53 protein-coding genes are annotated in these 52,185 nt (G+C 65.5%); 16 read left to right on the forward strand and 37 right to left on the reverse strand.

Annotated features, from left to right (window positions below):
* Positions 1–581, forward strand: a 581-nt coding sequence (locus JSE7799_RS00200; protein ID WP_144431492.1) for a transposase, incomplete at its 5' end; no start/stop codon positions are given.
* A 14-nt stretch (positions 582–595) separates the two neighbouring features.
* Here the strand turns inward: JSE7799_RS00200 and msrA are convergent.
* The 4 genes from msrA to JSE7799_RS00220 are packed head-to-tail and all read right to left on the reverse strand — an operon-like array spanning position 596 to position 5,002.
* Positions 596–1,246 (reverse strand): peptide-methionine (S)-S-oxide reductase MsrA, encoded by a 651-nt coding sequence (gene msrA / locus JSE7799_RS00205; protein ID WP_055661800.1) that lies wholly within the window; start codon positions 1,244–1,246, stop codon positions 596–598.
* Positions 1,247–1,280: 34 nt separating this feature from the next.
* Positions 1,281–2,507, reverse strand: coding sequence for an MFS transporter (locus tag JSE7799_RS00210; protein ID WP_055661801.1), 1,227 nt, complete (start codon positions 2,505–2,507; stop codon positions 1,281–1,283).
* A gap of 44 nt (positions 2,508–2,551) precedes the next feature.
* A complete protein-coding gene (locus JSE7799_RS00215) occupies positions 2,552–3,553 on the reverse strand; it encodes an FUSC family protein (protein ID WP_055661802.1) in 1,002 nt (333 codons plus the stop codon).
* 15 nt (positions 3,554–3,568) lie between these two features.
* Positions 3,569–5,002, reverse strand: coding sequence for a homospermidine synthase (locus JSE7799_RS00220; protein WP_055661803.1), 1,434 nt, complete (start codon positions 5,000–5,002; stop codon positions 3,569–3,571).
* 130 nt (positions 5,003–5,132) lie between these two features.
* On the opposite strand from JSE7799_RS00220, the gene JSE7799_RS00225 reads away from it, so the two are divergent.
* Positions 5,133–5,960 (forward strand): hypothetical protein, encoded by an 828-nt coding sequence (locus JSE7799_RS00225; RefSeq protein WP_055661804.1) that lies wholly within the window; start codon positions 5,133–5,135, stop codon positions 5,958–5,960.
* 51 nt (positions 5,961–6,011) lie between these two features.
* On the opposite strand, the gene rpsD is transcribed toward JSE7799_RS00225, so the two are convergent.
* The 19 genes from rpsD to JSE7799_RS19370 form a co-directional block, all read right to left on the reverse strand.
* Positions 6,012–6,632 (reverse strand): 30S ribosomal protein S4, encoded by a 621-nt coding sequence (gene rpsD, locus JSE7799_RS00230; protein ID WP_055661805.1) that lies wholly within the window; start codon positions 6,630–6,632, stop codon positions 6,012–6,014.
* 119 nt (positions 6,633–6,751) lie between these two features.
* Complete coding sequence (locus tag JSE7799_RS00235; protein WP_055661806.1) at positions 6,752–7,699, reverse strand: Hint domain-containing protein; 948 nt, start codon at positions 7,697–7,699, stop codon at positions 6,752–6,754.
* A gap of 270 nt (positions 7,700–7,969) precedes the next feature.
* Positions 7,970–8,473, reverse strand: coding sequence for a lipocalin/fatty acid-binding family protein (locus JSE7799_RS00240; RefSeq protein WP_055661807.1), 504 nt, complete (start codon positions 8,471–8,473; stop codon positions 7,970–7,972).
* On the reverse strand, positions 8,470–9,135 hold the full coding sequence (gene pdeM / locus JSE7799_RS00245; RefSeq protein WP_055661808.1) for a ligase-associated DNA damage response endonuclease PdeM: 666 nt from the start codon (positions 9,133–9,135) through the stop codon (positions 8,470–8,472). Before pdeM ends, JSE7799_RS00240 begins: the two co-directional genes overlap by 4 nt.
* Positions 9,136–9,183: 48 nt before the next feature.
* Positions 9,184–11,595 carry a ligase-associated DNA damage response DEXH box helicase gene (locus JSE7799_RS00250; RefSeq protein ID WP_055661809.1) on the reverse strand — a complete coding sequence of 804 codons (2,412 nt, stop codon included), beginning with the start codon at positions 11,593–11,595 and terminating at the stop codon, positions 9,184–9,186.
* Positions 11,596–11,650: 55 nt separating this feature from the next.
* The gene (locus JSE7799_RS00255; RefSeq protein ID WP_055661810.1) at positions 11,651–12,106 is read right to left on the reverse strand and encodes a hypothetical protein; all 456 of its coding nucleotides are present in this window, start codon (positions 12,104–12,106) and stop codon (positions 11,651–11,653) included.
* Positions 12,107–12,224: 118 nt separating this feature from the next.
* Positions 12,225–13,544 (reverse strand): DUF8689 domain-containing protein, encoded by a 1,320-nt coding sequence (locus JSE7799_RS00260; RefSeq protein WP_055661811.1) that lies wholly within the window; start codon positions 13,542–13,544, stop codon positions 12,225–12,227.
* 62 nt (positions 13,545–13,606) lie between these two features.
* Entirely contained in the window at positions 13,607–14,131 is a 525-nt protein-coding gene (locus tag JSE7799_RS00265; protein ID WP_083480108.1) for a prepilin peptidase, read from the reverse strand.
* A gap of 3 nt (positions 14,132–14,134) precedes the next feature.
* Positions 14,135–14,971, reverse strand: coding sequence for a tetratricopeptide repeat protein (locus tag JSE7799_RS00270; protein WP_055661813.1), 837 nt, complete (start codon positions 14,969–14,971; stop codon positions 14,135–14,137).
* 34 nt (positions 14,972–15,005) lie between these two features.
* Positions 15,006–15,551 (reverse strand): tetratricopeptide repeat protein, encoded by a 546-nt coding sequence (locus tag JSE7799_RS00275; protein ID WP_186201794.1) that lies wholly within the window; start codon positions 15,549–15,551, stop codon positions 15,006–15,008.
* A 26-nt stretch (positions 15,552–15,577) separates the two neighbouring features.
* Positions 15,578–16,567 carry a type II secretion system F family protein gene (locus JSE7799_RS00280; RefSeq protein ID WP_055661815.1) on the reverse strand — a complete coding sequence of 330 codons (990 nt, stop codon included), beginning with the start codon at positions 16,565–16,567 and terminating at the stop codon, positions 15,578–15,580.
* A gap of 10 nt (positions 16,568–16,577) precedes the next feature.
* A complete protein-coding gene (locus JSE7799_RS00285; protein WP_055661816.1) occupies positions 16,578–17,546 on the reverse strand; it encodes a type II secretion system F family protein in 969 nt (322 codons plus the stop codon).
* Between the two features lies 1 nt (position 17,547).
* Positions 17,548–19,005: a TadA family conjugal transfer-associated ATPase gene (locus tag JSE7799_RS00290; RefSeq protein ID WP_055661817.1), complete on the reverse strand. Its 1,458-nt coding sequence runs from the start codon at positions 19,003–19,005 to the stop codon at positions 17,548–17,550.
* A gap of 17 nt (positions 19,006–19,022) precedes the next feature.
* Complete coding sequence (locus JSE7799_RS00295; RefSeq protein WP_306455383.1) at positions 19,023–20,378, reverse strand: CpaE/TadZ family protein; 1,356 nt, start codon at positions 20,376–20,378, stop codon at positions 19,023–19,025.
* Between the two features lie 256 nt (positions 20,379–20,634).
* Complete coding sequence (locus JSE7799_RS00300; RefSeq protein WP_055661818.1) at positions 20,635–21,300, reverse strand: OmpA family protein; 666 nt, start codon at positions 21,298–21,300, stop codon at positions 20,635–20,637.
* 4 nt (positions 21,301–21,304) lie between these two features.
* Positions 21,305–22,681 (reverse strand): type II and III secretion system protein family protein, encoded by a 1,377-nt coding sequence (locus JSE7799_RS00305; protein ID WP_055661819.1) that lies wholly within the window; start codon positions 22,679–22,681, stop codon positions 21,305–21,307.
* 257 nt (positions 22,682–22,938) lie between these two features.
* Positions 22,939–23,745 (reverse strand): Flp pilus assembly protein CpaB, encoded by an 807-nt coding sequence (cpaB, locus tag JSE7799_RS00310; RefSeq protein ID WP_306455384.1) that lies wholly within the window; start codon positions 23,743–23,745, stop codon positions 22,939–22,941.
* A 227-nt stretch (positions 23,746–23,972) separates the two neighbouring features.
* Complete coding sequence (locus tag JSE7799_RS00315; protein ID WP_083480110.1) at positions 23,973–24,215, reverse strand: hypothetical protein; 243 nt, start codon at positions 24,213–24,215, stop codon at positions 23,973–23,975.
* A gap of 210 nt (positions 24,216–24,425) precedes the next feature.
* On the reverse strand, positions 24,426–24,677 hold the full coding sequence (locus JSE7799_RS19370) for a Flp family type IVb pilin (RefSeq protein WP_083480111.1): 252 nt from the start codon (positions 24,675–24,677) through the stop codon (positions 24,426–24,428).
* A 687-nt stretch (positions 24,678–25,364) separates the two neighbouring features.
* Between JSE7799_RS19370 and JSE7799_RS00325 the strand changes: the two genes are divergently transcribed.
* The gene (locus tag JSE7799_RS00325) at positions 25,365–26,186 is read left to right on the forward strand and encodes a lytic transglycosylase domain-containing protein (RefSeq protein WP_055661821.1); all 822 of its coding nucleotides are present in this window, start codon (positions 25,365–25,367) and stop codon (positions 26,184–26,186) included.
* A gap of 7 nt (positions 26,187–26,193) precedes the next feature.
* Here the strand turns inward: JSE7799_RS00325 and JSE7799_RS00330 are convergent, their stop codons facing one another.
* From JSE7799_RS00330 to glyA, 5 genes are all read right to left on the reverse strand, one after another.
* Positions 26,194–26,478 (reverse strand): GNAT family N-acetyltransferase, encoded by a 285-nt coding sequence (locus JSE7799_RS00330; RefSeq protein WP_055661822.1) that lies wholly within the window; start codon positions 26,476–26,478, stop codon positions 26,194–26,196.
* Between the two features lie 32 nt (positions 26,479–26,510).
* A complete protein-coding gene (locus tag JSE7799_RS00335; RefSeq protein ID WP_055661823.1) occupies positions 26,511–27,137 on the reverse strand; it encodes a 3-oxoacid CoA-transferase subunit B in 627 nt (208 codons plus the stop codon).
* Positions 27,137–27,841 (reverse strand): CoA transferase subunit A, encoded by a 705-nt coding sequence (locus JSE7799_RS00340; RefSeq protein WP_055661824.1) that lies wholly within the window; start codon positions 27,839–27,841, stop codon positions 27,137–27,139. Before JSE7799_RS00340 ends, JSE7799_RS00335 begins: the two co-directional genes overlap by 1 nt.
* 68 nt (positions 27,842–27,909) lie before the next feature.
* Positions 27,910–29,001: a histone deacetylase-like amidohydrolase gene (locus JSE7799_RS00345; RefSeq protein WP_055661825.1), complete on the reverse strand. Its 1,092-nt coding sequence runs from the start codon at positions 28,999–29,001 to the stop codon at positions 27,910–27,912.
* Positions 29,002–29,144: 143 nt separating this feature from the next.
* Positions 29,145–30,440: a serine hydroxymethyltransferase gene (gene glyA / locus JSE7799_RS00350; protein ID WP_055661826.1), complete on the reverse strand. Its 1,296-nt coding sequence runs from the start codon at positions 30,438–30,440 to the stop codon at positions 29,145–29,147.
* Between the two features lie 159 nt (positions 30,441–30,599).
* On the opposite strand from glyA, the gene JSE7799_RS00355 reads away from it, so the two are divergent.
* On the forward strand, positions 30,600–31,367 hold the full coding sequence (locus JSE7799_RS00355; protein ID WP_055661827.1) for an NAD kinase: 768 nt from the start codon (positions 30,600–30,602) through the stop codon (positions 31,365–31,367).
* Here the strand turns inward: JSE7799_RS00355 and JSE7799_RS00360 are convergent.
* Positions 31,364–32,116: a phosphatase PAP2 family protein gene (locus tag JSE7799_RS00360; protein WP_055661828.1), complete on the reverse strand. Its 753-nt coding sequence runs from the start codon at positions 32,114–32,116 to the stop codon at positions 31,364–31,366. The genes JSE7799_RS00355 and JSE7799_RS00360 overlap by 4 nt on opposite strands.
* 95 nt (positions 32,117–32,211) lie before the next feature.
* Here JSE7799_RS00360 and metG point away from each other — a divergent pair, with 95 nt between their 5' ends.
* From metG to JSE7799_RS00375, 3 genes are all read left to right on the forward strand, one after another.
* Positions 32,212–33,930, forward strand: a complete 1,719-nt coding sequence (gene metG, locus JSE7799_RS00365) for a methionine--tRNA ligase (protein ID WP_055661829.1) — start codon at positions 32,212–32,214, stop codon at positions 33,928–33,930.
* 107 nt (positions 33,931–34,037) lie between these two features.
* Positions 34,038–34,259 (forward strand): DUF3072 domain-containing protein, encoded by a 222-nt coding sequence (locus tag JSE7799_RS00370; RefSeq protein ID WP_055661846.1) that lies wholly within the window; start codon positions 34,038–34,040, stop codon positions 34,257–34,259.
* 207 nt (positions 34,260–34,466) lie between these two features.
* Positions 34,467–34,940 (forward strand): Hsp20 family protein, encoded by a 474-nt coding sequence (locus JSE7799_RS00375; protein WP_055661830.1) that lies wholly within the window; start codon positions 34,467–34,469, stop codon positions 34,938–34,940.
* An 88-nt stretch (positions 34,941–35,028) separates the two neighbouring features.
* On the opposite strand, the gene JSE7799_RS00380 is transcribed toward JSE7799_RS00375, so the two are convergent.
* A complete protein-coding gene (locus JSE7799_RS00380; RefSeq protein ID WP_055661831.1) occupies positions 35,029–35,883 on the reverse strand; it encodes a hypothetical protein in 855 nt (284 codons plus the stop codon).
* 132 nt (positions 35,884–36,015) lie between these two features.
* On the opposite strand from JSE7799_RS00380, the gene miaB reads away from it, so the two are divergent.
* The 7 genes from miaB (at position 36,016) to metK (ending at position 43,138) form a co-directional block, all read left to right on the forward strand.
* Positions 36,016–37,359, forward strand: coding sequence for a tRNA (N6-isopentenyl adenosine(37)-C2)-methylthiotransferase MiaB (gene miaB / locus JSE7799_RS00385; protein WP_055661832.1), 1,344 nt, complete (start codon positions 36,016–36,018; stop codon positions 37,357–37,359).
* 338 nt (positions 37,360–37,697) lie between these two features.
* Positions 37,698–38,651 carry a PhoH family protein gene (locus JSE7799_RS00390; protein WP_083480112.1) on the forward strand — a complete coding sequence of 318 codons (954 nt, stop codon included), beginning with the start codon at positions 37,698–37,700 and terminating at the stop codon, positions 38,649–38,651.
* On the forward strand, positions 38,648–38,980 hold the full coding sequence (locus JSE7799_RS00395; RefSeq protein WP_055661834.1) for a ribonuclease E inhibitor RraB: 333 nt from the start codon (positions 38,648–38,650) through the stop codon (positions 38,978–38,980). The genes JSE7799_RS00390 and JSE7799_RS00395 overlap by 4 nt, the downstream gene beginning before the upstream one ends.
* Positions 38,977–39,441, forward strand: a complete 465-nt coding sequence (gene ybeY, locus JSE7799_RS00400; RefSeq protein ID WP_055661835.1) for an rRNA maturation RNase YbeY — start codon at positions 38,977–38,979, stop codon at positions 39,439–39,441. The genes JSE7799_RS00395 and ybeY overlap by 4 nt, the downstream gene beginning before the upstream one ends.
* A gap of 45 nt (positions 39,442–39,486) precedes the next feature.
* Positions 39,487–40,410 carry a transporter associated domain-containing protein gene (locus JSE7799_RS00405; RefSeq protein ID WP_055661836.1) on the forward strand — a complete coding sequence of 308 codons (924 nt, stop codon included), beginning with the start codon at positions 39,487–39,489 and terminating at the stop codon, positions 40,408–40,410.
* Between the two features lie 4 nt (positions 40,411–40,414).
* Positions 40,415–41,920, forward strand: coding sequence for an apolipoprotein N-acyltransferase (gene lnt, locus JSE7799_RS00410; protein WP_186201795.1), 1,506 nt, complete (start codon positions 40,415–40,417; stop codon positions 41,918–41,920).
* A 33-nt stretch (positions 41,921–41,953) separates the two neighbouring features.
* Positions 41,954–43,138 carry a methionine adenosyltransferase gene (gene metK, locus JSE7799_RS00415; RefSeq protein ID WP_055661838.1) on the forward strand — a complete coding sequence of 395 codons (1,185 nt, stop codon included), beginning with the start codon at positions 41,954–41,956 and terminating at the stop codon, positions 43,136–43,138.
* Between the two features lie 27 nt (positions 43,139–43,165).
* Here metK and ribD read toward each other — a convergent pair whose 3' ends face one another.
* The 3 genes from ribD to JSE7799_RS00430 all read right to left on the reverse strand — a co-directional run bounded on the left by ribD (position 43,166) and on the right by JSE7799_RS00430 (position 45,209).
* Positions 43,166–44,209 (reverse strand): bifunctional diaminohydroxyphosphoribosylaminopyrimidine deaminase/5-amino-6-(5-phosphoribosylamino)uracil reductase RibD, encoded by a 1,044-nt coding sequence (gene ribD, locus JSE7799_RS00420; protein WP_055661847.1) that lies wholly within the window; start codon positions 44,207–44,209, stop codon positions 43,166–43,168.
* Positions 44,210–44,226: 17 nt separating this feature from the next.
* A complete protein-coding gene (gene nrdR / locus JSE7799_RS00425; protein WP_055661848.1) occupies positions 44,227–44,691 on the reverse strand; it encodes a transcriptional regulator NrdR in 465 nt (154 codons plus the stop codon).
* An 86-nt stretch (positions 44,692–44,777) separates the two neighbouring features.
* The gene (locus JSE7799_RS00430) at positions 44,778–45,209 is read right to left on the reverse strand and encodes a secondary thiamine-phosphate synthase enzyme YjbQ (protein ID WP_055661839.1); all 432 of its coding nucleotides are present in this window, start codon (positions 45,207–45,209) and stop codon (positions 44,778–44,780) included.
* A 155-nt stretch (positions 45,210–45,364) separates the two neighbouring features.
* On the opposite strand from JSE7799_RS00430, the gene JSE7799_RS00435 reads away from it, so the two are divergent.
* The gene (locus JSE7799_RS00435; protein WP_055661840.1) at positions 45,365–45,688 is read left to right on the forward strand and encodes a hypothetical protein; all 324 of its coding nucleotides are present in this window, start codon (positions 45,365–45,367) and stop codon (positions 45,686–45,688) included.
* Positions 45,689–45,724: 36 nt separating this feature from the next.
* On the opposite strand, the gene JSE7799_RS00440 is transcribed toward JSE7799_RS00435, so the two are convergent.
* Positions 45,725–47,236 carry a DNA recombination protein RmuC gene (locus JSE7799_RS00440; protein ID WP_055661841.1) on the reverse strand — a complete coding sequence of 504 codons (1,512 nt, stop codon included), beginning with the start codon at positions 47,234–47,236 and terminating at the stop codon, positions 45,725–45,727.
* 121 nt (positions 47,237–47,357) lie between these two features.
* On the opposite strand from JSE7799_RS00440, the gene JSE7799_RS00445 reads away from it, so the two are divergent.
* The gene (locus JSE7799_RS00445; RefSeq protein ID WP_055661842.1) at positions 47,358–47,561 is read left to right on the forward strand and encodes a dodecin family protein; all 204 of its coding nucleotides are present in this window, start codon (positions 47,358–47,360) and stop codon (positions 47,559–47,561) included.
* A 35-nt stretch (positions 47,562–47,596) separates the two neighbouring features.
* Here JSE7799_RS00445 and rpoD read toward each other — a convergent pair whose 3' ends face one another.
* The 3 genes from rpoD to JSE7799_RS00460 form a co-directional block, all read right to left on the reverse strand.
* The gene (rpoD, locus tag JSE7799_RS00450) at positions 47,597–49,591 is read right to left on the reverse strand and encodes an RNA polymerase sigma factor RpoD (protein WP_055661843.1); all 1,995 of its coding nucleotides are present in this window, start codon (positions 49,589–49,591) and stop codon (positions 47,597–47,599) included.
* Positions 49,592–49,745: 154 nt separating this feature from the next.
* The gene (gene dnaG, locus JSE7799_RS00455; RefSeq protein ID WP_055661844.1) at positions 49,746–51,710 is read right to left on the reverse strand and encodes a DNA primase; all 1,965 of its coding nucleotides are present in this window, start codon (positions 51,708–51,710) and stop codon (positions 49,746–49,748) included.
* Positions 51,711–51,969: 259 nt separating this feature from the next.
* The coding region (locus tag JSE7799_RS00460; RefSeq protein ID WP_055661845.1) for a transposase at positions 51,970–52,185 on the reverse strand (216 nt) is incomplete at its 5' end.

The following is a 52,185-nucleotide window of genomic DNA, read 5'->3' on the forward strand; positions in this document are numbered from 1 at the left end:
TTAGTAAAAACAATATCCCCTTTGCTATCCGCGTAAGGGGAAATCTTCGCATTACGACCGAGGACGGTCACGACCTTACCTTGCGCGCAAGGCTGCGCCTGGCCCGCCGTGGCCGGGCTTTTCGCGCCCGCCTCGGCACACGCGAGGACGCAGCCGCCAGCAATACGCCGCTCCTGAACGTCGCGGCCAAGCCGCTCAAGGGAGAGTGGTTGATCGTGGTTACCAACGTCGCGCCGCGCACCGCGCTCGAAACCTACCGCAAACGTTGGGCGATCGAATGTCTGTTCGGCGATGCCAAGACTCGTGGCCTCAACCTCGAGGACACACGTCTCACCGATCCACGCAAACTCGCTCTGCTCATGTCCCTTGTCGCGCTTGCCCTTGCCTGGGCCGGTCGCGCCGCCGCAGACCTTCTCGGCAAGCGCGCGCCGCCGCGCAAAAGCCACGGCCACTACGCCAGATCCTGGTTTCGAACCGGCTTCGACCACATCCGAAGCCGCCTCAGATCCGATCCCCTCGACGCCATCGAGTCGTGGCAGAGGATCAACCCAGAAGCACGAAAGCCCTGCGGAGTCGTGTAGTGTGATCCTTCGTATCACGCCTCGAGCCCAATCGGGCAGGTCACGCCGGTTCCGCCGATGCCGCAATACCCGCCGGGGTTCTTCGAGAGGTATTGCTGATGATAATCCTCGGCGTGGTAAAAGGCGGGGGCGTCCACGATCTCGGTCGTGATCGTGCCGTAGCCGGCCTCCTTCAGGCGCTCTTGAAAGGCGTCGCGCGTGATTTCGGCCGCACGCTTCTGCGCTTCGGAATAGGTGTAGATGCCGGAGCGGTACTGCGTGCCGATATCGTTGCCCTGACGCATGCCCTGAGTGGGATCGTGTCCTTCCCAGAAGGTGCGCAGAAGGTCCTCGTAGGTGATCTTCTCGGGGTCGTAGATCACGCGGACCACCTCGTTATGGCCGGTGCGGCCGGAGCAGACCTCGTCATAGGTCGGGTTCGGCGTCGCACCTCCCGCATAGCCCACGAGGGTCATGTGCACGCCCGGCAACTTCCAGAACATCCGTTCCACGCCCCAGAAGCAGCCCATGCCGAACATGGCCTCTTCCATTCCGTCGGGCACGTCGTTCGAAAGCGGACGGTTGAACACGTGGTGCATCTTCGCTGTCGAAATCGGGTGGTCGCGGCCAGGCAGGGCGTCCTCGGGGCGCACCATCTCGGCTTTCTTGCGTTGGAACAACATCATGGTCGGATCCTCCTTTCCGCGTGATGTAGGGACGCTATTCGGCCACGACGAGGGGCGCGGCGAGCACCGTTTCGTGACCGGGGCCCGGATGGCGCGGGACGAGCGTCGACAATGCCAGCGAGGTGAGCGCCATGCCCGCCGCCGCGGCAAAGACGGCCATCGGCGATTGCAGCCAGACATAGCCGAGGAGTGCCGGAAGAAAGACGGCGGCGATGTGGTTGATCGTGAAGGCGACGGCCGCCGTGGGGGCGATGTCGCCGGAATCGGCGATCTTCTGGAAGTAGGTCTTGATTGCCAGCGCCAGCGAGAAGAACAGGTGGTTGACCACGTAGAGCCCGCCCGCCATCCACACGCCCCCGTCGAAGGCGTAGAGCGCGGCATAGAGCGTGAAGATCGTCGCGAGCCCCCCGTATTCGAGTATCAGGGCCATTCGTTCCCCGAAATGCCCGACGGCCCGGCCGACAAGCGAGGCCGTTGCCATGTTCAGCGCCAGCGTGCCCATGAAGAGGGCCGTGATCTGGTGCACGTCGAGGCCATAACGCTCCACCAGCATGAAGCCCGCGAAGACGACGAAGATCTGCCGTCGCGCGCCTGACATGAATTGCAGCGCGTAATAGAGCCAGTAACGCCGCCGCAGCACCATCCGCTTGACCTGCGGGTGCGGGCTCTCGAATTGGGGGAAAAGGAAAAACGCGGCCAGCGCGCCGAATGCCGTGAACCCGCCCGAGATCCAATAGACGAGATCGAAGGAAAGATCGAAGGCCCGCCACGTCAGAACGATCAGCGCGAAGGCCAGAAAGGTCGCGCCCGAACCTATGGCCAGAAGCGTTCCAAGCATTCGCGGCGCGCGGTCCTTGGGAAGCCATTGCAGCTGCAGCGACTGGTTGACCGTCTCGTAGTAATGGAAGCCGATCGAACTCAGCAGCGTGATCGTCAGCAGCCCGCCCAGCGACGGGAAAGCGGCCGTCAGCGCCGTCGCCACCCCGAGCAGCATCAGCGAAACGAGCGCGAGGACCTGTTCGCGCACGAAGATGATGATCGCGATGACGCCCACGGCGAGGAAGCCCGGCACCTCGCGCACCGTGTGGAGCCAGCCGATATCGGATCCGTCGAACCCGGCCACCTCGACCACGAAGTTGTTGAGAAGTGCCGACCACGTCGCGAACGCCACCGGCATCAGGAACGCCATCAGCATCAGCAGCGCTTCGGGGCGCTGCCAGCGGGGCAGGGTTCGGGCATCCGACAGGGGCAAGGCACGCATGAAGAAGGAGTATGCCCGTCCGGGTGGGCGGTCCAGTGCCCGCGTCAGCGCCAGGCCGTCCGGCAGGCGGCCAATGCGCGGTCCACCTCGTCCATCGCGAAGGCGAGAACGGTGGCGGTCCGGGCAACGGCGACGCCGCCATTCTCGATTCGCTCCGTCACGGCCCGCTGCGCATCGGTGACGGGGCCGCCGTCGGAAAGGGGGCCGCCGGTTTCGGGGAGGGTGCGGAGCGCGTCGGACAGCGCATCGCGGAAGCGGCAGAGCGCGTCGTCCAGCCCGGTATCCTCCCCCAGATCGACCGGCGCGGCGGTGGCGCGGTGGAGAAACTGGATCGCGCGCATCATCTCCTCCGCCGCCCTCAGGCGGGCATTGGGCGCGTCGCTGTCGTCGAAGGCCATGACGTCCGCCGCCTCCCGCGCAAGACGAAGGTGATGGCGCAGGCGATCGATGCTTGGCAGTTTGCCGTCCGGGTCATCTTGGTCCGCCTTTCGCGCCACCTCGGCGGCGAGATCCGCCAGCGATTGGCGGACGCGCTCGATATGCTTGTCGAAGCGCGGCCGCGCCCGGTCGGGCCAGAGCACCAGCGCGATGAGGATGCCGATGACCGCACCGATACCGATGGAGATCGTCCGGTCGAGGGCCGCGAGCCAGACGGCTTCGCCCGAACTCGTGGCGAGGGAGACCGCGGCGACGATGCCGTAGGTCCAGTCGGGGCGGAAATGCGCGGCCGCCGACAACACCGCGATCGACAGGGCGAGGCCGACGAAGCCGCCCCATCCCGGCGGAAGAAATGCAAGGCAGACCACGCCCACCACACAGCCCACCACCGTCGCCATGAGCCGCGTCCGCGCCGCATGCAGGGTGCCGTCGGCGGATGGGTTGAGGATGAGCACGGCGGCGAGGATGCCGACGAAATATTCGTCCGTCGGCAGCGGGATCAGGACCGCCCAAGCCAGCACCGCCCCAAGCGCCGCCTGCGTCGCGCGCCGTGCCGCATCGCGCAGCGCGGGCCGGTCCGGCAGATCGAAGGGCAGCGCGGCGCGCATCGAGGCCGAGGTGGATCAGGTGGCCAGAACGTTCCGGAACTGCCAGGGGTCGCTTTCGTCGATATCCTCGGGGAAGTGCTGCCACCGATCCTGAAGCGGGGTCCAGTCGGTGTAATGCGCCTCGACCGGCCCGAGATACGGTGCCTGGATCTCGAGGCACCGCGCATGGTCCAGTTCGTCGGTCTCGACGATCCCCGCGCCGGGATTTTCCAGCGCCCAGACCATGCCGGCCAAAACGGCGGATGTCACCTGCAGGCCGGTCGCGTTCTGGTCTGGGGCAAGTTGCAGCGCCTCCTCGTTGGACAGGCGCGACCCGTACCAGAGCGCGTTCTTCTCGTGGCCGAACAGCAGGACGCCCAGCTCGTCGATGCCCTCGACGATCTCGTCCTCGCCCAGGATGTGATGCACCTCCTGCTGGCGGCCGGAGCCGAACATCTCGTGCAGGCTCAGCACCGCGTCGTCACAGGGATGGTAGGCGTAATGGCAGGTGGGCCGGTATTCCGGCGCGGCGCCCGTCCCGGCCGTGTAGTAGTCGGCGATGGAAATCGCCTCGTTGTGGGTAACGAGGAAGCCGAATTGCGGTCCCGGCGTCGGGCACCAGGAATGGACGCGGGTGATCGCGCCCGGCCGTTCGAGCCAGATCCCGGACTGGCACCCGGTCTCGTGGCGGTGGCCATTCTCGGGGAACCACGTCTCGTGCGTGCCCCAGCCGAGTTCAGCGGGCTGGAACCCTTCGGCGATGAAGCCCTCGACCGACCATGTGTTGACGAACACGTTGCGGGGGCGGGGCGTGCGGCGGGCCTGCGTGTCGCGCTCGGCGATGTGGATGCCCTTGACGCCGAGCGATTGCATCAGGGCGGCCCAGCCGTCACGTGTCGTCGGGGTGGCGGCATCCGCGCCCGTATCCTCGGCCAGCCGGAGCAGCGCGGCCTTGACGAACCACGACACCATGCCGGGATTGGCGCCGCAGCAGGACACGGCCGTCGTCCCGCCGGGATTGGCGGCCTTTTCGTCGCGAACCGCCTGTCGCAGAGCGTAGTTGGTGCGCGCGGCGTTGTCGTCGGTGTCGAAGTAGAAGCCGGCCCAAGGCTCCACGACGGTATCGATATACGGCACGCCGATCTCGCGGCAGTAGCGCATCAGGTCGAGCGACGAGGTGTCGATCGACAGGTTCACGCAAAAGCCCGCCCCGGGGGTCAGCACCTTGCCCAGAACCTCGCGGTAATTCTCGGGCGTCAGGGCGACCTGAAGGTGGGGAATGCCCCGCGCGCGCAATTCCTCGCAGCCTTTGTCGGCGGGGTCGATGACCAGGAACTTCTCCCGGTCGTAGTCGAAATGACGCTCAATCAGCGGCAGCGTGCCGCGTCCGATGGAGCCGAAGCCGATCATCACGACGGCGCCGTCGATCTTTGCGTGAACGGGTCCGTCGGGGCGGGGGCGGTCGATCATTTGCGGACTCCGAAGGTGGGCAATCTGAGGCGCCTGAGGTTTGTCATGCGGTCGCGCGGGGGTCAAACGGATCAAGCGCGGGGACTCGGCTGCGCTTGCCCGTAAAGGCGGGGATGTGCATGTTGCGTCGATGGAAACGCTGTATCTTGTCGTCGGGCTTGTGATCCTTCTGCTCACGGCCTGGGATCTGCTGACCTCCACGATCGGGGGCAGCTATCGGCTATCGGTGTCCGACAACTGGGGGCGCGTGGTGTTTCGCGGGCTTCGCGCGCTGTCGCGCCTCGGCGGCGGATCGGTGCTGACCGAGATTTCCGGCGTGGTGGTGATGACCGCGTTGGCGACGGCGTGGATTATGGGCTTCTGGACTGGGTGGACGCTCATCCTCGCCTCGGCGGACTCTGTGGACCTGACGCGCACCGGGCAGGAGATCGAGCCGCTGCACGTGCCCGGCCATGTGGGGCACCTGCTGAGCACGCTCGGCGGTGCCACGACGCAGCCGACGGGGGTCGGCTGGAACCTCGTGAATGCCGTGATCGGTCTGAACGGGATGCTGGCGCTGACGCTGTCGGTCAGCTTCCTTTTCAATACGCGCACGACGCTGCAATCGGCGCAGGCCTTCGCGGCGCTGTCATCGACGGGAACGGCTGAGCCCGACGCGCTGCAGGGCCGGTTGGCGGATGTGGTGGCGGGGCTGCACATGTCGCCCTTCGCGCTGTGGTACGGGCATCATCGGACCGACCGGCAGGTGCCGCTGGCGCTTCTGAACCATGCGCGGAAGGCCTGCGCCGCCGGGGGGGCGCTGCGGGTGCGTACCGAGGCGCTCATGCGCGATCTGCCGCACTGGAGCGACTACGACGATGGCGGCGATTTTCTTGAGGTAATGGCGCGCTGGACGGAGGGTCACCGGCTTCACGGCGGGCCGGAGCTGGAGGCGACACGCAGCGACGCGCGCGGCTAAACGAAACGGGGCCGCCCCGAAGGACGGCCCCGCAATGCGCCGGCGTGCAGATCAGTTCTGCGCGTAGTATTCGATGACGAGGTTCGGTTCCATCATCACCGCGTAGGGTACGTCGGACAGGCCGGGCGTGCGCACAAAGGTCGCGGTCATCTTGGAGTGATCCGCCTCGATGTAATCAGGCACGTCACGCTCGGCCAGCTGAGTGGCTTCGAGCACGGAGGCGAGCTGCCGGGACTTCTCGCGCACCGCGATCACGTCGCCGTCCTTCACGCGGTAGGACGCGATGTTCACGCGCTTGCCGTTCACCTCGACATGGCCGTGGTTCACGAACTGACGCGCGGCGAAGATCGTGGCGACGAACTTGGCGCGGTAGACGACGGCGTCGAGGCGGCGCTCCAGCAGGCCGATCAGCTGCTCACCGGTATCGCCGCGCAAGCGCTCGGCCTCGGCGAAAATGCGGCGGAACTGCTTTTCGGTCAGATCGCCGTAATAGCCCTTCAGCTTCTGCTTGGCGCGCAGCTGGAGGCCGAAATCGGACATCTTGCCCTTGCGGCGCTGTCCGTGCTGGCCGGGGCCGTATTCGCGGCGGTTCACGGGGCTCTTGGCGCGGCCCCAGATGTTCTCGCCCATGCGGCGGTCGATCTTGTACTTGGCAGAGGTGCGTTTGGTCACCGTCTGATCTCCTTCAATTTCGAAGGGCGTTGTCCTCTCCCCGAAGGGCGACAGGCATCCCCTCGCGGGGACCACCAACACCAATGGAAGCCGCCCTCTAGAGGCGGCCCCGGGTGGTGTCAACCGGCCCGCAGGGGGGCCAGGTGGCGCGGCGCACCCTCGTGGCGCAGGATGGCGAGTTCGGCCGCCGACAGGACCCGGCGCGCCGGCGCACCATAGGCCGCGGGATCGACGTCGATATCCGGAACCGCGTCCAGAAGGCAGACCCGATCCCGCGGCGAAAGCGTGGCGATGTCCACGTCGCCCGGGTGAAAGCTGTCGGCCCAGACACCGTTCGCACGCAGAACCTGATGATGGCGGGTCAGCAGGTGCACATAGGTCACGTCTCCCGCCGCCGGTGCGGGCACGATGCCATAATCGTCCACGAGATCGCGCGCGCGCACCAGAACCTCAGGCGCGCCCCACAGGGCCTTCGCGGCCGGATGGCTCACCAGGATCAGGTGCCCAGGCGACACGTCCAGTTCGTTCGCATTGCCGAGGGCACCGGCGAGGATGCGGACCGGACGCAGGTTCGGCTCGGTCTGCAGGCGCGGGGCGGTGAGGCGGCGCGAGCCGGTCCAGATCACGTCCTGCGGGCCGGCGTCGCGCGTCGCGACCCTGTCGCCGCGGCGGATGTCCTCGACGGCACGCGGTCCGTCGGGCGTGTCGATCACCGTGCCCGCGGTGAAGCAGATCGTTTCGCGCGTCGCGCGCCGCGGCCGGGATGCGGGCGATTGCGCGATCCGCAGGCCGACGCCCGCAGGCGGCAATCCCTCGGAGAAGACCAGGAGATGTTCGCCGCCTTCGATCTCGACCATCCGGGCGGACCAATTCGATGCGCCGTCGGTGACGATCAGGTCACCGAGCGTCTCGGCGATGTCCGGGTCGCGGCTTTGCGAGACTGGCGCCATGGCCGCGCCGCGGCCGCGACCGAGCTTCGCGACGGTGCGCATCGTGCGCGCGCGCAATTCGGCCATGCCTTCGGCCATTTCGAGCAGGAGGGCAGTGCGCGCACCGTCGAGGCGCACGGGCGCACCCGACCAGCGGAAGGTTGAGCCGACAGGAAAAGGGTGACGGGTAGATGGGAATTCACCATCTACCCGTGCCTGAACAGAAGAGATGACCTGCGCCCCCGCACATGCCCCCACCATGCCCGCCCCTTTCGGTACCGTATTGTTTTTATTGTTATTCCGGTCACTGCTCAACCGAATGACGGAGTTCTAACCTGCCGGAGAATCGGGGGTCAACAACCGATTCGTTTTTGCCTCAACTTTGCCATTCGCACTGCCATGCGGCACTCAACCGGCGGGCGAAAAGACCAGATCGGAGGCATTGAAACCATTGAAGTCGAGCACTTCCAACACCGCTTTCCGCCGGTCCGCCGGAAGGATGAGCTCCCGGTCGAGGACCCGTCCGGCCGTACCGTCCGGGGCCACCTGAACCACGGTGCGATAGCCGGTATCGGCCCAAAGAACCCAACTTTCGTGCGTTTCCTGGCCGAGCGTGACGCTTTGTCGTCCCGGACCGCTCGGGCTGACCGATCCGGTGCGGGTGGTGCCGCCGCAGGTCTCCTGAACGACTAGGGTGTCGCCGGGGCTTGGCGCATAGAGCACCCGCCCACCGGCGCAGGCGCCATCGGGAAACCGCGCGACCTCGTGCCAGAGTCCGGCCATGCGCATCGGGTCGAAATCCGCCTTCGAGGCGAGGATGGCCGATGGGTTGTCGCGAAACGTGTAGGTGGGATCTTCCGCGCCACCGCATCCGGCGAGCAGGGCGAGGAGCAGGAACGCGGACCGTCTCACCGCGGCATCGGGATTTCGACCATGGGAAGGCCGGCAAGAATTGCGCGCGCGCCGGTGCCCATCAGGTCGGCGAGCGCGCGGTCACGCGTCCGCAACCCGCCCGTATAGGTGCCGTAGGCCGGCATGATCAGCCGCCGCGCATCCCGCAGGAAACAGGGGCGCGAGATGGCGCGGCCCCGGATGTTGAGTCGCGCCTTCGGATGGTAATGGCCCGAGACCTCGTAATCCGCCCCGTCTCCGGCGATGTGGCGAAACGCGATCGGGCCGCAGGTCAAGCCATCGGCCGCATGGCCGCCGAGGCCCGTCGGCGCGGGATCGTGATTGCCCGTGATCCAGGTCCAGTCGCGGCCCGTAGTCAGGCGGCCAAGCTGGTCGCGTGTCGCTGGCGGCAGGGCGGCGGCGGCCTCCATGTCGTCGAACGTGTCGCCTAGACAGATTACCGCCCCCGGATCGGTCGCGGCGATGTCGTCCTCCAGCCGCGCGAGCGTGTCCGCAACCTCGTAGGGTGGCAGAAGCGCACCGCCGCGCCGCGCGATCCGTTCGGACTTCCCCAGATGCAGGTCGCTGACCACCAACAGCCCGGCCGCCGGCCAGTGCAGCGCGCCGGACGGGCGCGCGACCAGATGCTCTCCGGCAAAGGTGAAGGCGAGGCTGTTCCGCATGTGTTCGGTGGATCACGACCGCGCGGGCGGCGCAAGCGTGGCGTGCCGTCACTCGAGGCTCAGGCCCGCTTCAGCCATCAGCCGCGTCGCCTCTTCCTGGATCAGCCGACCTTCGGCACGGCCCTTGATCGGCACGCGGCCCTGCTCGAGGAAGAGCGGCGCGGCGAGGGGCGACACCCGGTCGAGGTCGATCTGGTCGATCCGGTCGCCGACCTCCTGCAGCAGCAATTCGACGCGGCCGAAATCGATATGGCCGCGCATCGCCTCCTCCTCCGTGATCCGCAACATCAGGTGATCGGGATCGTAGCGGTGCAGCGTGTCGTAAAGGATGTCGCTGCTGAACGTGGCTTGCCGACCGCTCGTGCGCTTGCCGGGATAGTTGCGATCGATGAGACCGGCGATGATGGCCGATGCGCGAAAGGTGCGCTTCATGACGGCGTTGCCCTGAAGCCAACTTTCGAGCGCTGCATGGATCCCCTCATGCTGCAGGAAGGGGGCGACGTCGCGCACCGGCTTCAGGCCCCAGATCAGCGTGGCATAATCGGTGGCGACGAAGCCGAGTGGGTCGAGATCCGCCTCCTCCATCCCTTTGGTGATCAGCAGCGCGAGCGTCTGGTGCGCGTTGCGTCCGGCGAACCCGTAGAGACAGACGTGGTGGCGCCCGTCGCGCGGGAACGTCTCGATCAGCAGGCGGCCGGGCTCAGGCATCCGGCTGACCTCGTCCTGCAGCTCCAGCCAGTAGCGGGTATGGCTGGGCAGGCCGCCGAAGTCGCGGGTGTGCAGCATCGACTGAATGCGCGCCGCAAGTTGCACCGACGTCGTCCACTTGTAGCCGATATAGGTCGCGATCCGGGGCTCCTTGCTGGGGTTGGGGGACACCTCGACCGTCATCTCGCGCATGTTCTCGTAGCGCACGACCTGACCGCCCATCAAAAACGTGTCGCCTTTCGTCAGGGTCGCGGCAAAGCCTTCCTCGATCTCGCCCAAGGGTATGCCGCCGCGGCCCTTGAGGCGGACCTTGAGCGTGTCGGTGTCGATGATCGTGCCGAGGTTCATGCGGATCTGGCGGGCCGATCGCGGATCGCGCAGGCCCCAGATCCCCGGCTCCCGCTCCTTGAGGCGCTGGTAGCGGTCGTAGGCGCGCAGCGCATAGCCGCCGGTGGCGACGAAGTTCAGGCATTCGTCGAAATCGCTGCGCGGAAGCTGCGAATACGGCCCGACGCTCGTCACTTCGCGATAAAGCGCATCGGCGTTGAAATCGCCTGCGCAGGCGATGCAGGCGATATGCTGGCACAGCACATCGCGCGGCCCGTCGCGCCGCAGATCGCCGTCGAGTTCGCCGTCGCGAACGGCGGCCAGCGCGGCGTGGCATTCGAGCACCTCGAACCGGTTCGCCGGCACGAGCCGCGCCTTGGACGGGGCGTTGTAGCGATGGTTGGCGCGGCCGATCCGCTGCACGAGCTGCTTGACCTTCTTCGGCGCCCCGACCTGGATCACGAGATCGACATTGCCCCAGTCGATCCCGAGGTCGAGCGAGCCGGTTGCGACGATCGCCTTGAGCTGCCCCTCAACCATCGCACGCTCGACCCGCTGACGCGCCTCCTTGGACAAGGCGCCGTGATGAATTCCGATCGGCAGGTCGTCCGTGTTGGCGAGCCAGAGATTGTGGAAGAAAATCTCGGCCTGCGCGCGGGTATTGTGGAAGATCAGCGTCGTGTTGTGACGCCGCACCTGTTCCAGCACCGCCGGGATGGCATAGCGCCCGCCCGCGCCGGCCCATGGCGGCGCGTCCTGTGTCTCGAGGATGGCGATATCCGGCGGCGGCCCGGGATCGGCCAGCACGATGGGGCAGGGGTCGGGATGGCGCGCGAGGTAATGCGCGATGACTGCCGGTTCGTCCACCGTGGCGGACAGCCCGACGCGGCGCATCCCGGGGGCGAGCGTCTGAAGCCGGCTGAGCGCGAGCATGAGTTGATCGCCACGCTTGTTTTCGGCCAGCGCATGGATCTCGTCGACGACCACCCGACGCAGCCCGGCAAACGTGCGCGCCGCGTCGGGATAGGAGATCATCAGCGCGAGGCTCTCCGGCGTGGTCAGCAGGATCTGCGGCGGGTCCGCCCGCTGCCGCTTGCGCTGTGTCTGGCTGGTGTCGCCGGTGCGATCCTCGACGCGGATCGGCAGGCCCGCCTCCTCGATCGGGACCGCCAGATTGCGCCGTATGTCGTTGGCCAGCGCCTTGAGCGGCGAAATATAGAGCGTGTGCAGGCCTTCGTGCCCGTCTGCGCATTCCACGAGCGTCGGCAGGAACCCGGCCAGAGTCTTGCCCCCGCCCGTTGGCGCGATCAGCAGCAAGGAAGGCTCATCCCGGCGGGCGAGCAGCTCCTGCTGATGGGGGTGCAGTGTCCAATCGCGCGCAGCGAAGAAGTCCGCAAGCGCGGGCGGCAGGTCCTCAGCATTCATGTAAGGCAGGATAGGTTGTCCGCCGCGTCAGGGAAGGGCCTGCAGTGCTGGGCGATCAGCGCAACCGAAGCTCGGCGCGGTAGAGATCGGCGATGCGGGCGGCGGCTTCGGCATGCGCGACCGCGGTACGATAAGCATCGCTGGCCGGCGCGGCGGCGTCCTGCATGGCCGCGCTTTCTTCAAGGATCAGAAGCTGACCTTCGATGCCCGCGCGCAATTCCTCGGCGCTCATCGCGGCTGCGGAGGCCGTGATCATCGGATGGAGTGTGCCGGCGTCGCAGCCAGTCGCATTGCAGGACTTTCGCAGGGAGATGCCGAGATTTGCGCTTGTCATGGCGACGAACTCGACCGCTTCGACCGTACCGGGATCGAGTGGGACGTAGCGGGTCGCGGACCGTCCCGAACCGCTCATTGCAAACGCCGTCATGGCCACGGTCAGGCTCAAAAGAGTGGTGGATAGAAATATGCGCCGCGTGCCGCGTGCGCGCGTGCCGTCGATCTTGTTGCCCATTCACTGCCTCGTGCCGTCAGTGCCGCGCGTTGTTCGCGCGTGCGTCCTGACGTCCCGGATAGGGCGGAATTGCGGCGGAAATCGGGCGCTTGCAGTAAAGTCGCCCGGTAATTTCGCATCAGTGGACGATATCCACCTCGTCGACAAAGAGATTGGCCCATGCCCGGTCCACCAATTCCGGCGTCATCTTGTAGGGAAGGCCCTCGAAATCGCAGGCGGCGATCATCTGGTCGATCAGGAAGACACCGTGGAAGTTGGCGTATACGTTGTCGATCTGGGGGTACTTCTTCTTGAGCAGGTGCAGCAGGGAAGCCTCGTCAAGCTCGAACCGCTTCTTCTTGGCGACCATCGCGAAGATCTTGAGAAATTCCGCTTGGGTCGGTCCGTCGATCAGGACCTTGAAGAAAATCCGTCGCAAGGCCGCTTTGTCGAAGATCTTGTTGGGGTGGAAATTTGTCGAAAAGACCACGAGCGTGTCGAAGGGAACCTCGAATTTCTCGCCCGATTGCAATGTGAGGATATCGTAGCCCATTTCCATCGGTACGATCCAGCGATTGACGATCTTCTGCGGCGGCTCCGCCTGCCGGCCGAGGTCGTCGACGATGAAGACGCCGCCGGAGGATTTCAGCTGCAGCGACGCCTGATAGGTCCGCGAGACCGCGTTGTACTTGAGGTCGAGCATGTCGAGCGACAACTCACCACCGGTCATCACTGTCGGACGCTGGCAAAGCAGGTAGCGCCGGTCGATGCGGGAATTGGCCTTCCGCAGACCGTTGTCCTCCTCCGAAAAATCGACCTTGGTATGCACGATCGGATCGAAAAGAGTGATGACCGTTCCCGCATATTCGATGGCGTGCGGGATCCAGATGTTGTCCCCGAGAACGGCCCGGATCCCCTCTGCAATCGAGGATTTACCGTTGCCCGGCGGGCCATAGAGCAGAACCGATCGACCCGACCCGACCGCAGGCCCAAGCTGGTCGAGGAGGTTCTCGGGGAGGATCAGATGTCCCATTGATGCCATCAGGCGCCGGCGGGTGATCCGGACGTTGCGGACCGACTGCGCGCTGGTCTGTGCCTTGTACATCTCAAGCGGGACCGGCATCGGACCGTAATATTCCGACTGCGCGAGGGCATCGATAGCGCGCGCCTTGCCTTGATCGGTCAGCTGGTACCCCAACTCACCGGAGGCGCCGGCATGCATCGTGCCGGTGGCCTGCATCAGACCCGCGTTGCGCAGCTGGTCGATGAGTTCTTGAGTGAGCCCGGTCGTGAGACAAACTGCCTCCGAGATCTCGCGCGTCGTTTCAATCGATTTGCGGAAGACGGTCTTCAGCATGATCTCCCGCAGAACGACTTGCGTCAGACCCGTCTCGGCCAGGCTGCGAGGAGACGGCGGGGCGGGAACAGCCAGCAGGCTAGGATCGGGGCGCATGTTCATCGAAAAATCCTCAGCCTGTCGGCTCAATATTGCCGTTGGTCGTTGGCGGAATTACGGCAGCTTCAGCCAGCTAATGCGGCCGCGAAGAAGTAGCTGCTAAGGGTCGGGGCCAGCCCGACACCGAGCGGGACGTGGCGGCGAAGGTCCTCTTGGAACCAGATCCAATCCGGAGCCGCGACGCGCAGCGCATTCTGTCGACGAACGATTGCCATGCCGGCGATGAGGAGCACCGACCAAGCCACGTAGAGATATGCGACCTGCACAACGTCGGCGAGCGGCACGAAGGGGGCCATCGCCGCGGCGAACTTCGCGTCGCCGGCACCCAAGCCCATCGTGCCGCTTAAAACAAATCCGATCACCAGAACGACGGCGAATCCGGCAAAGCCCCAGAGCCAGTCCGCGAATGGGAACAGAACGATACCGGCGACGACATAGACCACAACCAGAGCGAGAACCACGTTGTTGCGAATTTTCATCTCCTTGATATCGGTCCAAGCCGCCCACAGACAGATTGGCAGGGTCAACAAACCGAAGACCAGCCCCTGATAGGCCGTGAGCGCGAAGTCCATCGTTGCCATCGGTTCCATCGTTCACCCTCCCAAGGATTCGAGCGCGCGCGTCGCGGCCTCGAAGTGGCGTGGATGAGTGGCTATTGCTTCCTCTAGCAAGCTGCGGCCTAAATCCGCATCACCCTGCTTGATTGCGACGACGCCGGCGGTATGCAGTAATTGTGCCCGCTCCTCCTGCGTCATGGGTACGGAAGGCAATGCGTAATTGCCCCGCGCCGTGCGCGCCAGAACTAGATTATTTTTGGCGGTGTAGAGCCCGGAATCGTGTGTGATCGCTTCCACGAAAAGCTGCTCCGCGGCTGCATTGTCGCCACGCGTCAGTTTCGAATAGCCCCAGTTGTTAAGAACTCCGGCCGGTCTCGTCGTCAGGCCCACGGCGGTCTCGTAGAAGCTGTCGGCGCGATCCCACTTCTGTTCGCTGTCCGCGACCATCGCTTCGAGGCGGTACCGTGAGAAGGTCTCGTGCGTCGGAGGGATGGTGTTCAGCACGACTTTTGCGGCCGTCCATTCCGAGGTGCGGATCAGCGCGTCTGCCAAGGCGACCATATCTGCCGGACCGCTGTCATCATGAGCGACGACTTTTCGCCAAGCAAGAACGGCTTCTTCATTTCTTCCGCCTCGCTTGAGGCTATTGGCGAGTCCGCGATAATGTTCGATCTCGTCGGGCTCGATCTCAATCTGTCGGCTAAAAAATGCGATAGCGTCGCGCGGTTCGGCAACCGTCATCATGATCTCGCGGATACTGTCGGCTTCCGCCTCGGCGGCATCTCTGACGGCGCGCGAAACATCGGGTTGACCGCAAGCCGACAAAAAAATTGAGCCTCCGAGAAGGAGCGCAATGAAGAAGGGGTGGCGCATATCGCGTCCTTTTCTGCTCGATACCTTCTTGTTCTTATGACGGCTGTTTGGGGCGGACGAGGCCGATGGCTCCGTTGGCGCGACGCGTCAGCGTGAAGGTCGTATCTGTTTCGTCATCGTAGTCGATGACCTCCAACTTTGCATAAGAAAGGCGAAGGTTCTCGCGGATCTCTGGTGAGGGTTGCAGCGCGAACGCAGTCCGAAAAGTGACATTTGCTTCGCCCAGTTCGCCCCGCTCCAGAAGTACGACACCAAGATTGTTCCAAGCGACCGCGTTACGAGGCTCGGCTTTTATAATGTCGCGTAGCAGGCGTTCGGCCTGTCGGATCCGCCCAAGCGATATATTGGCCTCGGCCATAGACATCTTGAGGTCACGCGTCATCCCATCCGGACCTGCCGCCGCCCGAGTATACGCGCCTAGCGCGAGTTCTCCCTCACCCGCCGCTAACAGGCGATCGCCGACGACGAGCGGCGAGACCAAGGCGTCGCCCCGTGCCACACCGGGAGCGAAAAGTTTGCCATCCGCGGCGGGGCCGCGGCTTTCGGTACAGCCCGCCGCGATAACGGCGATCGCCAGCAACGATAACAGAAGATTTGCCCGTGCCATCAGAAGCCCGCATTCCCGCTCAGCGACTCGGCGATCCCGTGCAGCGAAGGCCCGATCAGGATGATCAGCAGCGGCGGAACGCAAAACATCATCGTTCCAACGGTGAGTTTTGTCGGCAGGACGTTCGCCTTCTCCTCGGCCCGCATAACCCGCTTGTCACGCATTTCTGCGGCATAAACTCGAAGTGCTTCGGCAATCGACGTTCCGAAATTGGCGGACTGGATCAGCACGGTCACGAAACTCGTGATGTCTTTAATGTCACAACGGTCCGCCATCGAACGAAGGACGTCCGGCTTGTCTTTTCCGGCTTTAACCTCCTGAGCGACCGTAAAAAACTCGCCTGAGAGAGCCGGGTAGGAAGGCTCGATCTCGCTGGCGACACGAATGATCGACTGATCCAGAGACTGGCCGGCCTCGACACATACGAGCAGTAGGTCGAGCGCATCGGGAAAACCGTCCTGAATTTCGCTCTGACGCTTGGCGACCCGCTTCTGAAGCCAGTACCGCGGAGCATAATAGCCGACACAGCCCGGCAGTATCGCCATTAGAACCTTCTGGAAAGCTGGCGTGTTTTCTCCGGTAACGAAAAGGGCATAGACTGTACCTGCAGCAAGCAGGCCCAGCCCAAGGAGAAATTGCGCTGCCGTCAATTTGCGCACAGCGTCCTTGTGGGGGTACCCTGCGCGCATGAGCATCGTGCGCGTTCGAGACATCTCCTCTTCGTTCTGCGGGTCGAGATATTGCGCGTACTTTGCCAGGTGTTCGTTTCGCTGACCGTGTCGCGACAGACTTGTGTCGGCAGCTTCCAGAGCAGGCCTTTCGCCTTTGCGTTCGCGCTTGATGCGATCCATCGGCTCCGCGCGTTTGTGCGTGACAAATGGCAAGGCAATGACCACGAGCAGCACGCCGGCAAGGCCCGCCGCATAGATCATCCCGTCCGGCCCGGTCAGGGCGGCAATCGTGGAAATCAGGAAATCCGGCGTTAACATTGCAGTCACCTCAGACCTTGATGTTGACCATCATGCGCATGAAGATCACGTTAATGACCAGAAAAACGAACACCACGGTTGCTGCGGGGATGAAGTAGGCCGTGTCGCGGACCTCGGCGTAGTAATCCGGCTGCATCACATTGATGCCGATTGCGGCAAGTACCGGAAAGGCCGATAGGAAGACGCCGGACCAGCGCGCCTCTGCCGTAATTGCTTTGACCTTGCGGAAGAGCTTGAAACGTGCGCGCACGACCTTGGACAGCCCCTCAAGGATTTCTGCCAGATTGCCGCCAGACTTTTGCTGAATGGCAACGGCCACGGCGAGAAATCGGAGATCCTGGAGGTCGACCCGCTCGGCCAGCGCACGAAGCGCATCGGGCACATCCCGGCCGTAAGCTGCCTCATCGGCAATGAATCCCATTTCGGATCCGAGCGGATCGGCAATTTCCTTCGCCACAATCCCAATCGCGGAATTCAACGGGTGACCGACCCGCAACGAGCGGACGATCAGTTCAATGGCGTCCGGAAGCTGCTCCTCCATCAGTGAAAGGCGTTCCTTGGCCTTTTTGTTGACCCAAAAATAAACCCCTCCCACGCCAAGCGTTAACGAAAGCAGAATCCTGACCGGTCCGCTTGCGCTGGTAAACAGCGTCGTCAACACGAATGCCACCACGCATACGAGCACCATGACTCCGATCAGCATCATTGGTGAAAAAGCCAGGTTGGCCTTCTGAGCCTTTTCGGCAAGCAGGGAATAGAGCGGTATCTGCTTGGCGCTGTCGTGCTGCGACATCTCCTTGCGTAGCTGCGCCATGACCTCATCGCGGCTCTGGCCCTTGTCAAGAAGGTCCAGACGACGATTGACCCGGTTGTTCAGCTTGATCAATTTGCCGAAAACCAGAAAATACACGCCACCGATGATCAAATAGACGGCGCCAAAAATCGCCAGATAGATGAGCGGTTCGATCGAGATTTGCATGTCAGCGGCTCCCGGCCGGTTCGTAGATTGAGGGCGGGAGGTCATAACCCCAAGCCTTGAAGCGGTCGGAGTAATGGCTGCGGATACCCGTTGCGGTGAAGCGGCCGCTGATCTTCCCATCAGCCTCAAGGCCGAGACGCTCGTAGCGGAACACGTCCTGTAGGGTGATTACCTCGCCCTCCATCCCCGTCACTTCCGTAATGGAGACCATGCGCCGCGAGCCGTCCTGCAGGCGAGTGGCTTGTACGATCAGGTTGACGGCGGAGGCAATTTGCGCGCGAACCGCCTTGATCGGCATTTCGATGCCGGCCATGGCGATCATGTTCTCCAACCGGCTGATGGCGTCGCGAGAATTGTTCGCATGGATGGTCGTCATCGATCCGTCGTGGCCCGTGTTCATGGCTTGAAGCATGTCGATGACCTCCTCGCCGCGTGTCTCGCCGACGATGATGCGATCGGGGCGCATCCGCAGGGCGTTGCGAAGACAGTCGCGCTGCGTCACCGCGCCCTTGCCTTCGACGTTGGGCGGTCGGCTTTCCATCCGCCCGACATGATCCTGCTGGAGTTGAAGTTCTGCCGTATCCTCGATTGTCAGAACGCGTTCGGCCCGCCCGATGAAGGACGACAGCGCGTTGAGCGTCGTCGTCTTGCCCGAACCCGTGCCGCCCGACACGATCACGTTGAGCCGGCAAGCAACCGCAGCCTGAAGATAAGCGGCCATCTCCTCGGTAAAGGCACCGAATTCTACCAGATCGTCGATCTGGAGCTTTTCCTTCTTGAACTTGCGGATCGACACGAGCGAGCCATCGACGGCCACCGGCGGAACCATGGCGTTGAATCGGGACCCGTCCTTCAGGCGAGCATCGACATAAGGATTGGATTCGTCGACGCGGCGGCCAACGGCGGACACGATCTTGTCGATGATCCGCATCAGGTGGCGCTCGTCCTTGAAGCGGATCTCGGACTTCTGAAGCTTGCCGGCACGTTCGATGTAGATGTTGTGCGGACCGTTCACGAGGATGTCGTTGATCGTCTCGTCCTTGAGGAGCGGCTCCAGCGGCCCGAGACCCATCACCTCGTCGAACAGCTCCGAATTCAGCACGTCTCGGTCATCGCGCCCCAGAACGACACCCATCTCGGAGAGTTCTTCGGTCGTGATCGAGACGATCTCCGCGCGCAGGGCGGACTGATCCGCCTTGTCGAGCGCCGAAAGATTCAGGTTGTCGAGCAACCTGTGATGCATCTCGGTCTTGAGTTCCTCAATCCGCTCCCGGCGCTTCAACTCCTTGTCGTATCCGCCGCCCGGCACAGCCGACTTGGGCTTCGCAATCTCCGGCTCGAACGCAGGTTGCGGCTTCGGAGCAACTTTGGGGCTGGCGTCGGCTACGGGCGCGGCCTGCGGCTGGGGCGCAACTGGTTTGGCCCCTTCAATCTGCGGTTTCTTGTAGCGCGAGAACATTGTGACTTACCTCCGCATCAGCCGAACTTCAGGCCTAAGAAGCTCTTTTTCCCGCGTTTCCCCGATATGTCGGCGCCGCCGGAAATCGCCTGCCGCGCTTGAAAGAGTTCGGCAGCCATCTTCTGCAGCTCCTTCGCCATCGCATTTCGCGGCGCCAGGATGTTCAGGGGCGCAGCCTGATCGTTGACTTCGGTGATCTGTTTCCCACCGTCCGGCAGGACCGCATAAAACTTGATGTCGAGGCTGTCGGCCATCTTTTCGACTCGGCGGCGACCACCCAAATCCATTTTGCCGGGCGCCCGATTCATGACAAAGGCCAGCTTCTCGGTCGGCAGACCTTCGGCCTTGAGCAGTTTCTGGAAGCGCAGCGCATTCTGGGCCGACCGCACCTCCAGGCCGCAGACCACAAAATAGAGATCGGCTTGGCTGAAGACCGCATCCGTCCAAGCGGTCACGGTCGCCGGCATATCGACGATCACGATGTCGAAACAGGTCCGCGCTAGGCTGAGAAGGCCGTTGACGTCGTCCGGCCCAATCAGGTCAAGCGGCAGGATGTCGGCCGGTGCCGTGAACACCGAAAGACGGTCCTTGTAGACGCCGAGCGCTTGGCGGAACGCCTGCTCGTCCATTGAGGAGACGTCTGAAAGCACCTCGTAGATCATGGGTTTACGCGGAAGGTCGAAATAGGTCGCGACCGAACCGAATTGCAGGCCCAGATCGATCACGCAGACGCTCGGGGAATCTCTCTTCGAAACATTTGCCAAATTCCAGGCAAGGTTCACCGCGATCGTGGTCGCACCGTCTCCGCCCGCCGCCGACTGAACCGCGAAAACGGCGCCGTCGCTTCCGCTGCCTTCACCCGTTCGCGCAGGGAGCGTGGGGGTTGTGCCCGATTTCGGATCAATGACATCGCCGCCCGCATGCCGCATCGTGTCCAAACTATCCGCCGGACCGGGCATGCGGAGACGCGCCAATGCCTCGGAAAATGCGTTCTCCGGAAGCGGGTAGGGCGCAAAATCGTTCGCACCCGCGCGCATCAGTTCATGCAGCGCCATGGGGCCGAGGCCGTCCGCGACAAGGATCACCTTGAGGCCGATGCGCTTTGCCGCCCGGATAACATCCGCGATCCGGAGGAGGTGGCCTTCGTCCTCTTGATCGACGGCCAGCACCACAAATTCCAGTTCCTGTGCTTCATCCTGTTTGAGGAACGCCAGCGCCTCCGCAAAATCGAGGTCGCCCCAAGCCTCTCCCAGCTCCGCTTCCATGTCCTCAATGAGAAGATCGAATTCCTGCACGTCGCGTGACACACTGACGGCGCGCAGCGGCGCAGGCTCGGGAAGAAGGGCCAGGGTGCTGGACATGCGGTTTACCACTCGTCATTCGGCGCCCCTTCGGGGCAGATCGTCGATCGGCGACGGCCGATATCCGTCGGTGCCGTTCGGAGGCCTGTTGCCCCTGTCCCCATGATCTTGCGGGGCGATTCCGGCGAGATTTAGACCGAAAAAATGAATCTATTGGAAAGATCCGGGGTTGTTTCTTGCGCTCCGTTGATGCCGACGCAAAACCCGGATCGAATAAAGCTCCCCGCGCCGGGGCACGGAGGCTTCAGGTTGTCGGGTGATGCAGACGCTATTCTCCTGCGGACGGCAGAGAAGCCTGCCCCTGAAGGACTTGACTGGCGGGCTGCGAAAACCGCGTCACGTAGCGGCGATAGACGAGTTCCGCGTATTTGCCGTTGAGCACCATCGGATGGTCGGCTACAAAACCCGAGACTTCGGTCACCGTCCGGCGATTGGCCAATTCCGGCGTCGGGGTCGGAATGAGGGGCCTGTTCTCCCCGAAGCTGACGAGCGCCTCCAGCCGATCGGTCGAGATGCCGCGCTGGCTAAGGTAGTTCACAGCGGCTTGCGCGCGCCGGCGGCCGAGGGCTTTGTTGTAGGCATCGGGCCCGACGAGATCGGTGTGCCCATAGACACTGAAGCGCACTTCGGGAAATTGCCGCATGAAGTTCGCTTGCTGGTCAAGCGCTGCTCGCGCCTCTGCCGTCAGCTGTGCGCTATCGAACGGGAAGTTGATCGTGCTCGGGACTTCGGCGGCAAAACGTGCGCCCAGATGGGTGAGCGCAGGCGCTTCCCCCGCCATGACGAGCATGTTCTGCATGGTCGGTCCGCCGAAGCCTCCTTCGTCGAGCCCCGCGCCTGCGACCGAGTTGAAGCCGGTGCCCGTACAGGCGGAGAGGGTGGCGAGGCCGATTGCTCCGAAAAGGGTGCGGCGCGTAAAAGCGTTCTTTTTCATTATCTCAATCCAGAACGTAGCCATAATTGCCCGAAATACCTTGATCGCCGTTCCGACCGCGCGATGACGGCGTGATTCTGGATGCCGGGGCGGAGACGCGGCCGTAAAGGAACAGCTCGTTTTCGGTCGGGGGACGAATACGCTCGGTCGGGACCACGAGAGCCTCGCCCGACAGGGGCTGCACAAGGTTTGCCGTCACGATGATGACCAGTTCGGTCTGCCGGCGCTGGTATCCTGCGGACCGAAACAAGGCGCCGATAATCGGAAGATCGCCAAGCAGGGGGACTTGGCTGGCATTGTCGCGAAAATCGTCTTCGAGGATACCGGCGATGGCAAAGCTCTGCCCGTCGCGCAGTTCCACCGTGGTGGAGGCACGTCGCACGCTCAGGGCCGGTATCTGCCCGCCATTGGCAAGAATCTGCACCGAATTCGACGTATCGAGCGCCGACACCTGGCTTTCGAGCGTCAGGTTGATGATGTCGCCATCGACCACGGTTGGGGTGAAGACGAGGCCCACGCCAAACGGCTTGAACTCGACGCCGACATTGCCCTCGTCGTCGACGACAGGGATCGGGATTTCACCCCCTGCGAGGAAGCTGGCCGCTTGGCCGCTCAGCGCCGTAAGGTTCGGCTCGGACAGCGTCCGCACCACGCCGCGTTCCTCGAGCGCCTGCAGCAGGAGATTGAGGCTCAGCGAATCGGTCCCGATATTCACCTGCAGCTGACCTGCTGCGTTGCCGACGGTTCCGGTCGTGCCGATGAAGCTGCCGCCGTCGAGGTCGGTCCCGTCGATTCCGATCTGTGCGCCGATCTGCTTGGACACGTTGCGGGACATCTCGGCAAACCGCACCTTGAGCTGCACCTGGTTGGTGCCACCCACGACCATGTGGTTCAGGACGCCTTCCGGGGCATAGAGTTTTGCAAGGTCGAGCGCCCGGTCGAGCTTGGCAATCGAAGAGACCGTGCCGGACAGCACGATACCGCTATTGGCGGTGCGGACCTCGATGTGTTCACCGGGAAGTAGCTGACTCAGCCGCTCCTTGAACTCGGCGATGTCAGGCGTAACCTGCACCTCCACATTGGTAATGAGCCTGCCATCCGGGCCCAGCAGAGTAAGCGTCGTGCGGCCCGGCTGCTTGCCCAGCACATAGACCGTACGCTCTGACAGCGTGGCGATATCCGCAATCAGCGGGTTCGCGACCGACAATTCGGCGAACGGCACATCACTTTCGAGGACGACGGCACGATTTAGCGGGACGCGCAGCGCGCGCTGGGAAACGCCTTCACTGACGCGAAGGGTTTGTGCCTGAGCGGATGTGAGGGGCATGGCCGCGACCATGACCCCGAGCATCGCGGCTCTCAGCGTTGTTTTCAGTGTCATGTGACCTGCCTTTGAGTAATCACTGCTCCGGAGGTTGCGAGTTCTGCGCCCGCATCGGTTTCCACCATGGCCGACGGAAGCATTATCGCAAGCGGCGCGCTGGAATGGCGCGCAATACCGGGCCTTGCGGTAACACTCCGCCCACTTTGCGCCTCATAGGTAAACGGTTTGTTCATAAGCAGCGGCAGATACGAAAATGGCCGCACTTGGAGCGGTGCGGCCATCCTGCGGAGTCGTTGGGTCTCGGAGAGTTGACCTCAACCAGAATTCGCGCAGGGAATCTCGACTTGGCTCGCCTCCTGTGCGCCGGCCCGTCGTACCTTCGCGTAACACACCTCCCGGCGCTGAACCGGCTCGCGGACACCGAGGAACGTGCTGACATCAGCCTCGACCACTTCCGCCTCCGTGTCATCCTTCACACCGACTAAAGCCATCGTCAGGCGACCGGTCGCCTGGGCCTGCGCAAGCTTTGCGATTACGGACGGCGGCGCTTCCACCGTGACATTGCGTGCGATCGTGGGGCTGTTGCGCTCCTCATCGGTCTGCTGGTCGACGGCAATCAAAGGGAGGCTCGTATGGATCAGCCGGGTAATACCACCATGGTCGCCATTGCCGGTCCAATAGACGTCCACCCGGTCACCCGGACGCAGGAAGCCGGATACCCCGGAATTGACGTCGACTTGCAGGGTGAAGGCGCGCATCCCGGGCGTCAGCGTCGCGGCCAGACCGGCCTCCTCACCGGGAGCGGTCACCTTGACGGCAAGGATCGGCTCGTAACGCTCCATCACGCGCAGGACCGTCCGCGGGCCCTTGGCCGTTTCAGGAAAGACGTCCTCGTATGTCTCGAAGGATCCCGGCGGCAGGGCGACGACTGGCCACGGCACGGCTGTGACATCGTCGGGCGTGAGTTCATCGCCATACGACATCTGCTTGTTGACGACATACACCTCCCGAACGTCGATGATCTGGCTCTTGCTTTCGTTCAGGGCCGAATCGTAAGCTTCGAAGCGTCCCTTCGCCGTGTTGATGGCGAAGCCCGCGAGGCCTAGGCCGACCAGCAGCAATAATCCGAAGATGAGACGCATCCAAACGCTCCTCGTGAACAGGGACGCGGAACCGATGCCGCGTATCCACCTGAGAAAGCCATGCCAATGCGGCGTCCTCGTGGAGGGTCCGGGACTAGCGCGTGGCGCGTTAAGGTTCCGTAAAAGACGAAAAGGCCCCGGACAGGGCTGTCGCGGGGCATTCTTGTTTCACCGACCGCACATGGGGCGTCGGTTGATCGTACGGATCAGGTGGGATCGGTGACGGTGACGGGGGCGGTGGCCGTGATGCCGTCGGCGTTGAACGGCGCCTCGTGGGGGTCGATTTCGGTCAGGGACGTCGACATCTCACCGGACAGGGTCTCGACGCCGCCCGACATGACCGACAGCACGGCGAGGCCAAGGCCCACGAGGGCGGCGGTCAGCACGACCCAATCGACGGTGACGGCACCGGCCTCGTCGTTCCTGAAGGTTTTGATAGCGCGCAGCATGTGATTTTCCCCTGATTTGGCGGGTCTGTTCCCGATGTCGGGTAAGCGGACCGTCCGCTCGATCGATGGCCTCCCTCTGCGGGACAATCGCGGCGGGAATGCGACGAGTTTAGGAGAATTTGCTGAAATTGGCGGGCAATTACGCAACACGAAGGCGCCCCGACCGTGAGGGGCGGGGCGTAGGTTCGCGGTGTGAGCAAGTTGGAGGAGTTAGCCGTCGTTGCCGCCGCCGCCGTCATTTCCGTTGCCGCCACCTTGTTTAGTGTCGTCAAACCAAGTCTTTTCGGTCGGCTTCGTGTTTTCCAAGGACGTGCTTATATCACCTGAGAGTTTTTCGATCCCACCCGACACGACGCCCATGACGGCGAGGCCGAGACCCACAAGGGCGGCGGTCAGCACGACCCAGTCGACGGTGACGGCGCCATCTTCGGCGGCAGCAAAATTTCTGATGTTGTTCAGCATATGATATTCCCTGCGCTGGCTTCTGTTCGACCAAGGGCGGGTGCCCCGAGCTACGAAATCAGACTGACAACGGATTCGGGCGGGACCCGGCGCTCGAACTGGCCGGGATCGTGACCTAAAGGACGACTTTTAGGGAATTTCTCGGGAAGCCGCTCAGGCCTCGGGCGCGGCGGCTTCCACTCCGCCACCGGATCAAGACCGGACGAAAGAGGGGGCCGTGCCTGCCCGCACGACCCCCCTGTCCCTCGGTACTTCCCACCGACGGAAAGCGTGACTTCGCCCTCTTTTCCCGTCCGCCTGCCAACGGCGGGTGGGGCACTGCTCGTTCGTCACGTTCCTTGCCCGAGTGCCTCGGTGCTGTTGTTGATCCGCCGCGGTCCCGGCTGCCACCGGGGATGCGTTGGATGGGAACACTTTGTTGGAAAATTGGGGCAAGATCGTGGCCAATTCCGACCAAATAAGGGACAAACTCGCATTTATCTGAAATTGAACGACATTCGGCACCATTGGCCGGCCCCGCCGCGCCCTCGAAAACGGATCGCAGACACCGTCGGCAGGATTTGTCACACTGCGCCGCCCATCAATCTCCGGGCCGTGACAGCGCCACAATCGGGATGCCATCCTGCGCGAAATCAAGAGCGCTCCGAAAAACGGAACGGGCTGCGGTCGGGACGAGAGCAGACGGTGATGAGATACGCGATCGCGGCGGCCCTTCTGGGCCTTCTTGCATGGACGGCGCCCGTGCCCCCTGCCATGGCGGCGGATTTCACGTTCAAGAAACTCCGCCCGCCGGCCGCCGGCACGTCCCGCCGCATCAACATCCAGATCGAACCGCCGCCGCCCGCCGCCGCGCCCCAACCCTCCGACACCGCCGACGCCGCGCTCCCGCCAGCGCCGCAGGACAGGCGCAGCGAGGTGCAGGCCTGGTTCTGGTCGGCGATCTCCCCCTCGATCGAGCGGCAGCCGGGGCGTTTCCTTCAGGCCGCCCGCGTCGTGGCCCGCCCCCCAAGCGGCAGCGGCATCACCGCACCGCCCCTGGCGCATCTGCAGGCGATCGCGCGGCTGCACGGAACGGACATTCTCGCCCGGTCGGTCGGTACCCGGGTTTCGCCCGCGCTCGTCTTGGCACTGATCGCCGTCGAATCGGCCGGGCGCGCCGATGCCGTCTCGCACAAGGGCGCCACCGGCTTGATGCAGCTTATCCCCGCCACCGCCGCAAGGTTCGGCGTGACCGATTCGCGCGACCCGTCGCAGAACATCCGCGGCGGCGTCGCCTATCTCGACTGGCTGATGGGGGAGTTCGGGGACGATCCGGTTCTGGCCCTCGCCGGTTACAACGCGGGCGAGGGCGCCGTGCGGCGGTATGGCGGCGTGCCACCCTATGCCGAGACGCGCGCCTACGTGCCCAAGGTCCTCGCCGCCTGGAACGTGGCGCGGCTGATGTGCCGGACCCCGCCGGAGCTTCCGGGGGATGGCTGCGTCTTCGAGGCCTCCCTGACGGAAAGCTGACCTCGCTTCACGCCATCACGTCGGACCATTCCGGGTGCCGTTGCGCATGCGCCGCAACGAAGGAGCAGAGCGGGACAATCCGCATCCCCTCGGCACGCGCATCCTCCACCAGCCGCCGGGTCAGCGCGACGCCCGCGCCGGTGCCCCGCATCGCGACGGGTACGAAAGTATGATCGGCGATCCAGCGCCCGTCTCCGGGCGCCGAATAGGTCAGCTTTGCCTCCATCCCGTCGCGGTAAAGGACGTAACGCCCGCCATTCGGGCCGTTCTCGCGCGTGATCCTGTCATCCATGGCCATTCTCCCGCGTTCGGCTTCGCCTTGCGTCAGTCGACCAAGGTCGCGTCGGTCAGATCGCGCAGTTCCTGTTCGGTCACTTCCGGCGCCAGTTCCACGATCTTCAGCCCGCCTTCGACAACGTCGAGGACGCCCAGATTGGTGATGATGCGGTCCACGACCCCCGTGCCCGTCAGCGGCAGCGTGCATTCGCGCAGCACCTTGGATTCGCCGCGCTTGTTGGCATGATCCATCACCACGATGACGCGGCCGACGCCCGCGACGAGGTCCATCGCCCCGCCCATGCCTTTGATCAGCTTGCCGGGAATCATCCAGTTGGCGAGGTCGCCGTTCTCGGCCACCTCCATCGCGCCCAGGATCGCGGCGGCGATCTTGCCGCCCCGGATCATGCCGAACGACGTCGCCGAGTCGAAATAGGCCGTGCGGTTCAACTCGGTGATCGTCTGCTTGCCGGCATTGATCAGGTCGGGGTCCTCCTCGCCCTCGAAGGGGAAGGGGCCCATGCCCAGCATCCCGTTCTCCGACTGCAGGGTGATGTCCTTGTCGCCCACGTAATTCGCCACCAGCGTCGGGATCCCGATGCCGAGATTGACGTACATGCCGTCTTCGAGTTCCTCGGCCGCGCGGGCGGCCATCTGATTTCGGTCCCAGGGCATCAGGCCGTCTCCCTCTTGCGAACGGTGCGCTGTTCGATCCGCTTTTCGTGGTCACCCTGGATCAGGCGATGCACGTAAATCCCCGGCAGGTGAATGCCGTCGGGGTCAAGTTCGCCGCGGGGAACGATCTCCTCGACCTCGGCGACGCAGACCTTGCCGCACATCGCGGCGGGCGGGTTGAAGTTGCGCGCGGTCTTGCGGAACACGAGGTTGCCGGTGTCGTCCGCCTTCCACGCCTTGACGATGGAGAGGTCGGCGACGATCCCCCGCTCGAGGATGTAGGTCTCGCCGTCGAAATCCTTGTGCTCCTTGCCCTCGGCGATCTGCGTGCCGACGCCGGTCTTGGTGTAGAAGCCAGGAATGCCGCAGCCGCCGGCGCGCATCCGCTCCGCCAAGGTGCCTTGCGGGTTGAATTCCAGCTCCAGCTCACCCGACAGGTACTGGCGCATGAACTCCGCGTTTTCGCCGACATAGGAGGAGATCATCTTCTTCACCTGCCGCGTCTGCAGCAGGATGCCGATGCCGAACTCGTCGATGCCGGCGTTGTTGGATGCGAAGGTCAGGTCCTTCGTTCCGGCCTCCTTGATGGCGGCGAGCAGAAGCTCGGGGATGCCGCAGAGACCAAAGCCTCCGGCGGCAATGAACATGCCGTCATGCAGCAGCCCGTCCAGCGCCTCGGTGGCGTTATCGTAGACCTTCTTCATCGCGTTCTCCCGGTCGGCGTCGCGTGAGGATTAGCCTGCGCGACGAGGCGGTTCAATGGAGACCCCGATCAGAATCCGCACGCCGCCGCCATGGCGTCGATACGTGCGGTGGCGAAGGCCTCGAAACCGGCCCCCGGCTGGCGCGCCCGGAACGCATCGGCGAAGGGGTCGTCCACCTGCGCCGCGCCGGCCATCTCGGCGATCACGGCATGGCCGCAGAAGGGGACGTAGACCTCGGAATAGCCGCCTTCATGCGCCATCACGACTTGTCCGCCGCAGATATCCTCCGCCAGCGCCGTCACCTGCGCCGTCATTTCGCGGAAGGTCTCGGCGGTGGCGAGCATCCGGCCGAGCGGGTCGATCAGTGCGGCGTCGAACCCGCAGGCGACGATCACCGCATCGGGTGCATGTGCGCGCATCGCAGGCAGGGCGAGACGCTCCATCGCGGCAAGATAGGTCGCGTGCCCCGAACCGGGGGGCAGGGGGATGTTGAGGTTCGCCGTCGCATCCGTGTCGAAGCCGCCGGTGTCGAGCGGGTAATTGTTCTCCTGATGGATCGAGATGGTCAGCACGTCCGCATCCTCGGCAAAGATTGCCTCGGTGCCGTTCCCATGATGGACGTCCCAGTCGAGCACGACGACCCGGCCGAGCATGCCGGCCGCCTGAGCCCGGCGGATGGCGAGGGCGATGTTGGCCAGCAGGCAGAAACCGTTCGGCGTCTCGGGCAGGGCGTGATGTCCCGGCGGACGGCACAGGGCATAGGCATTGTCCAGATCGCCCGACAGCACCGCGTCGAGCGCATCCCCCACCAGCCCCGCCGACAGCGCCGCGATCTCGAAGCCGCCCGGCCCGAACGGCGCGCGCATTCCAAGCTCCCCGCCCTTGTCTCCGGAGGCCGCGGCGAATGCGTCGAGGTAGGGGGCGGGATGTACGCGCAGCAGATCCTCGCGCGTCATCGGCGCCGCGCCGCGCGTGGCGACCGTGTCCATCAGGCCCGTGATCCGCATCAGGTTCACCAGCCGCCGCTTGGTCTCCGGATCCTCGGGAAGGCCGCCGCCGCCCGCGATCGGCTGTATCAGCCCGCCGACCGGCGCCATCTGCGCGTAGTTGCCGCCGCCGTGCCAGAAGCAGTACTCGTCGAAAAAGAAACCCGTCGTCATGTGCCCCCCTTTTGCGGCTAGGGAGACATAACGGACCCGCGATGGGAAGCCGCCCGGGTGGCGGTTTTTCAGGATGGATGCGTCCGGATCCGCCAATTACCCATGGGTAATTGGCGGATCCTGTTGATAGAAAGAACTAATTTTCAGAGGTCCGGATAGATCGGGAACCGGTCGCACAAGGCCTTCACCTTGGTCCGGACCGCTGCCTCGACCTCGGCGTTGCCGTCCGGGCCGTTCGCCGCAAGCCCGTCCACCACTTCCACGATCAGGCGCGCCACGTCGCGGAACTCCGCCTCGGCGAAGCCGCGCGTCGTGCCGGCCGGCGTGCCGAGACGGATACCGCTCGTCACCGTCGGCTTCTCGTCATCGAAAGGAATGCCGTTCTTGTTGCAGGTGATATGCGCCCGGCCCAGCGCATTCTCGGTGGCGTTGCCCTTCACCCCCTTGGGGCGCAGGTCCACCAGCATCAGATGCGTGTCCGTGCCCCCGGTCACGATGTCGAGCCCGCCGGAAATCAGCTCCTCGGCCAGCGCCTTCGCATTGGCGACAACCTGCTTCTGATAATCCGTGAAGTCCGGGCGCAGCGCCTCGCCGAAGGCCACGGCCTTGGCGGCGATGACATGCATCAGCGGCCCGCCCTGGATCCCGGGGAAGATGGCGGAATTCACCTTCTTCGCGATTTCGGCATCGTCGGTCAGGATCATGCCGCCGCGCGGGCCGCGCAGTGTCTTGTGCGTGGTCGTCGTCGCCACATGCGCATGCGGGAAGGGCGAGGGGTAGAGACCCGTCGCCACGAGCCCGGCGAAATGCGCCATGTCCACCAGAAGATACGCACCGACCGAATCGGCGATCTCGCGCATGCGGGCGAAATCGATGATGCGCGGGATGGCCGAGCCGCCGGCAATGATCATCTTCGGGCTGTGTTCAGTCGCGAGCGCCTGCACCTGATCGTAATCGAGCCGCAGGTCGTCCTGCCGCACGCCGTATTGCACCGCCTTGAACCATTTGCCCGACTGGTTCGGTTTCGCCCCGTGCGTCAGGTGCCCGCCCGCATCGAGCGACATGCCCAGGATCGTGTCGCCGGGCGTCAGCAGCGCGGTGAACACGCCCTGGTTGGCCTGCGATCCGGAATTGGGCTGCACGTTGGCATAGCCGCAGTTGAACAGCTCCTTGGCCCGGTCGCGCGCCAAATCTTCGGCGATGTCGACATATTGGCAGCCGCCGTAATACCGCCGGCCGGGATAGCCCTCGGCGTATTTGTTGGTCATTACGCCGCCCTGAGCCTCCATCACGGCGCGGCTGACGATGTTCTCGGAGGCGATCAGCTCGATCTCGTCGCGTTGACGGGTCAGCTCCTGGCGCGTGGCCTCGGCGATCTGCGGATCGGTGTCGGCGAGCGAGGCGGTAAAGAATCCGGGGGCACGGTGTGGGGCGTTCATCGAAGGCTCCTGCATAGGGTGAGGGCCTCATACGCGGACGGGGGCCGGGACGAAAGCGGCCAAAGCGGCGCATCGCGCACCGTCCGCGTCACCGATGCGTGGCTTGCGTTTCCGATGGGCGCACGACAACCCTGTCCGCGCCCAAACCCGAACGGATCCATGCCCCGCGCCAAGAACGTCACGATCCTCGCCTCCGACACACAGGAGGCGCAGGCCGCCGCCGCCCGCCTGACCGAACGCTACGGCAATGTGCCGCTGGAGGAGGCGTCCGTGATCGTGGCGCTGGGCGGCGACGGCTTCATGCTGGAGACGCTGCACGGCACGATGCATGTCGATGCGCCGGTCTACGGGATGAATCGCGGCACGGTCGGATTCCTGATGAACGATTACCGTGAGACCGGGCTGACGGCGCGGCTTGCGCGGGCGGAGGAGGCGGTGATCCACCCGCTGCGCATGACCGCCACCCGCACGGATGGGGAGGTGGTCGACGCGCTGGCGATCAACGAGGTCTCGCTTCTGCGGGCGGGGCCGCAGGCGGCGCGGCTGCGGATCTCGGTGGACGGTCGCGTGCGCATGGAGGAGCTGGTCTGCGACGGGGCGCTGGTTTCGACGCCGGCGGGATCGACGGCCTACAACTACTCGGCCCATGGACCCATCGTGCCGATCGGGTCGGGCGTTCTGGCGCTGACGGCGATGGCGGCGTTCCGGCCGCGGCGCTGGCGCGGGGCGCTGCTGCCGCAGGTGGCAAGCGTGCGCTTCGAGGTGATCGATCCGGTCAAGCGGCCGATGATGGCCGAGGCTGACGGCCACTCCGTCTCCGACGTGGCCGTCGTGGAGGTCGTGAGTGACAGTTCGGTCAGCCACCGGCTGCTGTTCGATCCCGGCCACGGGCTGGAGGAGCGGCTTCTGCGCGAGCAGTTCACCTAGACGAGGCGGCTGTTCTCCGGCGCCGCGTCGGGCTCGTCCTCCGACCGCTCCGGCTCCACGTGCCCCCGCTGGCCCAGCCACCGCGCCACCAGAAGGCACAGCACCGCCCAGCCGGCCCCGGCCAGCCAGCCGGCCGCGACATCGGTGGGCCAATGGACGCCCATGAAGACCCGGCTGATCCCCACGAGGATGGTCAGCGCCACCGCCACCGAAAGCACGTATGTCTTGAGCCGCCGGCGTGTGAGCACGCGCGCGATCAGCACGCCGAGCGTGAGATACGCGACCGCCGCCATCATCGAATGGCCCGAGGGAAAGGAGGCCGTGTGCACGATCGAACCGTGCGGCACGAGGTCGGGGCGCGGGCGGCTGAACGCCTCCTTGGCGATGCCGGAGATCAGGATGCCCCCGCCGACGGCGACCCAGAGATAGAGCATCGAACCCCATTGCCGCTGCAGCAGGAAGAAGCCGCCCACGAGAAGCGTCGCCAGCGTCAGCACGATCACCCCACCGAGCGCGGTCAGGTCGCGGCCCATCTCCTCGAGCCAAGGGGGGCCAATGGGGTTGGAAAGGTCTCCCTCGGTCCGCAAGAGGAGGAGGAGATCGCGGTCTAGATCGCGGGTCGATCCCTCGATCACCTCGTCGGCGAGTTCCGCGAAGCCCCACACGGCCAGCACGGCGAGCGCGAGGAAGATCAGCGTGGACAGTTCGACATTGCGGCGCAGAAAGGCGCGGGCGGAGGAATACGGCATGGAGGCGAAACCGGTTCCGAAGCCCCCCGGTTCCCCCGGTGCTTGCGGCCCGTGCCCCGACCGGCCTAGAACCGCGCGGATCCACGGAGACCGCAATGCCCCGCACACTCATCACCTCGGCCATTCCCTATATCAACGGGATCAAGCATCTGGGTAATCTGGTGGGAAGCCAGCTTCCCGCCGACCTGCATGCCCGCTACCTGCGCGCGCGGGGGCACGAGGTCATGTTCATCTGCGCCACCGACGAGCATGGCACCCCCGCCGAACTGGCCGCGAAGAAAGCGGGCAAGCCGGTTGCGGAGTATTGTGCCGAGATGTGGCAGGTACAAAAGGACCTCGCGGAGGGGTTCCGGCTGTCCTTCGACCATTTCGGCCGGTCCAGCAGCCCGCAGAACCACCGGCTGACGCAGCATTTCGCCGGGCGCCTCGACGCGGCGGGCCTGATCGAGGAGCGGTCGTCGCGGCAGGTCTATTCCAATGCCGATGCCCGGTTCCTTCCCGACCGCTACGTCGAGGGAACCTGCCCGAATTGCGGCTACGACCGCGCGCGGGGGGACCAGTGCGAGAACTGCACCAAGCAACTCGACCCGACCGACCTGATCGAGCCGCGCTCGGCGATTTCGGGCTCAACGGATCTGGAGGTGCGCGAGACGAAGCACCTGTTCCTGCTGCAATCGAAGCTGCGTAACGCGCTCGACGAATGGATCGACGGGCAGACGGGCTGGCCGGTGCTGACCACGTCCATCGCGAAGAAATGGCTGCATGACGGCGAGGGGCTTCAGGATCGGGGCATCACCCGCGACCTCGATTGGGGCATCCCCGTCCGCAAGGGGCCGGATCCCTGGCCGGGGATGGAGGGCAAGGTCTTCTATGTCTGGTTCGATGCGCCCATCGAATACATCGCCGGCACCGCCGAATGGGCCGAGGCGAACGGCCATGACGATACCGCCTGGCGGCGCTGGTGGCGCGAGGACGAGGGGGCGGAGGACGTCCGCTATGTGCAGTTCATGGGCAAGGACAACGTGCCGTTCCACACGCTGAGCTTTCCGGCCACGCTGATCGGGTCGGGCGAGCCGTGGAAGAAGGTCGATTACCTCAAGTCCTTCAACTACCTGAACTATGATGGCGGCCAGTTCTCCACCTCGCAGGGGCGCGGCGTGTTCATGGACCAGGCGCTGTCGATCCTGCCGGCCGATTACTGGCGCTGGTGGCTCCTGAGCCATGTGCCCGAGAACGGCGACACGGAATTCACGTGGGAGGGGTTCCAGTCCGGCGTGAACAAGGATCTCGCCGACGTGCTGGGCAACTTCGTGAGCCGGGTGACCAAGTTCTGCCGCTCCAAGTTCGGCGAGGCCGTCCCCGAGGGGGGCGCATGGGGCGACGCGGAGCAGGCGCTGGTGGCGCGGCTCTCGGCGGGGCTGACCGCCTATCAGCGTCACATGGACGCCATCGAGATCCGCAAGGCCGCGGGCGAGTTGCGCGGTCTGTGGGTCGCGGGCAACGAATACCTGCAGGAGGCCGCGCCGTGGGCGGCCTTCAAGACCGATCCGGATCGCGCGGCGATGCAGATCCGTCTCGCGCTCAACCTGATCGGGTTCTACGCCGTGATCTCGCGGCCCTTTATCCCGGATGCCGCCGATGCGATGCTTTCGGCGATGCGGATGCAGGGCGATGGCTGGCCGCAGGATGTGGCGGCGGCATTGTCGATGCTGGAGCCGGGGCACGGCTTCGAGGTGCCGGACGTCCTGTTCGCCAAGATCACCGACGAGCAGCGCGACGGATGGGCCGCCCAATTTGCCGGAACGCGTGCGTGATGCACGGCGGCATGTCCGCGGTCTGACGTGGAGGCGGTTCGGTCGCCCGGTGCGGAACCCGGGCGCGCATGGAACGTTGTGCGAACATCCAGAAACGCGAGGATGACATGGCAGACGAGACCGACACCCCCAAGCAGGACGCTCCCGGCAATGCCGCCAAGGACCCCGAAAATTGGACGACGGGCGAGGAAGAGATGACCGGCGCGCAGGCGAGCTATCTCAAGACGCTTTGCGAAGAGGCCGGGGAGGAATTCGACCCGAGCCTGTCCAAGGCCGAGGCGTCCAAGCGCATTGACGCTCTGCAGTCCAAGACCGGCCGCGGCGCCTGACCGGCCGGCGGTGGCGCGGGGCCATGCGCCGCCGCGCACCGGCGGAAGACCGAAAGACATCCTTTTTGCCGTTGGCGCCCCTCTTGAACGGTGCCCGTGGCATTCCCAGATCCCGTGCGTCGGAGGCCGGTACCGGGTCCGACGTCGACGCCCCGGTCCATGGATGGAGGGGGCGACACGCAGTATCGCTTTGAAAAGGATGCAAGCATGCGAACCTATGACTTTACGCCGCTTTACCGTGCCACCGTCGGATTCGACCGGATGGCCAATCTGGTCGACCGGGCGATGACCGCCGACACGGCAACGACCTATCCCCCTTACAACATCGAAAAGCTGGGCGAGAACGACTACCGCATCTCGATCGCCGTTGCGGGTTTCACCGCCGACGAATTGTCGATCGAGGCGCGCGAGAACCAGCTGATCGTGACCGCCCGCAAGGCCGAGACCGACGAGACGCGGACCTATCTGCATCGCGGCATCGCCACGCGCGCCTTCGAGAAGAGCTTTCAGCTGGCCGATCATGTCCACGTGACGGGCGCGAGCCACGCCGATGGAATGCTCCATATCGAGCTTGAGCGTCAGGTGCCCGAGGCTCTGAAGCCCCGCCGCATCGAGATCGCCAAGGGCAAAGGTGGCGAGGCGCCCGCGATCGAGGGCGAAAAGGAAACCGTCGAGGCCTGATTTCCACCGGCCTTACGGTTCAAGACGATGCGCGTCCCGAAAGGGGCGCGCTTTTTCGTTCGGGGGCACGTCCATCATCCCTGCTTGTTCAGAACCATTGTCCCGGCTCCATCAGGCCCAGATCCATCAATTGCTGCGCCCGCCATTCGAACCGCACCGAGCCGTCCCACCGGAACGCGTCGATCGCCCAGCGTGAGCCGGGGTTGGTGGCCAGCGCCTTGGCCGCGCGAAACGACGCCGTGCAGGCGGTCAGGGAATGGTGCCATGGGCAGGCATAGGTGTTCATCTCCTCGTCGGTCATCCGGTGATCGGGCGTCAGGCGAAGATCCGGGCGGGCGCGGAACATCGCCACCCGGTCGATCCGGCGGCGATCCTCGGGGACATGCTCCTCGAACCGCCAGCGCAGGCCGCCGAAGACGTCCAGCTGCCGGTCCTTCGCGCCGTCGGGGCCGGGCCGGGCCAGCGCATAATACCCGGCCTCGTCCATCCATGTCTCGGCAAGGTCGACGCCGTTGCCGTCCGGCGTGCCGGCGTAGAGGTCCACGGTGAAGGTCAGGATGGCGTCGCGCCGCTCCTCGACACAGAACGCCATCGCCTCGCCGATGCGGCGGGTCTCGGCGAAGGGATGGAACAGGTATTCGGCGTTGTGACACCACGCCGTCCACGCCCCGGATGGCCGCGCGGGGATCAGGGCGTTGACGCAGGTGGCGGCCATGTCGTCGGGCCGTTGCGGCAGGATCAGGTGGTGTACCCCCTCCGGCGCCGGCCCGGGGAGGGTCACGCCGGGCGGGGTGGCGAGGATCACGTCGGGGTAGCCGGCCGCGAGATGGTGTTCGAGGCTGGAGCGGATCTCCACCTCGTCCTCGCAGACGAGCATCAGGAGCGGCCCGGCCCCGAGCGCACTGGCGCGTGCCGTCATGTCGCCCAGCGAGGTGAACTCCATTCCGCAATCCTGTCGATCCTGCCCGGCCGCACAATTCCCGATCGCACCCGGCCCCGCAACCGGCCGCGGGCGCGTTGCGCGCGGACCTGTGGCGCGGTAATGCGCGGGATCACCTCGAGAGGATCGTGACCGATGGGCGACGCGAAGAAGCTGCACATCAAGACCTATGGCTGTCAGATGAACGTCTATGACAGCGAGCGTATGGCCGAGGCGCTGAGCGTCGAAAGCCTCGGCGCCGAGGGCTACGAGGTTACGGACAGGCCTGAGGAGGCCGATCTGATCCTGCTCAATACCTGTCACATCCGGGAGAAGGCGGCCGAGAAGGTCTATTCCGACCTTGGCCGCCTAAAGCCCCTGCGCGATGCCAAGCCGGACCTGAAGGTGGGGGTCGCGGGTTGCGTGGCGCAGGCGGAGGGGGCCGAGATCATGGCGCGTCAGCCGCTCGTGGACCTCGTGGTCGGGCCCCAGACCTATCACCGCCTTCCCGCCATGCTGCGGCAGGTCGCCGCGGGCGGCACGGCGCTCGACACCGAAATGCCGGAGGAGGACAAGTTCGTCCACCTGCCCAAGCTGCGCGCGCCCGCCACCCGGCCGACGGCGTTTCTGACGGTGCAGGAGGGCTGCGACAAGTTCTGCGCCTTCTGCGTCGTGCCCTATACCCGAGGCGCCGAGGTTTCGCGCCCGGCCGCACGGCTGATCTCGGAGGCGGAGGCGCTGATCGAGCGGGGCGTGCGGGAGATCACGCTGCTTGGGCAGAACGTGAACGCATATCACGGCACGGGACCGGATGGCGCGACATGGTCGCTGGCCCGTCTGGTGCGGCGTCTGGCGGAGATCGAGGGGCTGGCGCGGATCCGCTACACCACCAGCCACCCTAACGACATGGATGACGACCTGATCGCCGCGCATGGCGATTGCGCCAAGCTGATGCCGTATTTGCATCTGCCGGTTCAGTCCGGCAGCGACCGGATCCTGAAGGCGATGAACCGCAAGCACGGGGCGGCTCAATATCTCGACCTCGTGGAGCGCCTGCGCGCGGTGCGGCCGGATCTGGCGCTGTCGGGCGATTTCATCGTGGGTTTTCCCGGTGAGACGGACGCGGATTTCGAGGCGACGCTCTCGCTGGTGCGGCAGGCCCGTTATGCGGCGGCGTACACGTTCCGGTACTCCCCTCGGCCGGGAACGCCCGCGGCGGAGCGTCCCGAAGTGCCCGTCGAGGTGGCGACGGAGCGGCTGCACCGGCTTCAGGCGCTGATCGCGGAGCAGCAGCGCGCGGCGCAGGCGGCGATGGTCGGACGCGAGGTCGAGGTGCTGTTCGAGAAGCCGGGCCGGTTGCCGGGGCAGCTTGTCGGCAAGTCCGAGCACCTGATGGCCGTTCATTGCGACGCGCCGGACGAGATGCAGGGCCGGATTGCGCGCGTCCGCGTGACGGAGGCGAAGGCGAACTCGCTCGCGGCGGAGTTGGTGACGGTCTGAGTCTCAGGGGAAACGAGGCGGGAACTGCCTGGCGCCCGAAGACTTCGTTACGCGTTCGCTCGTCGGGGGCGGTGGCGCTTTCCCGAGGCGCCGCAACCGCAGTCCCGGCATCCGCCGGCATCCGCCTGTAAATCGGCGGCAGGCGGGAACGCTGCGGCTGTTTCGCGTCTTGTAGAATATGGGGTGAAACTTTTGTGACGCGGCCCCAAGTAACCTTGCGGGGACGCGCCGGTCGCGCGACCATCGCCCGAACCGATGCAAAGGACACCTGCTTGGCCACACTTCTCGCTCCCGAAGACAAGATCGCCGTCCAGCTGGACTTTCCCGACAACCGCCTGATGATCGACCTTGTGGGTTCGAACGGGGCGCATCTCGCTCAGATCGAACAATTGATGGGCGTGCAGATCGTGCATCGCGGCAACACGCTGATCGTCCATGGCGAGGCCGCGCCGGAGGCGGAGCGGGTGCTCAACGCCCTTTATGCGCGCCTCGAAGCGGGAAAGCAGGTCAGCATGGGCGTCATCGACGGCCTGATCCGCCTGCGGGCCGATGACGAGGAGAGCGGCCCCGGCGACCAGGAGGAGATGTTCCCCGGCCCGGCGCTGGAAATTCGCACGCGCAAGAAGACGATGGAGCCGCGCACCGACGCGCAGAAGGCCTATACCCGCGCGCTTCTGGAGAACGAACTGACCTTCGGGATCGGTCCGGCGGGCACGGGCAAGACCTATATCGCCGTGGCCGTCGCTGTGTCAAAGTTCATCACCGGCGAGGTGGACCGCATCATCCTGACCCGCCCGGCCGTCGAGGCGGGCGAGAAGCTCGGCTTTCTGCCCGGCACGCAGGACGAGAAAGTCGATCCCTACATGCAGCCGCTCTATGATGCGCTCAACGACTTCCTGCCGGGCAAGCAGCTTGCCAAGTTGCGCGAGGAGCGGCGGGTGGAGATCGCCCCGCTGGCATTCATGCGGGGACGCACCCTGTCGAACGCCTTCGTCATTCTCGACGAGGCGCAGAACGCCACGACGATGCAGATGAAGATGTTCCTGACCCGTCTGGGGCAGGGGTCGCGCATGGCGATCACCGGCGACCGGAGCCAGGTCGATCTGCCGCGCGGGGTGCAATCGGGCCTGCGCGACGCGGAGCATATCCTGCGCGGCGTGAGCGGAATCAGCTTCAACTATTTCACCGCCACCGACGTGGTGCGGCATCCGCTGGTGGCGAAGATCATCACCGCCTATGATGCCGAGGATACCCGCCGGGAGGCGGAGCGGGCGGAGAGGGAGAAGCGTTGAGTTTCGACTATGCGGCACAGCGGGCGGAGACGGAGCGGCTCTGGGCAGAGATGTCGGCCGCGCATGACCTGCCCGAAACCGGTCTGCTCGATCTGCATTTCGAGGCGGGCGACGCGGCCGACGCGACGGAGTTCATCGGCTGGCTGGAGGATGCGGGCTTCGACGTGGAGCATTATCCCGCCGACGAAGACGAGCCCGAAGCCATCGAGGCGCAGAGTTCGGAGATGACCCTGTCGCCCGAGACGATCCATGCGCAGGAGCGCCGCTGCACCGAAGTCGCGCTGCGCCACGGCTTCCGGCCGGTCGGGTGGGGGTTCATGCCGGCATGACACATGTCATCGACACCGTCATCGAGGATGACCGTTGGTCCGACCTGGAGCGTCTGGCCGGGATCGCGGTTCCCGCCGCGCTGGAGGGGCTTTCGGGCTGCGAGGTCGTGGTCTTGGGGTGCGACGACGCCCGGATCGCCGAACTCAATGCCGATTTCCGCGGCAAGGCCCGGCCGACCAACGTGCTGTCCTGGCCCTCGGCGGAGCGGGAACCGGGCGGCCGGCCCGACGGCGAGGAGCTTGGCGACATCGCCATCGCCTACGAGACATGCGCGCGGGAAGCCGCCGAGCAGGGCAAGACCTTCGAGGCCCATGTGATCCACCTGCTGATCCACGCGACGCTGCACCTGCTGGGTCACGACCACGAGGAGCCGGAAGAGGCGGAACGTATGGAGGCAACAGAGGTTGAGCTTGTGAAGGCCTTGGGTTTTCCGGATCCCTATGCCTCTGATAATGTGTAATCCGCCGGCTATTGACCGGCGCCAAAAGGAGGCCCCCCGGGTCCGATGACCGACGACGGATCGTCTCGCGCCGCGCATGGCGCGCAGGAAAACGGCGGCGACACGCCGCGCACCGGCCCGAGCGAGGCCGAAACCGACCAATCCGACACGACGCAGGAGGACAGTCTCGGCTCGCGGCCGGGATTCCTCAGCCGCGTATTCGGCGGATTGATCCCCGAGCAGCCGGAGGAGCCGGATTCGTTGCCCACCGGCAAGGCGATGCCTGGGCTGTTGAACCTGCGGCTCAAGCGGCTCGATGACGTGCTGATCCCGCGCGCCGAGATCGTCGCCGTGCCGGTCGACATCTCGCTGCCCGACCTCGTGGCCAAGTTCCGCGAATCCGGGATGACCCGGATCCCGGTATTCGACGGCACGCTCGACGCGCCGCTGGGCATGATCCACCTCAAGGACCTCGCGCTCAACCACGGCTTCAACGGGGATCGCGCCAAGCCGTTCGAGATGCGGGATCTGATGCGCACGCTGATCTACGCGCCGCCGTCGATGCCGATCGGAGTGCTGCTGACGAAGATGCAGACGCAGCGGACCCACATGGCGCTGGTGATCGACGAATATGGCGGGGTGGACGGGCTCGTGACGCTCGAGGACCTGATCGAGCAGGTCATCGGCGAGATCGAGGACGAGCACGACCAGGAGGAGGGCAAGTTGTGGCGGCAGGAGAAGGCCGGCTGTTACCTTGCGCTGGCCCGCACGCCGATCGACGACTTCCAGACCGAAATCGGCATCCGCCTCGTGGATGAGGAGGACGAGGAGGAGATCGACACGCTCGGCGGCCTTGTCTTCATGCTGGCCGGTCGTGTTCCCGAACGCGGTGAGGTCATCCCCCATCCCTCGGGCGCCGAGATCGAGGTGGTGGATGCCGATCCCCGCCGCATCAAGCGCCTGCGCCTGCGGATTCCGCAGGCGGCCTGAGCATTTGCGGCATCTGCGCCTCCTGATCCCCGTTCTGGCGGGGCTTGCCGCCGCGCTTGGACAGGCGCCGTGGGGGCTTTGGTGGCTTGCGCTGCCGGCCTTCGCGGTAGGGGTTCGGGCATGCGCGCAGGCCCGGTTCCCGGCGCTCGCCGGTCTGGCATTCGGGGTCGGGTATTTCGGCCTGGCGCTCGTCTGGATCACGGAGCCGTTCCTTGTCGATCCGGAGGTGACGGCATGGCTCGCCCCCGTCGCGCTCATCGGTATCTGCCTGGGCTTCGGCCTGCTCTGGGCGCTGGCGGTGTCGCTCGGCGCGCGGTATCTGGGCGGTGCGCTTGGCGTGGCCGTGGCGATTGCGGGGGTGGAGCTGACGCGCTCCTACATTCTGACGGGCTTTCCTTGGGCCTTGCCGGGTCACGTGCTCATCGCGTCGCCCGCGCTGCCGTCGGCATCGGTGCTGGGGGCGCATGGTCTGGGCCTCGCGGTTCTGGTCGGGGCGGGGCTGGTCGCGATGTTGCGGCCGGTTCCGGTGGCGGCGGGGATCGTGCTCTGGGCCGCGCCGCTGGTGATGGGCGCGGCGCTTTCCCCCGCGCCGGAGGGCGGCGGCCCCGTCATCCGGTTGGTGCAGCCGAACGCGCCGCAGCACCTGAAATGGGATCCCGACTGGATCGGCACGTTCTGGCGCCGGGGCATCGAGGAGACGGCGGCCGCCGACACGATCGGCCCGCCCGCCATGACGCTTTGGCCCGAAACCGCGCTTCCGGCCCTGCTGCGGCGTTCGCAAGACATTCGCCCGATCCTCGCTGCCGCTTCGGGCGGGCAGCCGGTGATGATCGGAGCGCAGCGGATCGACGATACGGGCGCGCCGCGCAACACGCTTGTCCTGCTGACCGGGCCGGAGGGAGAGATCGCCGCGCGCTACGACAAGCACCGGTTGGTCCCGTTCGGGGAATTCCTGCCGTTCCCCGATCTGTTCGCGGCGATGGGCTTCGGCCCGCTGGCCGCGCAGCTTGCGGGCACCTACCGGGCAGGCGTGGGGCCGGTCCTGATCAATGTGCCGGGTGTCGGACGGGTCCTGCCGATGATCTGCTACGAGGCGATCTTCCCGCAGGACGTGCGCGCCGTCTCACGCGATGCGCCGCATCCGCGGGCCATCTTCCACCTGACCAACGATGCCTGGTTCGGAACCCGGATCGGCCCTTGGCAGCATCTCGCCCTTGCCCGGCTGCGCGCGGCGGAAAGCGGGCTTCCGGTGATGCGCGCGGCCAATACCGGGATGTCGGCCGTCATCGATGCGCGGGGAAAGGTGCTGGCGCGGCTGCCGCTGGGGGAGGCGGGGCATCTCGATGCCGCGCTGCCGCCCGCACTGCCGCCGACGCCCTATCTCGCCACCGGGGACTGGCCCGCGCTGGCGGTGATCGGGCTGCTTGCGGCGCTGCTTGGCGTGCGAAAGCGGTTGAAGCGCCCGGCAACCCGACGTAGCGAGAATTACGGCGTGCCAACGGCTTCCTGACGGCGCGCGTCGCATGAACACATCGGAGCATTCATGAATACCCGCCGGTCCTATTCGTTCACCTCGGAATCCGTTTCCGAGGGCCACCCAGACAAGGTCTGCGACCGCATCTCCGATGCCGTGCTCGACGCGCTGCTGGCCGAGGAATCCGAGGCGCGCGTCGCGTGCGAGGCCTTCGCCACCACGAACCGCGTCATCGTCGGCGGCGAGGTCGGTCTGGCCGACAAGGCGAAGCTGCGCGATTACATGGTGCGCATCGAAGACATCGCGCGCGAATGCATCCGCGACATCGGCTACGAGCAGGACAAGTTCCACTGGCGCGATGTCGAGGTGACGAACCTGCTCCACGAGCAGTCGGCCCATATCGCGCAGGGCGTCGATGCGTCGAGCGGGAAGGACGAGGGGGCGGGCGATCAGGGCATTATGTTCGGGTTCGCCTGCGACGAGACCGCAGAGTTGATGCCCGCGCCGATCCTTTACGCGCATGCCATGCTGCGGCGGCTGGCGGAGGCGCGCAAATCCGGCGCGGAGCCGACCCTGCTGCCCGATGCGAAGTCGCAGTTGACCGTTCGCTACGAGAACGGGCGTCCGGTGGCCGTGGATTCCGTCGTGCTGAGCACGCAGCATCGTGACGAGAACCAGAGCCGGGAGGACATCCGCGCCATCGTGGAGCCCTATATCCGCGAGGTCCTGCCCGAAGGCTGGCTGCATGACGGCACCGAATGGTGGGTGAACCCGACGGGCAAATTCGTCATCGGCGGGCCGGACGGGGATGCGGGTCTGACGGGGCGCAAGATCATCGTGGATACCTATGGCGGCGCCGCGCCGCACGGAGGCGGGGCCTTTTCGGGCAAGGATCCGACCAAGGTGGACCGGTCTGCCGCCTATGCCGCGCGCTATCTGGCGAAGAATGTGGTGGCGGCGGGGCTGGCGACGCGCTGCACGCTGCAGCTGTCCTATGCGATCGGGGTGGCCAAGCCGTTGTCGGTCTATGTCGACACCCACGGCACCGGCGAGGTCGAGGCCGAAGCCATCGAGCGGGCGGTCAGGCGGGTGATGGATCTGACGCCGCGTGGTATCCGCACGCATCTGGGTCTCAACCGGCCGATCTACCAGCGCACGGCGGCGTACGGGCATTTCGGCCGCGCGCCGGATGCGGATGGCGGCTTCTCCTGGGAGCGGACCGACCTGGCCGATGCGCTGACCGCCGAACTGTAGAGCCAGCTCACCGCATGCGCGGGTGGTTCAGTGGGCCACCCAGCGGTGCAGGAGGTCGTCGCCAAGGCGGCGGGTCTCTTCGAGGCGCAGGCGCGGCGCGTCTGCGAGGCGCGCAAGCCCCAGAGGCGCGAGGGCAGGCCGTCCTTCCGCACCAATCGCAGCGCCCGCCGTGTACCAGTCGAGCCGATCCACAAGACCCGCACCCAGCAGCGCGGCGGCGAGCCTGCCGCCGCCTTCGCAGTAAACGCGCGTCAAACCGCGTGCGCCGAGGATCGAAAGCGCCGCCCGCGGATCGAGATGCCCCGTCGCATCGACCGGGCAGGGCAGGAGGGTCGCCCCGGGTTCCTTTATCGCCGCCCCCTCCTTGTGAAGGAGCCAGAGCGGTCCGCCGGGCCCACGCAGCCGCGCACCGGGCACAGGATTGCGGCCCATGACGATGCGGACCGGCTGCGGCACCTCGCCGAACCCCCGAACGTTCAGCGCCGGGTCATCCGCCCGCGCTGTTCCCGCGCCGACCATTACCGCGTCGTGGCATGCGCGCGTGGCATGGACATGCGCGCGGGCGGCGGGGCCGGTGATCCAGCGGCTTTCGCCCGATGCGGTCGCGATGCGCCCGTCCAGCGTCGCGGCGAGCTTGAGCGTCACGATCGGGCGGCCGTCGCTCTGCCGCATGACGAACCCGGCCTGAAGGCGTCGGGCCTCTGCCTCACGCACGTTTTCAATGACTTCGATGCCGGCGGCCCGCAGCTTGGCGATGCCGCGCCCGTCGACGCGGATGTCCGGGTCATGCATCGCGACCACCACGCGGGCGATCCCGGCGGCGGCGAGCGTATCGGCACAGGGCGGCGTGAAGCCATGATGGGAGCAGGGCTCCAGCGTGACATACGCCGTCGCGCCCTGCGCCGCCGCACCGGCCTGCGCCAGCGCGATTGCCTCGGCATGCGGGCGGCCGCCATCAGCGGTGCGGCCGCGGCCGAGAACCACGCCGTCCCGTTCGATGATGCAACCGACGGCGGGGTTGGGCCAGACACGACCCAGCCCCCGCGCGGCGAGCGCGAGTGCGGCGTCCATGAAGCGCGGGTCGGCAGTCACTGCTCGGAGGCCGGTGGTCGAAGCTCGTGCACGAAGCTCTCGAAATCGTCCGCCGCCTGGAAATTCTTGTAGACGCTGGCGAAGCGGACATAGGCGACCGTATCGATCCGCGCGAGGCTCTCCATCACGATCTCGCCGATCTTCTTGGATGGGACGTCGGTGTCGCCCATGCTCTCGAGGCGCCGCACGATGCCGGAGATCATCTGGTCGATCCGCTCCGGCTCGATCGGGCGCTTCTGCATCGAGATACGGATCGAACGTTCGAGCTTGCCGCGGTCGAATTCCTCGCGCTTGCCGCTCGTCTTGATGACGACGAGATCGCGCAGCTGAACCCGCTCGTAGGTGGTGAAGCGGCCGCCACAGCCTGGGCAGAAGCGGCGGCGGCGGATGGCGGCGTGGTCCTCGGCGGGGCGGGAATCTTTGACCTGCGTGTCGACGTTTCCGCAGAAGGGGCAGCGCATGTATGTCTCCGTGGCGCGGCCCTGCGACATGTCGCGGCGGGGCCCAAGGGTCGGTGCGCCGCCACCTTGCCCCCCAAGTGGTTGTGTTACAAGCCCGGCTTCGCGTCTCGAAGAAGATGCGCCGCGACCTCGCGACGATGCGGCCGGTCGCGGTGTTCGACAACGTAGATACCCTGCCACGTGCCCAGCATCATCCGCCCGCCGGCGACCGGGATCTGCAGCGAGGTCGGCAGCAGCATCGACTTGATATGGCCGGGCATGTCGTCGGGCCCCTCATAGGTGTGGGTGAGATAGGCCATCGAGGGATCGGTCGTCGGGGGAACGAGGCGGCGCAGAAAGGCGGCGAGGTCAGTCTGGACTTCGGGATCGGCGTTTTCCTGGATCAGCAGACTGGCCGATGTGTGGCGAATGAAGAGGGTCAGGGGGCCATCGCCCTCGGGCAGCCAGGCGGCGACTTGCCGGGTGATCTCCGTCAGGCCGGGGCCGTCCGTCTGAATTGTGAAGGTCGTGTGGGTCATGTTGTGTCTGCCTTCGGGACGTCGCGTGCGGCGCATCTGGCGGGCGAAGCGGGAGGTTAGCGCGGACAGATGGTGGCGTCGAGGCGGCGCAGGGCCGCGGGAACGCCCCCGCCGCCGAATTCGTTGAACATGTGAACCAACAGGAGGCCGACACCATGAGCCGACAAGACGAGACGTCGAAAAACCCGAACCCCCGCCACGAAACGCCCGGCGATCATACCCGACGTCATGACGTTCCGGGGCACGATCTCGGAGCCGAGGAGGCACGGAGCCCCGAGGACAACCGCCGGGAGGATACGCCGCGCAACCCCGAGGCCAAGCGGCCCGGCGCGACGACCAAATACGACACTCCGGCCGCCGATTCCATTGCGCCGGGGACAACGCACGACCCCAATTCGGTCACCACCGGTACCGATGTGGAGCCGACGCGCGGTGTCTATCCGCCCAAGGGCGAGGATAAGGACGAGCGGGACAAATAAGTCCGATGCCCGCACGTAGGTAGCACCCGTCGCCGCCTATTCCGCCGCCGCGTCGGGCAGTGCAGGGGCATCGTCCGTATCAAAGGTGGTCCCCAGTTCCTTTGAGGTACGCGCCCCGAGGCGGCGCAGTTTGTCGAACTGCCCGAGGACATTTCCGTTGCCGCGGGTCAGGCGGTCGAGGGCGTTGCCATGCTCCGCCTGTGCGCGGGCAAGGTGATCGCCGACTTTGCCAAAGGCGTCGACCACGCCCGCCATCTTGTCGTGGAGGAGGCCCGCGCGCGCGGCGATTTCCTCGGCGTTGCGCTGTCGCTGTTCGACCGTCCAGATATGCTCGACCGTCCGCAACAGCGGCATAAGCGTCATCGGCGCGGCGATGGCGATGCCCCGCGACATGGCCCAACTCGTGAGCTCCGGCTGTTCCTGCAGTGCGGCGGCGAGGGCCCCTTCGATGGGCAGGAACATGACCACGTAATCGACCGAACCGTCCACATGGGCGGCATAGTCGCGCCCTTCGAGGTCGGTGACATGTTTGCGCAAGGCGGCGACATGGGCGCGGAGATTGGCCTCGCGCTCGGCCGGATCCTCCGCATTGACGGCGGCTTCGTAAGCGTTGAGCGAAACTTTCGCGTCGATCACTACGGCGCGGGAGCTGGGCAGGCGCACGATCACGTCGGGGCGGCCGCGCGTATCATCTTCGCGCCGGAACGTTGCTTGCACATCGTATTCGCGGCCTTCGGTCAGGCCGCAATCCTCCAGCAGCCGCTCCAGAACCATCTCGCCCCACGCGCCCTGCCGCTGCTTCTCGCCCTTGAGCGCCCGGGTCAGGGCGACGGCATCGCGACCGACCTCCTCGGAACGCCGGGACAGGGCCTCGATCTCCGTCTTGAGGCGTTCGCGATCCTTGGCGGCGCCTTGATGCGCGTCGCGCAGCTCCCGTTGGAAGTGATCCACCTGTTCGCGCATCGGCTTGAGCAGCGCGTCCACGCGTTCGCGGTTCAGCGCGCCGAAGCGCTCCCCCTGATCCTTCAACGTGTCGGCCGAGAGGGTGCGGAAGTGGTTCGTCATCTCGGTCCGCAGGTCGCGCAGCAGGCTGACATCGGCCTCGTGCTTCTCCGACGCGCCCTGCAGGCGGGCAGTCAGCCCCTCGTTCGTGGCGGTCAGGCGACGAATTTCCTCATGCGCGGCTTTGAGGTCCGTTGCGATGTCACGGCGTTCGGCAGCGGCTTCGTCCAGTCGCGCCTCCAGACCTTCGATCTGGGTCGACAGTCGGACGCCCTCCCGCCCGAGCGCCTGCAACTCCTCCCGGTCGGATGTGGCTTGGCGGTCGGCCTCGGCAAGCTGGGTGTCGCGGTCGGAGAGGGCATCGGCCAGCGCGGCACAGCGTGCGCGGTCGGGAGCCGTGCGCCGCCAAAGTACCGCCAGGACCGGCACGAGGAGCGCGAGTACCGCAAGCGCAAGGATCGCCGCCTCAGGCGCGACGAGCAGACGACCCCGCATCCCCCCGAGGAACGGCGACGCGTCGAACAGGGCGGTGAGGGCATCGGACATGGGCGGCTCCGTCGGTGTTCCGCCTGTGTTCCGCGCCTACGCCTGTCTGTCAATCGCCGCACTTGCCAAGCGGGATGCGCAGGCCAAGTTTCCCTTACGGCAAACGAAAAGGAGAAAGTTTATGAGTATCGCTCGCGTGACCGAAATATCCGCCACGTCCGACACCAGCTTTGACGATGCGGTCGCCATCGGCATCCGCCGCGCAAATGAGACGTTGCGCAACGTGGCCAGCGCTTGGGTGAAGGAGCAATATGTCCGCGTGAAGGACGGTGAGGTCGATCATTATCAGGTCAACATGATGGTGACCTTCGTGCTCGATGACTGAGCAGGGCGGGGGGGGGGGGGCGTGGCGCGCGCCCCCTACTGATCCAGGAACGACCGTAGCTTCCGGCTCCGGCTCGGATGCTTGAGCTTCCGCAGCGCCTTGGCCTCGATCTGGCGGATCCGCTCGCGCGTGACCGAGAACTGCTGACCGACCTCTTCGAGCGTGTGGTCGGTATTCATGCCGATGCCGAACCGCATGCGCAACACACGCTCCTCGCGGGGCGTCAGAGAGGCGAGCACCCGCGTCGTGGTCTCCTTCAGGTTTTCCTGAATGGCGGAATCGAGCGGCAGGACGGCGTTCTTGTCCTCGATGAAATCGCCAAGCTGCGAGTCCTCCTCGTCGCCGATCGGCGTCTCGAGGCTGATCGGCTCCTTGGCGATCTTCATCACCTTGCGAACCTTCTCCAGCGGCATCTGCAGCTTGGCAGCCAGTTCCTCGGGCGTCGGCTCGCGGCCGATCTCGTGCAGCATCTGACGGCCGGTGCGGACCAGCTTGTTGATCGTCTCGATCATGTGGACCGGGATGCGGATGGTGCGCGCCTGATCCGCGATGGACCGGGTGATCGCCTGCCGGATCCACCACGTCGCGTAGGTCGAGAACTTGTAGCCGCGGCGATACTCGAACTTGTCGACCGCCTTCATCAGGCCGATATTGCCCTCCTGGATCAGGTCCAGGAACTGCAAGCCGCGGTTCGTGTATTTCTTGGCGATGGAGATGACGAGGCGCAGGTTGGCCTCCACCATTTCCTTCTTGGCCTGCCGGGCCTCCTTCTCGCCCTTCTGCACCTGGTTCACGATGCGGCGGAATTCGTTGATGTCGACGCCGACATACTGGCCGACCTGCGCCATGTCGGAGCGCAGCTGCTCGACCTTGTCGCGGGAACGTTCGAACAGCGCCTGCCAGCCGCGGCCCGACTTCTCGGTCATGCGGTCGACCCAGCCGGGATCGAGTTCGTGGCCACGATATTCTTCAATGAATTCGCGGCGGTTGATACGCGCCTGATCGGCCAGCTTCACCATGCCCGAATCAATCGTCATGATCCGGCGGTTGATGCCGTAGAGCTGGTCGATCAGCGCCTCGATGCGGTTGTTGTGCAGGTGCAGCGAGTTCACCAACTCGACGATCTCGGAGCGCAGCTGCTGGTAGCGGTTCTCCTCGCCGGAAGTGAAGCTGTCATCCTCGTTGAGCGTGGCCGAAATGCGCAAATCCTGCATCTCCGCGAGGTGCGCGTAATCGTCGGCGATGCGGTCGAGCGTCTCGAGTACGCGGGGCTTGAGTGCGGCCTCCATCGCGGCGAGGGACATGTTGGCGCCCTCGTCCTCCTCCTCGTCGTCATCGCTGGCGATCGGGTTGCCGTCGGCGTCGAGCTCGGGCTTCGACTCTGTCTTGGCGGTGTCGGCCTTCGGATCGGCATCGGCTGCGCCGACGACGGGCGTGTCCTCGTCCTCGCCGATCTGATCGCCGAACGTCGTCTCCAGATCGATGACGTCGCGCAGCAGAATGTCCTCGGACAAAAGCTCGTCGCGCCAGATCGTGATGGCCTGGAAGGTCAGGGGGCTCTCGCAGAGGCCCAGAATCATGGTGTTGCGGCCGGCCTCGATGCGCTTGGCGATGGCGATTTCGCCCTCGCGCGACAGAAGCTCCACCGAGCCCATCTCGCGCAAATACATGCGGACCGGGTCGTCGGTGCGGTCGAGCTTGTCGGAGCCGCCCTCGGTCGTGGCGACCGCGCCGCCTCTCTTGGACGCATCGACGACGGCCGTGGAGCCGGTGGGCTTCTCCTCGTCGGCATCCTCGGCCTCTTCCGCCTCGATGATGTTGATGCCCATCTCCGAGAGCATCGACATCACATCCTCGATCTGCTCGGAGGAGACCTGCTCGGGGGGCAGGACCTCGTTGAGCTGGTCATAGGTGATGTAGCCGCGGGTGCGCGCCTCGGCGATCATCCGCTTCACGGCGGCCTGGCTCATGTCGAGCGAATGGGCTCCGTCCTGATCCTGCTTCTGATCATCGTCGGTGTCCTTGGCCATCGTCGCGCTCCGTTCGGGGAGATTTTAACTGTCTTGTAGCGCCGGCAATCCGGTGCCGTGCTCGGGTCGTCGTCCGGATCCTCCCGCAGAGGCGGGTGCCGTGGCCCAAATCGCGCGAATCACTAGCGCGAATCAAGGACGGCTGCGACCCGAATCACTTCATCTTCTTCTTTTCCCAGACCTTCGTGTCGAGAAGGCCCTGCAGGTATCCGGACAAAGCGTCCGAATCGTCGTCATTCGTCTCCGGCCGGGCGGTGCGCAGGGCGGCGTCGCGCTGCAGGGCCGCCTGAGCCAGCCGCCAGGTCAGGGCCTCGTCGGCTCCGTCCTCGGCAAAATCCTCCATCGCCTCCCGTCGCTCCCGGTCCGCGCCGCGGCGGGCGGCAAGTTTGGCAAACACGTCCCGGATGCAAGGCCGGGCAATTTCAGGCTCCGGGCGTTGCGCCGGTGATATGCGCACATGGTTTTGCGCGAACAACGTTTCAAGGGGCGCGGCCCCCAGCGCGTCTTCGAGTGGCGCGCGGGCCTCGGCCGCATCGGGCGGCAGCAGAAGAAGGCGCGCGGCGATGTCGCCGTGGATATCGCGGCTCCAGTGGGAATATTCCAGCTCTCCGGCGAAATCGGAGATCAGCGACGGATGGCGGATCAGACCCGCCAACGCCACCTGCTCCAGCAGCCCGTCGGGATCGAGCGCCCCGGAAGCCAGCGCCGAAGCCCGGCCTTCGGACGTGGATTGCGCGGGCGGTTGCCAGCGACCGGGGCCGGAGCCGGGACGCCAGTTGCGGTTCGGGACGAACGGACGGCTCGGGCGCGCAGGTTCCGGCGGCGCGGCGGCGGGCACGCCGAAAAGCTCCCCGCGCAGGCGGGCGATCTCGGTTCCGTAATGCCGGCGCAAGGCGGGATCCGCGATCCGCTTGAGCAGCGCACGCAAATCCCGGTCGACCATGGCGCGGCGCTCGGGGCTGTCGAACTTCTTGCCCTCCACCTCACGCGCCCAGAGAAGCGAGATCATCGGCCGCGCATCGTCGAGCAGCGCCCGCATCGCGTCGCGCCCCTTCTCACGGATCAGGTCGTCGGGATCCTGACCCTCGGGCAGGACGACGAAGCGCAGGGCCTGACCCGCCTCCATCAGCGGCAGGGCAAGGTCCGCCACCCGCAGCCCGGCCCGTTGCCCCGCCGCATCGCCGTCGAGCGCCACAAGCGGTTCCGGCGCGATCCGCCAGAGTAGCCGCAATTGCCGCTCCGTCACCGCAGTGCCAAGCGGCGCGACAGCCGCCTCGAACCCCGCCTGAGCCAGCGCGATCACATCCATGTAGCCCTCGGCCACGATCAGCGGCTGGCCATTGCCCGCCGCCGCGCGCGCCGCACGGATGTTGTAAAGGTTCGCGCCCTTGTCGAAGAGTTCGGTCTCCGGCGAGTTGAGGTATCTCGCCTTGGCGTTGGGGTTCATCGCGCGCCCGCCAAAGCCGATGCAGCGGCCCCGCCCGTCGCGGATCGGAAAGATGATGCGGTGGATGAACCGGTCGCGCGCCGATCGTCCCTCCTCCGCCGGCACGGCGAGGCCCGCCGCCTCCAGCTTGTCGAACGGCACGCCCTTGGCACCGAATTCGCGGATCAGCGCATCGGATGCATCGGGCGCAAAGCCGATCTCGAACCGCTCCAGCGTCTCCGCCTTCAGGCCGCGCCGTTGCAGATAGGCACGTGCCTCGGCGGCAGCCCCGGTCGAAAGCTGCAGGCGGAACCATCGCGCCGCCTGTTCCGTCACCTCGGCGAGCTGCTCGCGCCGGTCCGTCTTCTCCGCGGCCTTCGGGTCGCGGGCGGGCATCTCCATCCCGGCCTCGGCGGCGAGAATCTCCACCGCCTCCATGAAACCGACATTTTCCGTCTCCTGCACGAAGCCGAAGAGGTTGCCTTTCGCCTGACAGCCGAAGCAGTAATAGAAGCCCTTCCGGTCGTCGACGTGGAAGCTGGCGCTCTTTTCCTGATGGAAGGGGCAGGGCGCCCACCAGTCGCCCTTGGCCTGATTGGTCTTCTTCATGTCCCACGTGACCTTGCGGCCGACCACCTGGCTGAGACTCAGCCGGTTGCGGAGGTCGTCGAGGAAGCTGTCGGGCAGGCGCATGTCCCCAATATCGGCATGCCTGCCCCCGGAGTCGAGAATGCGCGTGAGCGAAAAATATTTTCTGTGGATCCGGCCGACCCGACAAGGGCACCTAACCCGCATAATTCATGAAGCTGCGGACTTGTGCTCCGTGGGATGGTTTCCCCGGTCTCGGTTTTCTTGCGCGCACCCGGTGTTTGCGTCCGGTTGGCATGCCGGCCGGTGACTTGGGTCTTGGGCGATACGGGTTGATGTTTCGGGATTTGTCGGGGCGCTTGCGTCAGGCTGTTTTCGGTGGGGCGAGGGCGTCGAAGAGAAGGAGGAGAAGTCCCTTTCGGGGACACGATGCCGGCAGGGTCACGATGATCCGGGTCTTCTTTTCGACGATGGTGGCGGCCAGCTTGACGAGATGCAGCCGCAGCGTGTCGAACTGGGCGCGGCGCCATGGTGAACGTTTTGGGCAAGCCGCGCGAAGCTTCCACCAGACCCAGTAGGC

The sequence above is a fragment of the Jannaschia seosinensis genome (genome assembly GCF_001408515.1).
GTDB classification, from domain to species: domain Bacteria; phylum Pseudomonadota; class Alphaproteobacteria; order Rhodobacterales; family Rhodobacteraceae; genus Jannaschia; species Jannaschia seosinensis.

What these genes read in the sequence shown, in the direction of transcription:
- JSE7799_RS00435 (WP_055661840.1), top strand. Translation starts at nt 45,365, where the DNA reads ATGAGCCGACAAGACGAGACGTCGAAAAACCCGAACCCCCGCCACGAA.
- JSE7799_RS00445 (WP_055661842.1), top strand. Translation starts at nt 47,358, where the DNA reads ATGAGTATCGCTCGCGTGACCGAAATATCCGCCACGTCCGACACCAGC.
- JSE7799_RS00325 (WP_055661821.1), top strand. Translation starts at nt 25,365, where the DNA reads ATGAGATACGCGATCGCGGCGGCCCTTCTGGGCCTTCTTGCATGGACG.
- miaB (WP_055661832.1), top strand. Translation starts at nt 36,016, where the DNA reads ATGGGCGACGCGAAGAAGCTGCACATCAAGACCTATGGCTGTCAGATG.
- JSE7799_RS00220 (WP_055661803.1), bottom strand. Translation starts at nt 5,002, where the DNA reads ATGATCGACCGCCCCCGCCCCGACGGACCCGTTCACGCAAAGATCGAC.
- metG (WP_055661829.1), top strand. Translation starts at nt 32,212, where the DNA reads ATGCCCCGCACACTCATCACCTCGGCCATTCCCTATATCAACGGGATC.
- JSE7799_RS00210 (WP_055661801.1), bottom strand. Translation starts at nt 2,507, where the DNA reads ATGCGTGCCTTGCCCCTGTCGGATGCCCGAACCCTGCCCCGCTGGCAG.
- JSE7799_RS00265 (WP_083480108.1), bottom strand. Translation starts at nt 14,131, where the DNA reads ATGGAACCGATGGCAACGATGGACTTCGCGCTCACGGCCTATCAGGGG.
- JSE7799_RS00250 (WP_055661809.1), bottom strand. Translation starts at nt 11,595, where the DNA reads ATGAATGCTGAGGACCTGCCGCCCGCGCTTGCGGACTTCTTCGCTGCG.
- JSE7799_RS00380 (WP_055661831.1), bottom strand. Translation starts at nt 35,883, where the DNA reads ATGGAGTTCACCTCGCTGGGCGACATGACGGCACGCGCCAGTGCGCTC.
- JSE7799_RS00370 (WP_055661846.1), top strand. Translation starts at nt 34,038, where the DNA reads ATGGCAGACGAGACCGACACCCCCAAGCAGGACGCTCCCGGCAATGCC.
- JSE7799_RS00285 (WP_055661816.1), bottom strand. Translation starts at nt 17,546, where the DNA reads ATGCAAATCTCGATCGAACCGCTCATCTATCTGGCGATTTTTGGCGCC.
- JSE7799_RS00340 (WP_055661824.1), bottom strand. Translation starts at nt 27,841, where the DNA reads ATGAAGAAGGTCTACGATAACGCCACCGAGGCGCTGGACGGGCTGCTG.
- JSE7799_RS00260 (WP_055661811.1), bottom strand. Translation starts at nt 13,544, where the DNA reads ATGAACATGCGCCCCGATCCTAGCCTGCTGGCTGTTCCCGCCCCGCCG.
- dnaG (WP_055661844.1), bottom strand. Translation starts at nt 51,710, where the DNA reads ATGCGCCTGCCCGACAGCTTCCTCGACGACCTCCGCAACCGGCTGAGT.
- ribD (WP_055661847.1), bottom strand. Translation starts at nt 44,209, where the DNA reads ATGGACGCCGCACTCGCGCTCGCCGCGCGGGGGCTGGGTCGTGTCTGG.
- JSE7799_RS00355 (WP_055661827.1), top strand. Translation starts at nt 30,600, where the DNA reads ATGCCCCGCGCCAAGAACGTCACGATCCTCGCCTCCGACACACAGGAG.
- JSE7799_RS19370 (WP_083480111.1), bottom strand. Translation starts at nt 24,677, where the DNA reads ATGCTGAACAACATCAGAAATTTTGCTGCCGCCGAAGATGGCGCCGTC.
- JSE7799_RS00430 (WP_055661839.1), bottom strand. Translation starts at nt 45,209, where the DNA reads ATGACCCACACGACCTTCACAATTCAGACGGACGGCCCCGGCCTGACG.
- JSE7799_RS00330 (WP_055661822.1), bottom strand. Translation starts at nt 26,478, where the DNA reads ATGGATGACAGGATCACGCGCGAGAACGGCCCGAATGGCGGGCGTTAC.
- JSE7799_RS00215 (WP_055661802.1), bottom strand. Translation starts at nt 3,553, where the DNA reads ATGCGCGCCGCGCTGCCCTTCGATCTGCCGGACCGGCCCGCGCTGCGC.
- glyA (WP_055661826.1), bottom strand. Translation starts at nt 30,440, where the DNA reads ATGAACGCCCCACACCGTGCCCCCGGATTCTTTACCGCCTCGCTCGCC.
- msrA (WP_055661800.1), bottom strand. Translation starts at nt 1,246, where the DNA reads ATGATGTTGTTCCAACGCAAGAAAGCCGAGATGGTGCGCCCCGAGGAC.
- JSE7799_RS00375 (WP_055661830.1), top strand. Translation starts at nt 34,467, where the DNA reads ATGCGAACCTATGACTTTACGCCGCTTTACCGTGCCACCGTCGGATTC.
- JSE7799_RS00440 (WP_055661841.1), bottom strand. Translation starts at nt 47,236, where the DNA reads ATGTCCGATGCCCTCACCGCCCTGTTCGACGCGTCGCCGTTCCTCGGG.
- JSE7799_RS00405 (WP_055661836.1), top strand. Translation starts at nt 39,487, where the DNA reads ATGACCGACGACGGATCGTCTCGCGCCGCGCATGGCGCGCAGGAAAAC.
- JSE7799_RS00270 (WP_055661813.1), bottom strand. Translation starts at nt 14,971, where the DNA reads ATGCGCCACCCCTTCTTCATTGCGCTCCTTCTCGGAGGCTCAATTTTT.
- ybeY (WP_055661835.1), top strand. Translation starts at nt 38,977, where the DNA reads ATGACACATGTCATCGACACCGTCATCGAGGATGACCGTTGGTCCGAC.
- JSE7799_RS00305 (WP_055661819.1), bottom strand. Translation starts at nt 22,681, where the DNA reads ATGACACTGAAAACAACGCTGAGAGCCGCGATGCTCGGGGTCATGGTC.
- JSE7799_RS00390 (WP_083480112.1), top strand. Translation starts at nt 37,698, where the DNA reads ATGATCGACCTTGTGGGTTCGAACGGGGCGCATCTCGCTCAGATCGAA.
- rpoD (WP_055661843.1), bottom strand. Translation starts at nt 49,591, where the DNA reads ATGGCCAAGGACACCGACGATGATCAGAAGCAGGATCAGGACGGAGCC.
- JSE7799_RS00300 (WP_055661818.1), bottom strand. Translation starts at nt 21,300, where the DNA reads ATGAAAAAGAACGCTTTTACGCGCCGCACCCTTTTCGGAGCAATCGGC.
- nrdR (WP_055661848.1), bottom strand. Translation starts at nt 44,691, where the DNA reads ATGCGCTGCCCCTTCTGCGGAAACGTCGACACGCAGGTCAAAGATTCC.
- pdeM (WP_055661808.1), bottom strand. Translation starts at nt 9,135, where the DNA reads ATGCGGAACAGCCTCGCCTTCACCTTTGCCGGAGAGCATCTGGTCGCG.
- metK (WP_055661838.1), top strand. Translation starts at nt 41,954, where the DNA reads ATGAATACCCGCCGGTCCTATTCGTTCACCTCGGAATCCGTTTCCGAG.
- JSE7799_RS00280 (WP_055661815.1), bottom strand. Translation starts at nt 16,567, where the DNA reads ATGTTAACGCCGGATTTCCTGATTTCCACGATTGCCGCCCTGACCGGG.
- JSE7799_RS00290 (WP_055661817.1), bottom strand. Translation starts at nt 19,005, where the DNA reads ATGTTCTCGCGCTACAAGAAACCGCAGATTGAAGGGGCCAAACCAGTT.
- JSE7799_RS00225 (WP_055661804.1), top strand. Translation starts at nt 5,133, where the DNA reads ATGGAAACGCTGTATCTTGTCGTCGGGCTTGTGATCCTTCTGCTCACG.
- JSE7799_RS00255 (WP_055661810.1), bottom strand. Translation starts at nt 12,106, where the DNA reads ATGGGCAACAAGATCGACGGCACGCGCGCACGCGGCACGCGGCGCATA.
- JSE7799_RS00335 (WP_055661823.1), bottom strand. Translation starts at nt 27,137, where the DNA reads ATGCCCTGGGACCGAAATCAGATGGCCGCCCGCGCGGCCGAGGAACTC.
- JSE7799_RS00360 (WP_055661828.1), bottom strand. Translation starts at nt 32,116, where the DNA reads ATGCCGTATTCCTCCGCCCGCGCCTTTCTGCGCCGCAATGTCGAACTG.
- JSE7799_RS00315 (WP_083480110.1), bottom strand. Translation starts at nt 24,215, where the DNA reads ATGCTGCGCGCTATCAAAACCTTCAGGAACGACGAGGCCGGTGCCGTC.
- JSE7799_RS00345 (WP_055661825.1), bottom strand. Translation starts at nt 29,001, where the DNA reads ATGACGACGGGTTTCTTTTTCGACGAGTACTGCTTCTGGCACGGCGGC.